This is a genomic window from Cupriavidus basilensis OR16, assembly GCF_000243095.1.
Taxonomy (GTDB): domain Bacteria; phylum Pseudomonadota; class Gammaproteobacteria; order Burkholderiales; family Burkholderiaceae; genus Cupriavidus; species Cupriavidus basilensis_D.
Window position 1 is genome coordinate 113,731 of the sequence record NZ_AHJE01000003.1, and the last position, 57,671, is coordinate 171,401.

Here is a 57,671-nt window from a genome sequence, read left to right on the forward strand (position 1 = left end):
GAAATGCAGCCTCCTCGCGATCGCGAGGCTGTACGAACTGATCGATGAAGGACATCGACAACCCAAACGCGTTCTGGAAGAAGAGCGGGCGCTCGACCCTATCGCTGACATTCTTGGAGCCCGGCGCCTTGTAGAGGAACGGCTGCGTCCCGAGACGGTGACTGACAAAGCGGTCACGGTCTTCCCAATCGTCCAGATGCAAGAATCGGGACTCCCCGCCCATTGCATTCTGTTCTGCAAACTTCATCATCAACAGCCAGTCCGTCGCCTCGGTAACGAAGGTGCCATCGGTGTGCATCGTGAAGAGCCGGTAGGCTTGGCGCAAATAGGAGTCGCTATCGTCCGTGTGCTTGACCACGAAGCGAGCATAGTAAGTGCCCGACATCGCATCGTGGTTGCCGGGGCCCAGGAGGTGCCCGATGGCAGTGCCGAAGCGAACGAAATCGTCGGCGTCCGTGGTCAGTCCCTGGAGGCCTACCGTGAAGCCACCATGCCGCCGATCCTTCACGATGCCGTTGATGGCTGTAGCGAAGTCCTCGCCGACATGCTTCGCCAGTACGTCCGCGAGCCCGTAGCGCATGAAGGGAACGTATTCGAGGTTTTGAACATCGACCTTGCGCGCGTCATGCAGGAAGCCAAGAATGGCATCGCGCTCGACGGTCACATGCAGGATGCGATGGTGATCTGGGTGGGCAGACACTTGGAAGCGGGATTCGTCACTGCTGGCAAGTACTGACGCAGGAAGCGGGGCATTCATTGGTAGCTCTCCGGGAAGTTGTATGGTGCTATTTCATCTGGATTCTTTGATATGATCCAGATAGAAAGCAGTAATCTTTGTTCCGCAATTGAGATTAAAACGATGATTGATGTTCGCCAGTTGCAGTGCTTCCTCGCCGTGGCGGAAGAACTTCACTTTGCGAACTTGAACAAGATTTGGGCGTCACGCTCTTGAACCGCAACAAAAGGAAGCCGGTGTCACTTACCGACGCGGGGCACCTGTTCCATGCCGAAGCTGCTGCTGCGTTGCGGCACATTGAACGGGCCGACCAGGTGGGACGCTTGGCTGCCCGAGGGCTGGCTGGCGTCATCCGTGTTGGCTATGTGGCATCTGGCGCAAGCAGCGGCCTTTTATCCATGATGCTGAGCGAGTTTCGGAAATCGCACGAGATGGTCCGGATCGAAGTCGTGCCAATGGAGACGCCAAGGCAGCTCGAAGCGCTTAGCGATGGCCAGATTGATGTGGGCATTGTCAGGCCCAGGCGACTCTATCCGGCTGGCGTTATCACGAAAGTCGTACAGACCGAACGTCTGCTGGCTGCAATGACAGCAAGCCATCCGCTTGCAAGGCGAGGGACAGTCTCAGCGTGCGCGCTAGCGGATCAATCGTTCATCGTCCCGCAGTTTACGGACGAGGAAGGCTTCGGGGACGCGCTAGCCGCCCTGGGAACGGCCGGAGGGTTCACGCCTCATCTGGAATATCGCGTCCAGGATTTCATCTCCGCAATCTGCCTCGCGTCCGCGGGATATGGCGTGGCCATCGTGCCTGAGTCGATGCAGAATTTCTCCCAGCCAGGCATCTTCTACACACAGATCGCCGACTTCAAGTTCTCAGTGCACCTGGCGCTGGCGCATAGGCGCCGGGAAATATCCCCGGCGGTACGAGCCTTTGTGCAACTCGGAACTGAAGCTCTCAATGGCCGTGGGTCGTAGACTCGGCAGCGTGCTCAGCCGCGTCGCGCTTCCGCAACGTAACACCATCTGCCGATGAGGAACACGGTGAAGGGCAGAATTGCCGCGAACGGCAGCCAGCGCAAGGCAACTTGAAGACCAACCGCGTCCGCTACCATACCGGTGATAAAGGGCCCTGCTGCGAGGCCCAATATATTGTTAAACAGCGTCAGAGTGGCAAATGCCGAGCCGTGAATGGCTGGCGGCGTGGCCCCGGCAATGATCGCGCTACATGTGCCGAACGAGCTGGCAAGGAAGAACACCCCGGGCGCAAGGAGCGCGAGTTGCAGATTGCCCTGTGGCAAACGGAACGCGATCGCCAGCAGCGTGCCTAGCACGAGGCAATAGCCAATGGCCATGTTCCACCGCTTGAGCGACGAATCCCCGCTGATCCGATCGGTCATCACACCGCAGATGAGTTGGCCCAGGCCGCTGACAAGGACAAGGCCGGCCGCCAGAGTGGCGGCTTCGCTGACAGGCATGCCCCAGTAGCGATTCAGGTAGCTGGGCAGCCACACGAACAGCGTGCCTTGGACGAAGATCTGCAGGGCGCAGCCGAGGTAGGCACAAAAGACGGAGCGGGACGGAAACAGGCCAGAGAAAAACGCGCGCGGTGTCAGTTTCACATGCCCGTGCACCGCGACTCCGTTTGCATTGTCCGCCTGCGCGCTTGCGAGTTTTTTCTCGGTGACCACGAAGTAATAAATGGTCACCAGCACAAAGCCGAAGATCGCCATCAGACCCATCGACCATCGCCAGCCAAAGTGCGTCGCGATGATGCCGGAAAGCGAAACACCGAGCACGGACCCAAACGCTGCGGCAGACGTAAAGCCGCCGGCAATGGTAGACCGCATATGCCTGGGGAAGATGCTCATGAGCATGGCGAATCCGACACTTCCGTAGGCAGCCTCGCCGACACCAACGAACAAGCGCGCGACTAGCATCTCGTGATAGGTGCTGGCGATGGCGCAACCGAGCGTGGCAACACTCCACACCGCCACCATCAGTGCAATGCTTTTGACGCGCCCCCAGCGGTCCGCGATGATGGAGAACGGGAGGGTCAGCACGCCGACCGTCAACGGCACCACGCTGCTAATCGAACCGAGCTGGGTATCGGTAATCTGCCACTGCAATTTCAAGAGTGGAAACAAGGCGTTGATCGCCTGCCGCGACATGTAGTCAGACAGTAGCAGGCAAAACATCAATGCAAAGACCACCCACGCGTAGGGTCGGGCACCAGTGGTAGCCGCAGCCGGCCCAGCCGGCATCGCGTTACTCGTAGACACGTTCAATTTTTGTCTCCTCATGACTTCTTGCGTCGGATCATCTAGCCTGGCGCTACTTCCCGCTTTACCTTGCACGCCTTGAACTTGGCTATTTATGACAGTCAACCTGCTGACGCAGGGGAGCCGTGGTCGGGGCCGGCTGCACGCTCTGGATATCTGAGCAGGGTTTTCCCTTTGCTTGCGCGAGTTGGTAATAACTTGTCGTGAACGGTCAAGCCGGTTGGTCCGGTGCGATCCGAGAATAGACGAACAAGCCCTTCTAAACACGCAAAGCATCGCAATCAAAATCAAAAAGGATAGACATGAAGAAGCAGACCAATCACTTGGGGTGGCGCGGTTGCGCCTTGGTAATCGGTGTTGGTGTCGCCGGGGGCGTGTCCGTGGCCCAGGCCCAGGAGGCTTGGCCCAGCAGGCCTATCCGTCTGGTGGTGGCGGGGCCCGCCGGCGGCAGTGCCGACGCGTTGGCCCGGCTGCTGGCGCAAGGCCTGCAGCAAAAATTGAGCAAGCCCGTCATCGTGGAGAACAAGGCCGGTGCCGCCGGTGCGCTGGCGATCAGCGATTTGCAGTCCAACGGCAAGGATGGCTATACCTTCCTGGTTATCCAGGGCGGTGTCGTGAGCGAAGCGCCGTTGGCCTACAAGGTCCATTACAAGCCTTTTGCTGACCTGAAGCCCCTGGCCCAGATCAGTCGCACGGGGCTGGTGCTGGTTGCCAACAAGGATGTTCCCATCTCCAACCTGAAGCAGTTGGTGGACTATGGCAAGTCGCAAAAGGACGGCCTCGTTTTTGCTTCCTATGCCACGGGATTGAAGGGGCACACCTCGGGCATACTGCTCGGGCAGCTCACGCATGTGCCAATGCGGCATGTGGGCTACAAGGGCTCTCCCCCGGCGTTGAACGACCTGATGGGTGGTCATGTGCCCCTGATGTTCGATGGGGTGACTACCTCTTTGCCGCTGATCAAAGCGGGAAAGATCAAGGCGATTGCCTTGAACTATCCGACCCGGATTGCTGAATTGCCGGATGTGCCGACTTTCAAGGAGCTCGGCTACCCGCAACTGGCGCAAGCAGGGTGGTTCGCGGTGTGGTCCCGCCCGGATGTCGCTCCGGCAGTCCAGGAGAAAATCCGCGAGCTGACACTGGCGTATTTCAAGCAACCCGCAGTGCAGAGCCACGTCAAGGACATGGGAATGGAGCAGGGGGGCGCCGCCACGTCGGAAGAGTTGATGGCGGACCTGAAGCAGGCATACCAGCAACAGTCCGCGCTGCTGAAGTCCATTAACTACCAGCCAGATTAATAAGAGATTATTCTGCGCAAACTCGCCATTGCAGTCCGAATGGGTTTTGCGCAGTCTTTGGCCAGAGTGTGCGGCATCGTCGATCCGGCGATGTCCCATTGCCGGGGGAGGGGCTGGGGGAAGGGGCGTGGTTGGTCGTCCTTGGCGGGCGCCGCCGTGGGTTCGGTCACGACAGTTCGCGAATGAACGCTTTGGCTTGCGGCCACTCGCCATAGCCTGAAGCGGGATTCAGATGCCCGACCTCGCCGAGTTCGACGAAGCGGCTGCCCCACGCCTGCGCCAGGCCACGGGCGCGATCGAGACGCGTCAGAGGATCGTTGCTGCTTGCCGCAACGATGCTCGGAAACGGCAAAGTGCCGCGAGGGATCGGCAGCCAGCCATGGTCGCCCAGCGTGGCGAGCGTCGGATAGCCGGCCGGCATGGGTGTCTCGAGGTCGGCGGGCGCTGCAAGGAGTGCACCAAGGATCTCGTGCGTGGCGCCTCGGGCCGCCCAATGGGCGACCATCATCGCGCCTGCGCTGTGTGCCACGATGATCACCGGCCCCTCGATGGTGGCCAAAGCGCGATCGATGGCGTCGACGCGGGCAGCGCAACTCAGCTTGTCTTGCTCAAGCGGAGCGACGCTGACGACGCGAGGCAGCGTCGCCGCCAGCAGGGTTTGCCAGTGTTCCGGCACATGGTCACGCAGGCCAGGGACGATGAGAACGGTCGGTGCCGTAGAGGTCATGTCGATCTTTCAGTAAGGCGCGTCACCGATGATGGCGGTACGCTCCATCTTCCGGTGGCACGGTGGATAATCCATCACTGCGTAGTGCTGGGTTGAACGGTTGTCCCAGAACGCAACGCTGTTCTTCTTCCAGCGAAAACGCACTTGGTATTCGGGGATGTTGGCCTGGCTGACCAGGTAGCTAAGCAGATTGCCGGCACCCGGCGCCTTGTCCAGCCCGAAGCGCACATTGGCCGGCACATTGAAATTTGTGAAGTGCGTGGTAAAGCTCCCATTGACGAACAGCACTTTCTCTCCGGTTTCGGGATGGATGCGTACAACCGGGTGCTCGGCGTCAGGGTACTGAGCCTTCAGTGCAAGACGCTTTTCAATCGGCATCGCGGCACCGAAGCTCGCCTCGATGCTGTGGCGCGCGCGCAATGTGGCGATCTTCGTCTTGATCTCCTCGGGCAGCTGGTTGTAAGCCTCGACCATGTTGACCCACATCGTGTCGCCACCCACAGGCGGGCATTCGATGCAGCGCAGCACGCAGCCCATCGGAGGCTTTTCGCGCCAAGTGGCATCGGTATGCCAGGAATTCTCGTTGCGCTCGGGGGGGCTGTCCGGGGTCTTGTAGATCTGGACCAGTCCTGGGTAATCGGGATGGCTGCCTACCACCGGGTGGTCCTCCAGCTCACCGAAGCGGCGCGCAAAGGCCACGTGCTGCGCGCGCGTGATGTCCTGGTCGCGGAAGAAAATCACGCGATGCTTTAGCAGCAGCGCCCGAATCTCCGCCATCTGTTGGTCGTCCTCGGCAGCCGCGCCAAGGTTGACGTTGCTGAGTTCCGCACCGATCGTGCAAGTGACCGGCTCGACCCGGATCGAGCTGCCCAGCGAGGTTGCGCGGACCACTGCGGGTGCCGCCTTGAGGTGTTGAATCATGAACGTGTCTCCGATTGTCGGTTAGGCCGATCGATCCTTGCGAGTTTGGCTGTCGCGGGTATCTCCCGCTTGACAGTACATGACAGGGATTTATCATTCCATGTCAATGTCCCACTCAATTCTCTAATGTCGTCACTTGTCCGCGCTGCGGCCCTCACCAACTACAGCGAGGTCGCTCGAGCCTCCGGACTGGATCCGGTGCGGATGCTTTTTGACGCGGGGTTGAGTCCGAGCGTACTGAGCGAACCGGACATCATGATTCCGGTCGAGCGTGTCGGAAGGCTGCTTCAGGCGTCCGCAACCATGTCAGGCAACGAGAGTTTCGGACTGTGTATGGCCGAGTCGCGCCTCTTGTCCAATCTTGGGCCGGTAGGATTGCTGATACGCGACCAGGCGACGCTGCGCGACTCGCTTCGCATGCTGATGCGCTATCAAGCGTCGCTCAACAGTGCGTTGTCGCTGGCGGTCGAGGAGTGCGATGGGCTGGTCATTATTCGCGAAGTGGTAATGGCTGGCAACGCACATCAACCCACGCGTCAAAGGGTTGAACTGGCACTAGGGGTCATGGTGCGCTTGATACGTCAACTCCACAAGCCCGACTGGGAGCCGCGGCGCGTATGCTTTGAGCACCCGGCGCCGCGCGACCTTACTACACACCGGCGGTTTTTTGGCGCTTGCGTCGAATTCGACTACGACTTCAACTGCATTATCTGCACGAAGGCAGATCTCGATGCACGCAACCCGTCCGCGGATCCGGCCATGGGGCGCTACGCGCAGCAGTTGATAGACGCGTCCGCCATGTCGCAGCAGGCGACAATGCCTGAGGATGTGCGGCGTATGATCCTGCTGCTGCTGCCCAGCGGGCGCTGCAGCATCGAACAGGTGGCGGAGCATCTGGGCGTGGTGTGCCGCACGGTCCAGCGCCGGCTGGCGGATCAGGGGCAGAGCTTCTCGTCGATCGTTAACGACATCCGTATGGAACTCGCCATACGCCATGTCACCGAGAGCGATCGTCCGTTGACGGAGGTGGCGACCCTGCTCGGTTTTTCCGCGCCGAGCGGATTCTCGCGCTGGTATCACGTGCAATTTGGCTGCAGCCCCAAGGAGAGCAGGGCAGCACGCGGCACATTGCGCCGACAGACGGCACCGACCTGAGCATAACCCTGGCACAGCGTAAGCCGCGTCAGGCCGCATCATGGACGGACGCTCTCTTTGCCGGATTCCGCATGTCTATTGTCGACAAAAATAAAATGCCGTATCATGGAACCGGCGCGCCTTTCCCGGAGTGCCATCGGAAAGCGCCGCGCATGCTGCAACGGAAACTATCGTCGTGACCACCTGCGCGCAGCCTTGGGCGAGGAGGGGTATCACAATGAAAGACGATCAACCAGCAGGCAATGGTCAGTACCTCCATCGGATGGGCAGGGCGATCTGCATGGGATTCTGCTGGCTAGCCGAGCGGCTGTCCTATGCCACGGCAGCGATGCTGTTGACCGACCTGATTGCGTGGGAAAATGACGGGTACGTCGTGCGCAAATACCTGAACATCGATGCGCTTCCCGGTACCGACGAGTAGGCGCGGTATCAGAACACGCGAGCGACGGCCGGCGTCAAGCGCCTCCTTGCCGTGAGCGCGGTGGTTCAGCCCGCGGATTGAATCCAACGATAACAATCCGGCTCTGCTTTCCCTGTCTCTGCCCCGGCGTGCGCACCACGGTTTCAGCGGTGGCCCGATGTCCCGGGGGCCTGTAGGAAGCCTGTAGGGGGCCTGCAAGGACGTCATCCTGCGCAGGCCCTTGTCTTTTGGGGAACGCGCGGCTGCCTGGGCCAATGGTCCCGTTGGCTCTGGCGGTATCCGCAATCTGCCCGATCCGCCACGTAAGGTAAGATCCTGGACGCTGCAGGCGGTGCGGTGCCGACCAAGGCCAGCACCCGAGCCGTTCCCCAATAATCGGAAGGATTTACCACTCATGGGCAGACTCAAGACTACCAACACGCCGGAATTGCAGTCGCTGCTTGCCCCGCAATCACCGCAGAATCCGGTCACGCTGGCGGTCGAGCAGGCGCTTATGCATGGACGCGACTGGTCGGCATCAGTGGCTGACCAGATTGCGGTGCGACTGGCGGGCCTGATTACGATCGACGTGATCCACGCCGGCCAACGCTTGCTGGAGAAAGACATCAGCGAGGTCCTGGCGGTCAGCCGCGCTCCTGTGCGCGAGGCCTTGCGCATTCTGGAGCGGGAGCGTCTGATTGAGTTCCGCCCCCGGCGCGGCGCCATCGTCACCGAGCCCAATGCCCAGGACCTGCGGGATATCTACGTCGTGCGGGACGCACTGTTCGAGATCCTGCTCAGGCAGTTGATGGAAGAGCGCGCGGACGCGCTGGAAGCGTTGTTCGAGCAATTCATTCCGCAGTTCAGCAAGGCCGCCGAGGAATCGGTGGACGCCTATATCAGCGTGACCTTCCTGGCAAACATGGCCATGGCAGATCTGTCCAGCAACCGGCTGGTAGGGGAGGTGCTGAACTCTATCTCGCTGCGGGTCCTGCGCTATGTGCGGCTGGGGCTCGCATCCCACCCCGGCTCGCTGGAGAATTCCTTCAAGACCTGGCGTGCCCTGCAGCGCGCCATAGCCAAGCGGGACATCGAAGCGGTCTTGCAGACCGCGCACAAGCGCATCGGAAATTCCCGGGAAGCCGCAGTCCGTGCCCTGTCATCCGGCGTCCAGAAAGGCAAGGGCGGCGCTGCCGGCCGCAGCGCAGTGCCGGCCTAGGCCTTCTAAGCTCGCGCGGGCAAGACTGCCCGCCATGGCTCTCCCGTCATCCTCGCTATCCGCAGGTAGCCAGCGAAGACCGCGATATCTGCTCGCAAGTATGGCTTGCGCGAGGCAGCGGCTGTCCCGCCGGGAGACATCGGCGCGGGTTAGCCGTGTCTCAAGAGCGGCTCCGTGCCGACAAGGGGCTTTGCCCCGGATCGAATTCCCCAGCACGGCACCGGCTCCTCGGCACCGGCAAGACCGGCGGCTCAATCACCTGCTGCGCACGCGGAGCAGAGCGAGCCAAAGCACCTGCCGATGCGCGCCACCTCAGAATCTTCCAGGAACTTAAGCATAGCAGTGACCGCGGGCCCACCCAGCGGCGCACGAAGGCCAACTGCGCGCGCCGGACTGTGCTTGAAATCCCGTCGCTGTCATCGCACGCTCGCGATGTTCAACGCTTTTCAGTTTTTATTATTCATGTCGACAAAAACTATTTGTGGCTGATATCATGAGCCGCACCCGAGGCTGGAATAGGGCGTTGACCGGCAAGGGATGCTACTGAAGCGCACCGGCTGTGATCGAACGTTTCGTGATGCCGATCGACCAAGTCGATCGGCACGGAGATCTCTCGCGGCGATGGTTGGCTACCCGGGCGCCGGTAGCGTGATCGGCATCAATTCGGTCGCGAGGGCGTCTGCAGATGGCTATGCGGGGCTCTACACGATCGCTTCGTTCGCTGTGATTGCGCCAGGGGTGTAAAAAAAACCTAAAGGAGAAGAGACAATGGGATCATTCAGCAAGCGGAGCAAGTTTAATTGCGCACTCATCGCTGCAGGCGTAATCTGCGCCGGCGGCGCACACGCACAAAGCAGCGTGACGCTATATGGCGTGGTGGATATGAACGTCGAGTTTGCTAACCATGTCGGGACCGTGCCAAGCGCAGCCAACAAGTTCAATGCGGGCCCGTCCAACAATGCCTACCGCATGAACTCCGGCGGCCTGTCTGGGTCGCGTTGGGGCTTGCGCGGCGTGGAAGATCTCGGCAACGGGCTGAAATCCATTTTTGTTTTGGAAAGCGGCTTTAACCTGGATACCGGCACGTCGCAGCAGGGCGGCCGCCTGTTCGGTCGCCAAGCCTATGTGGGCATGCAAAGCTCGCAGCTTGGCCAACTGACTTTTGGCCGTCAGTACACTTCGATGTTCGAAGGCCTCGCAAACTTCGTACCCGCAGCCTTTGCCACCCAGTATGAACCGATCGTGATGCTGACCGGCGCGAACTTCCGCGAGGACAACACCATCAAGTACACCGGTCGTTTCGGCCCGGTCACCGCACTGGCACACTGGTCCTTCGGTACCGGCCTGGCATTGCCGACGACGGTGGCCAATGGTCCGCTTCTAGGTGGTAACGGTGAAGTCCCGGGCCAGTTCCGTCGCGATACCGCCTATGGTGCGGCCTTGACCTATATTGCCGGCCCCTTCGGCGTGGCTGTGGCTTACGACCAGTTCAACCCCACCATTTCGAACCCCTCGAACGCTGCTGTCCTCGGCAGCGGCAGCTTCAAGAAGGCAACGATTGCGGGGAGCTATGCTTTCGGCCCGGCAAAGATCATGGGCGGCTACCGCTGGGGCCAGAACAAGGACCAGAATGGCAGCCTGCTTGAACGCGACGACCTCTACTGGGTCGGCGCCAACTACCAGGTAACGCCGGCGCTTGGCTTGACGCTTGAATACAACTATGACCACGTCAAGCGCTTTTTCGCGAACGCGTCGACCCCGAACCCGTGGCAAGTTGCTTTCATCGCCGACTACGCCCTCTCCAAGCGGACGGATGTCTACCTGACAACGGCATATGCAAAGAACGCGGGCCTGGGACTGGATTCCGCGATGATCGGCTACGCGAACAGCCTTTCCCTTGGCAACAGCTACACGCTTGCCAGTGGCCAAAGCAATATGCTCGGCGTGGCCGCAGGTATTCGGCACAAGTTCTAAGAGCGTGTCTGAACCTTTGCTGTAGTAGTGGGGTGGGCGGCATCGGCGGCCTGCTGCCCAAGCCCACCTGGCGCACAGCGATCAGGCCATTTCGTCATGTGCGGATTAAGGCCGCTCGATTTCGAAAGCGCTTGGTGCGAATTACGGTTTAGCCCCAGTTGCCAGGCGGAGTGCAAAACGGCCGCAGGAAGAAGAGCAGCCCTCACGCCGCCACTACCGGCGTTCGCTTCCATAGGATGCAGTGCGCAGCGCTAGCCGGAACGCGTGCGGCGTCTGCCCACGCCAGCGCCGGAACGCATTGATAAAGCTGGTCGCCTCGGCGTAACCCAGGCGCGCGGCAATCTGATCGATGGACTGATGCGGGCCGCTAAGGAACGCCTCAGCCAGCGTCTGCCGCACTTCATCGCGGAGTTCCGCATACGTCGTGCCTTCATCCTGCAACCGTCGCCGCAGGGTTCGAGCGGTCATGAACAGGCTGCCGGCCGCTGCCGTCATGTCCGGCATTTCGGCGCAGCGGGCCGCCAGCAGGTCGCGCACCCGGGCGGCCAGCCCGATGCGGGCGCGCCGGGCATCCAGCAACTTGCGGCATTGATCGCGCGCGGCGGACTGCGCCAGCGCATTGGCCTGGGGCAGGCGCTCGGCCAGCAGCTTGCTGTCCAGCAGGATGGCGTTGTGCGGCATGCCAAACGCGGGTTCAACCCCGAAGACGCGCCGATAGGGCTCGGTACTGTCCGGCCTGGCCAAGCGCAGGTGCACGGCCTCCTGGATCGGTGCCGCGACGAACAGATCTCGTACCACGGTAAGGAAGGCGGTCATGTCGCGTTCGACGTTGAACTGGCGCAACCCCTCCGGGATGTCTTCATCATCCAAGACAAGCCGCGTTTGCTGCCCTGATTCTTCGACTCGGAACGTGGTAAAGGCGAAGGTCAGGTCGAAATATTGGAGCGCCACGTCGAGCGCGGCGCGCAGCGTCTGGTTGCTGAAAATCGCCAGACCGAGCACGCCAAAGGCGGTGAAGTGATAGCACTGGCCAACCTCGATGCCAAGCGCGGGTGGATCACCCAGCCGGTCCAGCATGTTGCGGATCAAGCGGAGTTCCTGCTCGCCGCGCACCAGCAGGTCGGGGTCCATCAACTGGGCTTCGGTAATACCGGTGCCGGCCAGGACAGCGGGCAGGGTCAGGCCGTGGGCGACCGAAAAGTCAGCCATCAGGCACATGCTGGTGACGTTACGCTCAACACTCCATCTCGGCATGGTGGGGGATCTGCTTTCCATCTGGTGTCCCCATTTTTTGTCCGCCTTTGTCATTACCGGGCTGCTTGCCCGCGCTTACCCTTCGCCTACTGAAAACAAAATCGATACGGGCAGGAGCCACTATGGCCACGTCACAGAAGCAAGGCCTTGATTCGGCCAAGAGCGAGACGGCAAGCGCAACCACGACCATGATCGCCATCATCGGCTCCGGCTTTGGCGGCCTGGGCATGGCGATCCAGCTCAAGCTGGCAGGCTTCGACGCGTTCACGATCCTCGAGAAGGCGGACGGCGTCGGCGGTACCTGGCGCGACAATCACTATCCTGGCGCGGCTTGCGACGTGCAGTCGCATCTTTACTCCTATTCCTTCGCGCCGAAGGCTGACTGGTCGCGCAAGTTTGGTCGCCAGCCCGAGATCCTGTCCTACATGCAGGGCTGCGTGAAACAATATGGCCTGGCGCCGCACTTGCAGTTCGGCACGGAAGTCACCTCGGCCTCCTTCGATAAAGATGCTGGCCACTGGGTCATCACGTCCAGCGACGGCGCCGTGCTCCATGCGCGCGTGCTCGTGACCGCCTGCGGCCAACTCAACCGGCCGGCCGTGCCCGCAGTGCCGGGCATCGACGCATTCCAGGGCAAGGTGTTTCACTCGGCGCGCTGGGACCACGGCTATGACCTGGCAGGCAAATCCGTCGCGGTGATCGGCACCGGCGCCAGCGCGATCCAGTTCGTGCCGCAGATCGTTCCCAAGGTGAAGGCGCTGAAACTGTTCCAGCGTTCCGCCGCGTGGGTCGTGCCGAAGCCGGACCGGCCGTTCACCGCGCTGGAGCAATGGCTGTTCAGGCACGTGCCGGTGGCCGACCGTCTGTACCGCGCAATGATCTACTGGAAGAACGAGAGCCGCGCGCTGGGCTTCACGCGCTTTGGCTGGCTGCTGGAATTGGTGGCGCTGCAAGCGCGCCGGGCGGCGAAGCGCCACGTCAGGAATCCTGAGAAACGGCGCAAGCTCATTCCCGAATACAAGATCGGCTGCAAGCGCGTGCTGATTTCCAACGATTGGTACCAGGCCGTGGACCAGGATCACGTGGACCTGGTCACACAGGGCATCGACCGCGTGGAGGCTGGCGCGATACTTACCCGCGACGGGCAGCGCCACCCGGTGGACGCGATCATCTACGGCACCGGCTTCCAGGCCACCGACTTTCTGGCGCCGATGCGCGTGACCGGGCTTGATGGCATCGACCTCAACCAGGCTTGGCGCGACGGGGCGGAGGCCTACAAGGGCATCAGCGTTTCCGGTTTCCCGAACCTGTTCATGCTCTACGGCCCCAACACCAACCTGGCGCACAGCTCGATCGTCTTCATGCTGGAGTCGCAGGTGCGCTATGTCATGCAGTGCATAGGCAGCCTGCAGGCGCCCGGCCTGCACTTCATGAACGTCAAGGCCACGCGCCAGAAGACATTCTCCGACAGGGTGCAAAGCCGACAGGGTGCAAAGACAGCTCAAGAACAGCGTCTGGGAAGCCGGTTGCACCTCCTGGTACAAGACCAGCACAGGCAAGAACACCATCAACTGGCCAGGCTTCACGTTCACCTATCGCAGGATGGCCAGCAAGCTGGACCTGAAGGATTACGAGCTGCACCCCGCGCCCGGTCGTCCGGCAGCCTGAGCGCGGGGCCAATCATGATGAAGACCTTGCTTTCCTGGATTGTGCGCGGGTGCGTCAAGCCAGTGCTCTCGCCCGGCTTCTCGGCGCAAGCCCAGCGGCGCTGGGGCACTTTTGTCGGCCTGTTCCTGCTCGGCGCGCGGGGCACCACGCCGGATCCGGCGCGAGATCGCGGGCGTGCCGGCCGCGCTGGTTTTCCCGGAACGCAGCGGCCGGCGCGCACCGTGCTGTACCTGCACGGTGGCGGCTATGTGATGGGCGGGGAGGGCAGCCACGGCAAGCTCGCCGCGCACCTCGCCAAAGCTGCGGTGGCGCAGGTATGGTTGCCGGCCTACCGCTTGGCGCCGGAACACGCGGCGCCAGCCGCGCTCCACGATGCGCTGGCCGCCTACGCGGCCCTGCTGGAGCAGGGCCACGATCCGTCGCAGATCTCGCTGGCCGGGGATTCCGCGGGTGGCGGTTTGGCACTGGCCACCGCCGTGGCCATCCGCGACAGCGGCCTGCCGCTGCCGGCCTCGCTGGTGTTGCTGTCGCCCTGGGTGGACCTGAGCCTGGCTGGCACCAGCCTGCAGACCCATAGCCTGCGGGATTGCCTGGTGCACCCGCAATGGCTGCAAGCCTGCGCCACGGCGTATTGCGGCACCAGGCTCGCGGCCGATCCGGGTTGCTCGCCCTTGTTCGCCGACCTGCACGGCCTGCCGCCAATGCTGATCCAGGTGGGTTCGGAAGAAGTCCTCTTGTCGGATGCCGAGCGCCTGGCCGGGGCCGCCACGGCCGCCGGCGTAGCTGTGCAGTTCCAGCAGTTCGATGGCCTCTGGCATGTCTTCCAACTGCACGCTGGTGTGCTGCGGGAGTCCGATACCGCCGTGGCGCAGATTGGTCATTTCATCGGGCAGACCACCGGGAACAGGGCTGCAGTGGCGCAGCAGGGGACCAGGCACGAGCAACGCCGACAACACGCATGATGTGGACTACTAGCTGATCGCCGCGTCAGGCTTCGGGGGTAGCGTGGCTGCACATCGCCCGAGCGAGAAGGACTATCGCGTGCAGGTCGTCGAGTTGGGGACCGTTGCATGGCAAGCATCAGCACCTCCCTGCACAGATGGCGATCGATTTACTGTCGATTGCTGCGCTTGCCAGGAGTATGAGGCGCCACCGCGGCATGGATCAATTGCCTGGCACGGTTGAGAGGGGGCGAGGGAAGCCAATGGCCACGCCTTCCAGGAGCTGGGCGGGTAGATTTACATCTGGACTGTCAGCGTACCTACGGGATACGCAGCCGTTCCGGATGTGTGTAGACGACCAGGCGCCAGCATGACCGCATGGGAGATGCCGTTGTACTCGAGCGCGACCGGCAATTCCTCGGCCAAACGGTCTTCCTCGGCCGTCACAGTGCCGTGACGCCAGCGTCTGACTGCGAATGAGCGCTGCGTCGGCACATCTTCAATGCCTGCGCCGCTGTCTTCCCCTGGCACGTCGCGCCTCATCGGTACTCCGCTGGTGGCCTCAATGCGATTTCATCCCGGCCGCGGCCATGGACAGCCTGATCAACACCACGACTAGTCGCCATGGTAGCGACGCCCTCAGCCCCGAATGCGACTATCCATAACAGCTGGGTCCAGCGTTTTCGTCGCCTGGAGAGTCCATCGAGCATCATGTTCCTCGCAAGTGCGGATCTCGTCTAGTGCTGATAGCCTTCGCCGATCTTGACCTCGAGCTTGACCTTGACCTTGAACAGCAGCGAGCACGTTGAACCATTTTTGTACGCAGATAAGGTTTCGCTATGCGGGTGTACGCCAAACAAGAGTAGGCGTCACGAATTACATGTCTTGGATGACGGATATTGAAAACAGAAAACGTGCGTGAGGTTTCAGTCATGTGTTTGACGCCGGCACTATTTGTAACTGGCACTTGCCGAGCAGGAAGCCGAGGCTATTGTTAGGAAAGCTCGCCTAGCGGCGACGCTGAGGCAACAACTACCCTGGGCAGTCTGAGGCGAAACCGCTTCATGGAGCGATCATGGCTACGCGACGGGAAGTGCCCGGCATCAGGCCGTACGACGGACCGGCTGGCGGCTGGGGGGCGCTTCGTGCGACGACCCAGGCGATCCGCCTGCAAATGGAAACGGTCAAGGCGCCACTCACACTGATGCGGACCAACCAGCCCGACGGGTTCGATTGCCCCGGTTGCGCGTGGCCCGACAAGGAGCACAAGTCGACGTTCCAGTTCTGCGAGAACGGTGCCAAGGCCGTGACGTGGGAGGCCACGACGAAACGGGTGCGGCCGGAATTTTTCGCGAGCAACACGGTGTCGTCGCTGCTGCAGCGATCCGATTTCGAGCTGGAGGATCTGGGCCGCCTGACCCATCCGCTTGCGTATGATCGGGCCACCGACACATTCCGTGCGGTCGAATGGGCCGAAGCGTTTGCCCGGATCGGCGAAATCCTGCAGGTATTGTCGCCCGGCCAGGTAGAGTTCTACACGTCCGGCAGGGCCTCGAACGAGGCTGCCTACCTGTTCCAGCTGTTCGCACGAGAGTATGGGACGAACAATTTCCCGGATTGTTCTAACATGTGCCACGAAGCAACCAGCGTTGGCTTGCCACAGTCGATCGGTATCGGCAAGGGCACCGTGTCATTGGAAGATTTTGACAGCTGTGAGCTGATTATCTCCATCGGCCACAATCCCGGGACCAATCACCCTCGAATGATGGGAACGCTCCATGAAGCGGCCCGGCGGAATGTCCCGATAGTGGTATTCAATCCACTCAAGGAGCGTGCGCTCGAGCGGTTTGCGGATCCCCAGAACTGGTTGGAGATGGCAACGTACGGATCGACCAGGATTGCGTCAACCTATTATCAGGTAGACGCTGGCGGCGACGCCGCCGCGCTCAAGGGCATCATGAAGGCGCTCCTGGATATGGACGCTCAAAATGGGGATGTCCTGGATCGCGATTTTATCGCGGTGCATACGGAAGGATTCGACGCATTTGCCGCCGACCTGGCGGCGACCTCGTGGGAGGATATCGAGAAGGCGAGCGGACTGACCCGCGCGGATCTCGAGCAAGTCGCAGACCTTTATGCAAAGTCGAATGCCACGATCGTCACCTATGGCATGGGTGTGACACAGCATTGCAAGGGCACAGCCAATGTCCGCCTGATTGCTGATCTGCTGTTCCTGCGTGGAAATTTTGGCAAGCCCGGTGCGGGCATTTGCCCATTGCGCGGCCATTCCAACGTGCAGGGCAATCGCACCGTCGGCATTACCGAGAAGCCGTCGGCCGATTTCCTCCAGCGCATCGAAAACACCATTGGCTTCAAGCCGCCCGCCGGGCACGGACACGATGCCGTGAAGGCGATGCAGGCGATGATTGATGGCTCGTCCAAGGCATTGATCTGCCTGGGCGGTAACTTCGCAGTCGCGCTGCCCGATTCCGGGCAATCCTTCCCCGCGATGGCGAAGCTCGATCTGAGCGTGCACATCGGCACCAAGCTGAATCGCTCGCACCTGCTGGTGGCCAAGGAGACGTACGTGCTGCCGTGCCTGGGCCGCACGGAGCTTGACGTGCAGGCCGGCGGGCCACAATCGGTGACGGTCGAGGACTCGATGTCCATGGTCCATGCATCGGCCGGCAAGCTCACGCCGGCCTCTGAATTCTTGCGTTCCGAGCCGTCGATCGTCGCGGGAATGGCTACCGCGACCTTGCCTAACAGCAAGGTGCCATGGTCGGACCTGGTTGCCGAGTATGACAAGATCCGCGACCTGATTGAAAAGACGGTGCCGGGATTCGAGGATTTCAATGCGCGCATCCGCGTCCCTGGCGGATTCCGCCTGCCACTTCCACCGACCGAACGCAAGTGGACTACGCCATCGGGCAAGGCGGTTTTCTCCGTATATGGCGGCGTGAAGGAAGACGCCGACGTCCTGGGCGGCGACAATGTTTTGCGTCTCATGACGATCCGCAGTCACGATCAGTACAACACCACCATCTATGCACTGGATGACCGCTATCGAGGCGTATTCGGTCGACGCGATGTGCTATTCATGCACGAAGCCGACATGGCGGCGCGAGGCTTGGAACATGGGGACCTGGTGGATATCGAGACCATCGTGACTGGCAGACAGCTAAGTCTTAAAAGGATCACTGCCATCGCCTATGCAAACATTGCACGGGGTTCTGTGGCGGCGTATTACCCCGAAGCGAACGTGCTAGTGCCCCTGGACTACATTGACAAGGAAAGCGGTACGCCTTCGTACAAGTCTATTCCTGTCCGTGTGGTGCATTCGGAAGTGACATAGCCCTAGGGGCCGGCATGACTTGGCTTGGGGGCAACCGCCTCGAATGATATCGATCCAGCGAGCGCTCGGGCGGGCAAGGCAGGGGTAATACCGGAACCACCAGGTCACGTTCGCCGACGACGCCTTCGTGGCCGCCGCGGAGATGTCGGACCGCTACATCACGTCGCGCTTCCTGCCGGACAAGGCCATCGACCTGATCGACCAGGCTGCGGCCCGTGTGCGCATCAGCTCGACCTCGCGTCCTGCGGACATCCAGGAACTGGAGGCCGAAATCGCCCAGCTCAAGCGCGAGCAGGACTATGCCTCGTCGCGCAAGCGCTTTGACGAGGCCAAGGCCTTCGAGGACCGCATCAAGGGCAAGCAGAAGCGGCTAGACGAGCTGACCGAGGCCTGGCAGCGCAAGACAGGGTCGGAAACGCTGGAAGTGACGGTCGCGGCCATCGCCGAAGTGCTGTCGCGCCCGACCGGCATCCCGGTGACCGACCTCACCCAGGAAGAACGCCAGAAGCTGCTGAAGATGGAGGAGCGGCTGCGCGAGCGTGTGGTGGGGCAGGAGGATGCGGTAGTCGCGGTCAGCGACGCGGTGCGCCTGTCGCGAGCGGGGCTGGGGCAGGCCAACCGCCCGATCGCGACCTTCCTTTTCCTCGGGCCGACCGGCGTAGGCAAGACCGAGCTGGCCAAGGCGCTGGCGGAAACCGTCGTCGGCGACGAGCAGGCCATCATCCGCATCGACATGTCCGAGTACATGGAGCGCCATGCGGTGGCACGGCTGATTGGCGCGCCACCGGGCTATGTTGGCTACGACGAGGGCGGGCAGCTGACCGAGCGCGTGCGGCGCAAGCCCTACAGCGTAATCCTGCTGGATGAGATCGAGAAGGCCCACCCCGACGTGAACAACGTGCTGCTGCAGGTGTTCGACGACGGCCGGCTGACCGACGGCAAGGGCCGCGTGGTGGATTTCAGCAATAGTGTCATCATCGCCACCAGCAACCTGGGCGCGCCCATCATCATGGAGAACCTGGAGAAGCCCGGGCGTCGCGGATGACCGAGAAGGACTTGCGGGAGGCGCTGATGAAGGTGCTGAAGGGGCACTTCCGACCCGAGTTCCTCAACCGTATCGACGACATCATCGTGTTCCATGCGCTTTCGCGCGAGAATATCCGCGCTATCGTGCAGATCCAGTTGGACCGAGTGGTACGCACTGCCGCCGCGCAGGACATCACTGTGAAGCTCGACGATGCGCTGGTCGAGCACTTGGTGGAGGTGGGCTACCAGCCGGAGTTCGGCGCGCGCGAGCTGCGGCGCCAGATTCGTCAGGCCGTCGAGACCAGGCTGGCCAAGGAGATACTGGGCGACAAGCTGAAATCCGGCGACAGCGTCGAGCTGGGCTATGACAAAGAGAACGGCGATGTAGTCATCACGAAGGCAGAGGCGCCGCGCAAAGCCAAGGCGGGCAAGGTGGTTGCCAAAGGCCCTGCGTCCACAGCAGCAACCAGCACGGTCCCCGCCGGAGATGCCAGCTAATGACCATCTGGTAAATCGTATTATCGCCTTCGCCTATTCGCTAAAGCATGAGCTGCGCAACACGGATCCGACGCAGGATCTCGTGCGCCTTCTCGGGGAGGACGGTATGCGGAGGCTGCGTGCCAAGTGCTACGGGCCCACGGCAATTCTTGACGAGATACGCTATCACCTCGCACAGTTGCAGATGTGCGAGCTGGTCTCGGAAACCAAGCTCTGGATGCTCGATGTACAGATTAATGAGCTGGGGAAAACCGTTGGTGGCTGTGAGCGCATCGCATCCACACCGATTCCGTTTGCGTATGGGGTCTTGCTTCACCGTACCGTATACGCGTACTGCGTGATGCTCCCCTTCGGTCTTGTCGATTCGACGGAGCTGTTTACCCCGATCATCTGCGTCTTCGTCGCCCACACCTTGATCGCGCTGGAAGCGATTGCCGACGAGATTTCCGAGCCTTTCAGTATGGCCCGAGCGCTCGCTGCTCGAGCTTTGCAATCGCGAGCTGCCGGAGCCAAAGCTACCGGACCATCGGTATCAGTTGACGTAGTGCCAATGCCTACGCCCGCGAGCCGCAATTCTTCTAGCGCATCGCTGAGCACGTCGGGATAGTCGTTGATGTCGTCGGGCAATGCGAATGTCTGGTTCGACGAGCCCTCGCGAATCCCGACGATCCCCGCGGCCGCATAGCCGTCGAAGATGGCACGATCCTCGGCAAACGCGAGCTGACTGGCCGCTTCCTTGGCAGGCTGCCAGTCAGAGTCGCGAGCACCGAATTCGACGCTGTCGATTGCATCGCGCTTGAGTTCGAAAGGCACAGTCAACTGCACCAGCGCCCTGACGTCGCGCAGTTTGGCGAAGACGCCCTGCTGCTGCGCGGTGATGTCGCTCAGGTGTCCGGTGCCCACGCCGGCGAGTTCGGGGCCTCCCGGGCCGATGACGTCCACCACGCGCTGGCCGGCGACCGAGCGCTTGAAGGTGCGCGCTACTTCCTCTTCCATTTGTAGCCAGGCGGCGCTGGAAACCGGCGCGAGTTCACGATGCAGGCTATTCATGCTGGCGGACAACCGCAGCGGGGGCGCTGCGGTCCGCGAGTGCTTCGAGCAGGTCGGCCGACGGGACAAAGAAGAGGCTGCCAGTGACTGCCCGGCTGAAGTCGAGCAGCCGGTCGTAGTTACCGGGTGGCCGTCCGACGAACATGTTCTCGAGCATCTGTTCGATCGGTGCGGGCGAACGGGCGTAACCGATAAAGTAGGTGCCGAACTCGCCCGCGCCGGGACGGCCAAACGGCATGTTGTCGCGCAGGATTTTCACTTCTTGCCCGTTCTCGTCGAGCGTAGTCAGGGAACTGTGCGACGACGACGGTTTGACATCGGCGTCTAGTTCAATGTCGGACAGCTTCTTGCGCCCGATGATGAGTTCCTGCTTTTCGACGGGAAGCGCGTTCCATCCGGCCATGTCGTGCAGGTACTTTTGCACGATGACGTAACTGCTGCCGGCGAACTCTGCATCTTCGTCACCGATCGCCGTGAAGTCGACTGCTTCGCGTCCGGTCGGATTCTCTGTGCCATCGACAAAGCCAATCATCGCGCGCATGTCGAAGTTTTGAAATCCATGCACCTCGTCGACAACCCGGATCGCGTCGCCGAGCTTGCCAAGTAGTTGGGTGGCAAGCTCGAAGCAGAGGTCCATCGAGTCGGCACGGATATGCAAGAGGAGGTCACCTGGCGTTGCGACGGCGACGCGCTCGCCGGAGCCGTACTCCCGGAACGGATGGAGTGCCGCGGGACGTGGCCCGCCGAACAGCCGGTCCCATGCACTGGAACCGAAGCCGCAGACGCAGGACAGCTTGCCAGACGGCACGCGATGACCAACCGCACGGACTACCGGGGCCACGTCGGCACACCATGCTCGGACGATGTCGGCGTGGCCGTCGCCATTGGCGAGTGTCGCCACGATGAATATCGCGCTGCGTGTGACGGGGCTGGAAAAAGCTTGGGGTTCGGGGCGATATTCAGGCATTGGATCTTGTATGTCGTATATATCGATACGGTATGCGGGCAAAGGAAGGTATTCCTCGCATGAGAGTACACGAGTTGCGCGCAATCGAGCAGGTGAAGTTGCGCGCCGGCATTGCGGCGTGCGCAGAGTGTGTCGGCGAGAGAAGAGCAATGCGCAAGCAATGCGGCTTCCCCGAGTTGTTTAAGAACCGTACATCTAGGGAGAGGAGGGCGCTGCCCACGTCGTTGCCAACCGGCCGAATTGTGCCAAAAGCAACACATTTTGAGGCATACCCGAAGCCTGTCGCTTTTCAAGCCAACAGATGAACGACGGACGCCCTTGTGGCCAAGGTCAAGTGTTTCGCTTTGCCTTGCCTTTTGCAATCGATTGCATTAAATTGAAGGTGGGCAGCGGTAGCACAGTGTCCCCATCACGGGAACTTCTTGGTATCGCTGGAGATCCCGTTCCGCGTAAAAATGCAATCGATTGTAAGGAGTGCGCCACATGGCTGAAACTACGCAAGACAGATCGAACCTGAATCGTCCTTACTGGGGGGCCATTCTTGGCGGCAACGTCGTCGAGGCTGGCGCTGACCAGGAGTTCTTCATCGTCGAGGAAGCGGCGACTGCAAAGTCACTGGGCCGCGTGGTGTCGGCGGACGAAGCGCTCGTAGGTCGCGTGGTCGCGGATTCGCGACAAGCGTACGAAGATGACTGGCGCCAGCGTTCGCCGCGAGAGCGCGCGCAGTTGTTGCATCAGGTTGCAGCGAAAATCCGCGAGCACGCTGACGAGCTTGCCGAACTCGAGGCACGCGAAGTTGGGAAGCCAAAGCGCGATGCACTTCGCTTTGATGTGTCCTATTGCCATGCCTGTTTCGACTATTTCGCAGGCCTGGCCGATACGCTCCATGGCGAAATCCTTGACCAGGGCGCGATCGAAGCGCGCGTACTATTTGAACCGTATGGCGTGGTCGCAGCCATCCTTCCGTTCAATTGGCCACCGATTCACTTTGCGAAGAAGTCTGCACCGGCACTGGCTGCGGGAAACACTGTCGTCGTGAAGCCGGGTGAACAGGCGCCACTCACCGTGATGCGACTGGTCGAGCTGGCCAATCAAGTGCTGCCCCCGGGCGTGCTGAACGTCGTTCCAGGCATCAAGGCCGGGCCCGCTCTGGCGTCACATCCGAAAGTGGAGCGCATCAGCTTTACAGGTGCAACCGCAACGGGCCGCCGCGTGCTGCAGAGCGCGGCGGAGAACATCACTTACGCGACTATGGAGCTTGGTGGCAAGAATGCGCTCCTCATTCTGGAGGATGCGGACATGGAGGTGGCCCTGAATGTCGCGCTCGAGGGCATGTTCTACAACCAGGGCGAAGCGTGCACGTCGACGGCACGCATTCTCGTCCACGAATCCCGATATGCGGAGTTCGAGACCAGGTTTGCCCGTGCCACCGAGAAACTCGTTGTCGGTAACGGACTGGATCCGAGCACAGACATCGGTCCAATGGTCGACGGTAAGCAGCGCGATCGTGTGATGGGGTATATCGATATTGCCCTGCGCGAAGGCGCAAGGCTCGTCACGCAAGGTACGTTGCCGACAGATTCACAGTACGAGCACGGCTACTGGGTTCCGCCCACCGTGCTTGGCGATATCGTGCCGACGATGACAGTCGCCCAGGAAGAGATCTTTGGGCCTGTTGCATGCCTGATGCGCTTCAAGACAGAGGATGAAGCCATCGACATTGCAAATGGCACGGCCTATGGGCTGACTGCCGCGATTGTTACGACAGACGAGGATCGTGCATGGAAGCTCGCGCGTCGACTCGAAGCCGGCATGATCTTCGTGAACAACTACATGCGCAGGGCTTTCCTTGGATCGCCATTTGGCGGCGTGAAGGGAAGCGGGTATGGTCGTGAAAACGCTACCGAAACGCTCAAGGAGTTCGTGCGCCTGCAGGCTGATGACTGATGATTGCGATGCCGGGGTCGTTCCTGGAGACAAACGCGACACCGGTGTCCGGACCAATACACCACGGAATACACCAATGAAGAAGAGTCTTATTCAGAATGGGTACGTCGTCACTGTTAACGGAAGGCGCGAAGTCTTCGAGCGTGGCGCGGTCGCGATCGAAGGCAAGCGCATAACTGGCGTCTACGCAAAAGAACATACGCCGACCGGCGAGTTTGACGAGATCATCGATGCCAGCGGCTGCCTGGTCATTCCCGGCCTCATCAATCTGCATCAGCATCCGTGGTATTCGATGTTTAAAGGAATCGCGGATGGACTACTGCTCGAGGACTGGATCAGCGACCTGGTCTTTCCGCTCGTCCGACATCTGTCGGAGGACGCGATGCGGCTCAGTGGCTACCAATGCGCCATCGAGATGCTTGCCACTGGCACTACGACTTCATTCAACCACTCCGTATCGGTAAGCAACGACGCGATCGTGAAAGCGAGCGTCGAATCCCAGGCCGAAGTCGGTATCCGTCAGTTCTTTGGCAAGGAACTGCGATGCCGCAACAGCCGGTTCCTCGACCATCCGCTTTCGTTGGATGAGTCATTGGCTGCTGCTGAAGAAGATATCCGTCGCTGGGATGGCAAACAGGATGGCCTGATCCGCATGGGCATGGTCATCGAGGCCAATGCCCATTGGACTTCATCTGGCATGAGCACGGAGGACCTTATCATTCGGGGCACGGAACTGGCGCGCAAACTGAATGTTCGCATCAGCAGCCACATCGCGGCAGGTACGTTTTCGACGGAAAAGGGGTTCCTGAAGCATCTGCGTGAAACCGGTCGTACGGACGTGCGCTACCTCATGCAACTTGGTGTCCTGGACGAGCAATGGATGTTGATCCATGGCATCCACTGCACTGAGCTGGATCTCGAACACATGGCGCATGTTGGGGCCGGCCTCGTGTACACGCCCACCAGCGAAGCCATGCGCGGTGGCGGCATTGCGCCCGCGGCAAATGCGCTGCGGGCGGGGGTGGCGACGGCTCTTGGCACCGATGGTGCCATGGTCGATTACACGAACGACATGCTTGAGCAGGTTAAGGCATGCGTGCTTTTTCAACACCAGCGTCATCTGAACCCGACACGCATGCCGTTCGAGCACGCATTGGAAATGGCAACCATCAACGGCGCACGTATCCTCGGCGTCGCCGACGAACTGGGCTCACTCGAGGCGGGAAAGCTGGCGGATATCGCGGTCTTCGACATGCGCGGTCCTCACGTCGGCTCACTTCAACGCCCCCTATCCGCGTTTCTCGGAGCCGGTAAAGGAACGGATGCCAAGTATGTCGTGGTCAATGGCGATATCGTCTATCGCGAAGGGGAGTTCACGAAGTTCAGCGAGCGCAAGGAAGTGCTGCGCAATGTTGAACGGCTCGCAGCGGAGATCATCACGAAGGCCGGGCTCGCATCCAGGCTGGATGTGACCTGGTTGGAGAAGAGTCCTCCTCTTTCTTTTCCGCGTGCATCGGCCTGACCGGACGCCGCAATTTCAACGATTTCAGTGTCATGGCATACGCGAAATACATCCTCGCCTTCGCTTTCCTCTCGGCAGCGGTCGTCAACCTGGCAGGTCCAAAGGCCATCCGCGCGGAGTTCGCAAAATGGGGCTACCCGGATTGGATCAGAGTGGCAGTTTCGGCCGGCGAACTCGGTGGAGCGATTCTTATTTGCTTCAACGGAGCAGAGAGGATAGGGGCATCGATTCTGCTGGTCGTCACGCTGGGAATTTTGATGTCGTTCACCAGATCGAAGGAGTGGATGCGGATGCAGTATCCATTCGTGTTGTTCCTTCTTCTGGCGGCCGTTCTCCGGCAACCCCACGCTTGATGGCTTCGAGCGTCAAGGTGATGGCGAGCTCGCCGTGAAGATGTCGTCCGCGGTAAACCCTCGTTATCTTATGCAATCGATTGCATGAAAAATTTCATCATCCGCTTCTTGATGAAGATGTTCTTGCTAGAAACCTCCGTTGCGACAGGAATTTGTGATGCTCTTCCGCCCCATTAACGTCAGAACTTTGATCAACGAACGACCGATGTCGCGGTTCCAGATCCGGACACTGGTTCTGTGTTTTCTCGTCCTGGTGACAGACGGATATGACACGGTCGTTCTCGGATTTATCGGCCCCTCGCTAAAGTCCCACTTTGGAGCAAGTCCGGCGCAACTCGCCCCTGTGTTTGGCGCCGGATTCTTTGGTTTGGCGGTGGGGTCATTTTTGTTCGGGCCTTTGGCCGACCGCTTAAGAAAGACGGTGCTGATGACGACTGTCGTCATGTTTGGGCTTCTGAGCTTGGTATCGGCGTGGGCGCCTTCGCTTGAAATGCTGATTTTCCTTCGGTTCCTCACCGGATTGGGACTCGGCGGTGCGATGCCCAACGCCTACACACTGGCCGTGGAGTATTGCCCCGATCGTTTGCGATCTACGCTCGTAGCGCCGCTAGGCTGCGGAATCTCGGCGGGTGGCGTGCTAGGCGGCTTGATTGCGCCGCATATGATCAGCGCCTTTGGCTGGCAGTCCATGCTGGTACTCGGCGGCGCATTGCCGATGCTCGTTGCCCTCGTCCTTTGGCGGGGGTTACCCGAGTCGGTGCGTTACCTGGTTGCGAAAGGCCGCCAGGACGAGGCTCATGCGATTGTCAAACATATCGACCCGGCCGTTCCGAGGGAAAGGGCACTCGTTCTTGACGAGGATGCCGCCAAGGGATTTCCGGTTTCCCAACTGCTACACCCGAACCTTCGGGGCGGAACGCTGCTCCTGTGGGTCACGGCATTCATGGCATTGCTCGTTGTCTACTTTCTGGGTAACTGGTTGACCATGCTCGTTCAGGAGGCCGGTGTGCCGTTCAGCCAGGCGTCGCGGATGACCGCGCTCTACCTGACAGGTAATGCGCTCGGCGCGGTCCTGTTGGGCTTCCTGATGGACCGGATGAATCCGCAGTATGTCGTGGCATGCGCGTTCCTGTGCGCCGCCATTAGCCTTGCTTCGCTTGGCCATCTGGCAGACGTGCCGGCACTTGCCGTAGTCGCGCTGCTGATCACGGGCGTTGGCACCGGTGGTGCCATGACCGGCACCAGTATCCTGTCGGCAGGCTTTTATCCCACCGTTTCGCGCGCCACCGGCGTGGCGTGGACCCTGGGCATGGGGCGCGTGGGCTCAATTGTGGGTTCGATGGTGGGCGGCGCAATGCTGGCGGCCCACTGGGCGCCAACCGTGATGTTTCTGGTCGTCGCGGTGCCAATTGCGGTCGCGTCAATCAGCGTGTATAGCCTGGCGATCTTTCGCCGTCGCCATGCGGAACGGCCAATGCCGCCATCGGCGCGAGAAGGCGCTTCAGGTCGCGAGTCGGCATCCGAGGCATGAATCCCTGTTTCGTTCGCGGCGCGGCGGGCCGGGGCGTCGATGGCTGGGTTCGGCGCCGAGCTTTGCACTGGTGCTGAACATTGGCGCCATCGGTGGTGGCTGGCTCGCGGACTGTCTGCATATCAAGCCAGTGCTGGTCGTGATGTTTCTCGTCGCCGCGGTGTCCATCGGACTGCTCGGCACCGGCAAACCGACCTGGGCCTCCTTCAGCCGTGCAGCATCTCGCAGCGCGCGGCCAGACAGTCGCGGAATGCCTCGGCGCTGGGAGACAGCGAACGGCCTGCCCGGACGATCAGCTCGATCTGGCGATGCACCACGGGCTTGTACAAGGGGCGGAAGAGCACGCGGCTGGATCCCAGCAGCATGCCGACGTAGGCTGGCACTACGGCGATGCCCAGGCCCGCCTGGGCCAGGCCCACGGCGGTGCCGAGATACTCGACTTCGAAGCGTGGATTGACCTGCACGCCGGCCTGGTGCAGGTACTGGTCGATCAGCGTACGGATGCCGGTCGAGTGTGACATGGCGATGAGCGGCTGGCCCTGGAGGTCCGACCACGTGAGGTCGCGCCGGCGCGTGGCTAGCGGCCAGGTGCTGGGCACCATCACGCCGAGCGGGTGGCGCAGCAGGGGGATGCGATCGAACTGCGGATCGGCTTGCGGAAAGACGCCGAAGCCAAAATCCACATCACCGCTGAGTACCCGGTGCCCGATCTGCTCGGCCGGCAGGTCCGCAACACGCACCGTGACAGCAGGGTAAGTCTCGAGGAACTCCGCGATGCTGTCTGGCAGCAGTGTCGATGCCAGCAGGGGGGTGGTGGCAACTGTAATGCGTCCGCGCCGCTTGTGCACCAGCTCACGTGTGTCCGCCACCGACTGCTCGACGTCGGCAACGATGCGGGTCGCACTGATCAAGAACTCATTGCCGGCGTCGGTCAATGCAAACCGTCGCGTGGAGCGGTCAATCAATTGCAGTCCGAGTTGCGATTCCAGCTCACGTATTTGCAGGCTCGTGGCCGACTGCGTCAGATGGAGCTTGGGCGCCGCGGCGGTGAAGCCACCGCTGCGCGCCACCTCCACAAAGGCCCGCATTTGTCGCAGTGTGACGTTCATTTGCTGGTCTCATCAATCATAACCATAGATAAGGAATGGAGCATATCCAAACCGCGCTCGTCTGTGTTCGCAAGTTGTGCGATTGATACGAGTATTTTTTATGAATACATAAAATTTAATCGCTTGTTGAATGATTATGGATGGGCTGTAATGGCGCCATGACTAAAGGGGCGGCGTACGCAGCGCACGCCGCAAACCACGCCTGATGGAGACCATGAACATGCAACGCAATCCACGTTGCCGGCTAGCCGGCATCGTCATCGCCGCCGCGGTATGCCTTGCGGCAGGTGGCATCAGTATCACAGCGCATGCCCAGAGCAGCGCCCAGTCGAATCAGGCCGCGCAGGTCGACGAGCTACTCAGCAAGCAAGCCATCACCGAACTGATCTACAAGTATCCGCGCGCGCTCGACCGGCTCGACCGGGAGATGCTGTTGTCCCTCGCTCATCCCGAAGCGCGCATGCAGTTCGGCAAGCAGGTCTTCCCTTCGTGGTCGGCCTACGTTAACTGGTTGATCAAGGCGCACACCGACATGGCTGGCAACAATCATCGGATCACCAACATCCTCATCGAGGTGCATGGTGACAAGGCCGTCAGCGAATCGACCGGGACGGCCACGCTGCTGGTGAAACAGCAGGGCCGCGAGGACCAGTTTGAAGAACGCTGGATGCACTCGCGCTACCTCGACGCCTGGTCGCGGCGCAATGGCAAGTGGGCGCTCGATAGCCGCCAGACGGTATCGGACTACCGGCGCATCAGCTACGTGCCGGCGGAAGAGGTCCGGAAACACTATGAAGTCGCGCCGCGCACCGGCAAGGCCGATCCCTCTTACGCGCTGTTCGGCGACAAGTAGGGCTGCGCAAACTCAGGGACTGAAACCGTGACCTTGCATACTTCTTGTCATCACGACGCTTGCCATGGCCGGCGCCACTTTATCGGCTCGCTCGGTGCGCTGGCAGCTTCCGCGCTGCTGCCCGGCGCGGCAGGTGCCGCGCAGGCTGCGGTTGGCCCAGGCAGTGGCCGCATCGATTTCCACCATCACTACTTTTCGCCGGCCTGGGTCAGGCTCGTGGAATCCAAGCATCGCATCAAGCCGGTGCTGGGCTTCGACCAGTTCAAAATCTGGACGATTGCCCAGGATCTGGAAGCCATGGACCGGGGCAATGTCGAAAAGGCCTTTCTGTCCGTGACGCAACCCGGCGTCTGGTTCGGCGACGCGGCGGAAACCCGTACCGCCGCGCGAGAGCTGAACGAGTTCGCCGCTAGGATGAAGTCGGATCACCGAGGCCGCTACGGCCAGTTCGCCGTGCTGCCGCTGCCGGACGTCGATGCCACGCTGAGGGAGATCGAGTATGCCTTCGATACCCTGGGGGCGGACGGCGTGGGCCTGCTCTCGAGCTATGACGACAAATGGCTCGGCGACAAATCCTTCGCGCCAGTCTGGGCCGAGCTGAACCGCCGCAAGGCGGTGGTCTATATCCACGCCACCGCGCCGGGCTGTTGCTCGTGGGACTTCCAGCCGGGCATTCTGCCGACCTTCATCGAGCTGGGTTCGGACCTGGCGCGCGCCATGGTCAGCATGGTCCAGGGCGGGACGGCGAAGGCGACGCCTGCTATCAGGTACATCTGGTCTCACGGCGGCGGCAGCATATGGGCCCAACGTTTCCTGGTCGGCGAAAGCACTGCTTCGCTGGCCCGTGAGGCACCTGCGGACTCGCGGCTGTACCAGTTCCGCCGCTTCTTCTATGACACGGCCGCCGCGGCGGATGCGATCCATATGGGCATTCTCAAGCTGGTGGTGCCACCGACCCAGATCGTGTTTGGCTCGGACTTTCCGTGGGTGGAGCCCGTGAAGATTGCCGCCGGCCTGGAGTCATCGGGGCTTACGCCGCAGGACCTGCAGGCGGTCTATCGCGATAACGCCTAACGCCTTCACGGTGATGCCGGGACTGCGGGAACAGCTCGCCGCGGCGGCGGGCGGCAGATAACTTGACCAGTCGGAGAATGATCAATGAGTTCGAAGTACCTCAAGCGGCTGGCAGCGGCACTGTGCGTACTGCCAGTCTTCGCAGGCGCACAGTCCTTCCCGACGCAGAATATCCGGATCGTGGTGCCGTTCGCACCGGGTGGCGGCATCGACGCCATGGCGCGCGTGCTGGCGGAGCGGCTGCAGCAGAAGTGGGGCAAGCCCGTGATCGTGGAGAACAAGCCGGGCGCCTCCACGATCATCGGCACGGTGGCAGTCACCAAGGCACAGGCAGACGGGCATACCTTGCTGCTGACCAGCGAAGCGACTGTCACCAGCAATCCCTTTCTGTTCGACAAGCTTCCCTACGACCCGACGCGTGAGCTGGTACCAATTTCGGAACTGGTGAGCCTGCCACAGATGGTCGTCGCCAATCCGTCGGTATCGTCGTCGAGCCTGAAAGAGCTGGTGACACTGGCGCGTGCCAGACCGGACAGTCTCAGCTATGCCACCTATGGCTCCGGCAGCCTGCCACATCTGCTGTTCGAAGGAATCAATGCCCGCTACGGCGTTAGGATGACGCAGATTCCATACAAAGGCATCACCCCTGCCGTGACCGCCGTGTTGAGCGGCGAAGTCCAGCTAACCCTGGCGGGCGTGCCCTCGGCACTAGGCCACATTCGCGCGGGCAAGCTCAAGGCTCTGGCCATTGCACGTCGCGAGCGCCTGCCAGAACTGCCGCAGGTGCCGACGCTGGCCGAAGCTGGCTTTGGCGACATCGACCCGCATGAGTCGTGGTTCGGACTGTTCGTGACCGGTGGAACGCCCGCGCCGATCGTACAGAAGATCGCCAGGGATGTTGCCGCCGTAGCGGCCGATCCGGACTTCCGGGAGCGCTATGTCACAGCGCGTGGGTTCGACGCGGTGTTCTCCACGCCCGATGCGTTTTCCCGGTTCATCCAGGCCGATCGCAGCCAGAAGCAAAGGCTGATCCGACTCACCGGAGCGAAGGCTGAATAGCATCCATCCACATCAGCGCAGCGTGTCGGAGGCATCGATGTTGCAGAACAAGAACAGCGGCAAGGCAGGGAAGGAACGGGCACTGCCCGATGGTACGGAGTTCGTGATTCGCGACGGCCATGTGCTCACCATGGATCCATCGCTCGGCGACTTGCCGAATGCCGACGTGCATGTCGTCGACGGGGAGATTGTCGCTGTGGGTGCGGGCCTGCACAGAAGGGGCATGGCCGAAATCGACGCGCGCGGCATGATCGTCATGCCTGGCCTCGTCGACACGCACTGGCATCTCTGGAACAGCGCATTGCGCGCGCTCGTGCGTGGCGACGATCCGGAGCGTGGATACTTTCCCGTGACACTGAAGGTGGGACCACTCTTCTCTGCGGAGGATTCGTACCGGTCGGTCCGGCTTGGGTTGACCGAGGGGATTGCATCGGGCATCACCACGGTGAACAACTGGTCGCACAACACCCGCAGTCCGGAACATGCGGACGCGGAATTGCTGGCCATGCACGAAATGGGCATCCGGGGCCGGTTCTCCTACGGTTGGGGGCAGGAACTCCCGCTCGACCAGATGATGGACCTCGGCGACCTGGCGCGCGTGCAGCAGCACGGCATGCCGGACTCCACCCTGCTGACGCTGGGCGCGGCAGTGCGCACGCCGGTCGCCAACCCGCGAGGCGCCGTGCCAATCGCGCTGGTCAAGGCCGAGATGAGCGCCATCCGGGCGATGGGACTGCCCATCACCATGCACGCGCGTCCTGGCGTGGTGTCGGTACTCGCCGAGCATGACCTGCTGGGACCGGATCTGCAACTTGTTCATCCACAGGGAATCTCGCCCGAAGAAGGCAGGCTGCTCGCCGCCGCCGGTACGACATTCTCGTGCTCGCCTGTGATCGAGATGCACTATGCCCAGGCGACCCGTGGCGAGATCCAGTTCCAGGAACTGGTCGATTACCGTGTACAGCAAAGCCTCTCCGTGGACAGCTCGGCGGCGTCGGCCAACGCCGACTACTTCAGTTGCATTCGCGCATTGCTGTGGTCGCACAAGCAGCGCTTCGGTATCAGCGTTCCGTTGACGCCGCGCCGGCTGCTCGAACTGGCCACCATCGACGGTGCACGCGACCTCGGTCTCGACGACCGGATTGGTTCGATCACTGCGGGCAAGCGCGCCGACATCATCATGGTGCGCACCGCCGATGCCAACATGGCACCCGTCATCGACCCGATGTACGCGATCGTGTACTCGGCGCAGCCGTCCAACATCGATACGGTGATGGTCGATGGCAAGGTACTGCTGTGTCATGGCTGTCACTGCCGGCGCGCCTGGGCCCAGGCATGCGGACTGACCTGATTCAAGACCGGCGAGGCTATGGCGCCGCGCCAATAACGGAGGAAATAATCGATGAGAAAGAGTCTGACGACGCTTGTCGCAGCGCTGCTTGTTGCCAGCACTCTGACGGGTACCGCGCGGGCGGCGGAATACATGGAGCAAGGCGAGCGCACCAAAGGGCGCACCTATTCGCCCGCGGTGGTGACCGAAGGAGGACGCATCGTCTGGCTGGCGGGGGAGACCACGACCACGGACCTCACTGGCAAGGATATCAAAGGCGATTTCGAAGCCCAGACGCGTACCGTGTTCGCGCTGATCGATCAGACGCTCAAGCGTGCCGGCGGCAGCCTCAAGGACATCGTGAGCATGACAGCCTATTTGACGGACGCACGCAATGGCGCCACCTTCTCCAAGGTACGCAGCGAGATGTTCCCGGACAGGAACTTCCCGGCCAGTGCACAGATCACGGTATCGAACCTGGCAGTGCCGGGGATGCAGATCGAAATTCAGGCGATTGCAGTGATCGGCGACAAGTGCTCCAGGCAGACCCCTTGTCTGCCCCGCTGACTGGCTGTCAGCACTCTCCACCGCCCCGGTTTGGTAGCACCAGGCACTAAACCGCGGGAGGCCACCTATCCGTGCCCCGGGGTTATGGGCAGGTGGCCCGCGGCCTTGGCTTCGGATGCATGGATTCGCTCCATGTATCCGCTGCACGTATCCGCCCACATGGCGCGTTACGCCGCGTCCGCCTGATGCATTCCCTCTCCTGGATTCGAAAACGGATATGGCTACGGCCGTAGCCGCTGAACTGCATCCGTGTGCCGTTTCGCCGCATTGGCGCACCTGAAAACCCATGACAACTTGGTGCTAGTTTTTCTTCTGAATTCATTAAATTTGATCGCTTGCTCAATGATGGCGGTTGGGCTGAAATTCCCGGCACCGGAGCCGTTAGCGAAGCTCGCGGTGTTGCACAGAAAACCACAGAAACTGCATGAAGGAGATTGGAACATGATGGGACGGGAAGAATGGGGAGCGTTGAAGTTGGTGAGGCTGGTCGCTGCGGCGGTTGCGTTGCTGCCAGTCCTGGCTACGGCACAGTCGGTGACGCTGTATGGCGTCATCGATACCGGCATGGAGTATGTCAATAACGTTGGTTCCGCGAAGAACGGTGTCGCCCGCCTGATGGGCAATACCGGCACGGTTCCCTCACGCTGGGGCCTGCGTGGGACGGAAGACCTTGGTGGCGGGCTGAAGAGCATCTTTGTACTGGAGTCCGGCTTCTTTCCGGATTCCGGAAGCTCCAGCATGGGCGGGCGACTGTTCGGGCGGCAGGCGTTCGTGGGCCTGAACGGCGCGTGGGGCCAGGTGGCATTTGGCCGCCAGGTGACGATGCTCTACTGGTCCTATCTGGATTCCGACATTCTCGGCGCGAACATATTTGGCTCGTCGAGCTTGGACAGCTACATGACGTTCGGCCGCGCGGACAATGCGGTGTCGTACAAGGGGACGTTTAATGGCCTGACGGTCGGCGCGACCTATAGCTTCGGCCGCGATACCGTGAACGCGGGGCCGAGCCCCGCCGGTACGAATTGTGCGGGGGAAAATCCGGCCGACTCGCGTACGTGCCGCGAGTGGTCGGCGCTGCTCCAGTATCAGACGGCCTGGTGGGGCGTTGCCGCTGCGTACGACGAGAACCGCGGCGGTCCGGGGGCCTTTGGCGGTTTGGTCAGAAGTAACATGACCGACAAGCGTGCGACAGCCACCGCCTATGCAATCTTCGACAAGGCCAAGGTCGGCGCCGGCGTCATCTGGCGCAATAACGACGGCAGCAGCACCCCTCGCAGCGATCTCTGGTACGTGGGCGCTGCCTACGACATCACACCCGCATTCACGCTTGCGGGTCAGGCCTACCTACTGCGTTTCCACGACACCAGCAACAAGGCGTGGCTATTCGCGCTGCGCGCCAGCTATGCCTTCACGAAGCGCACGCTTGTCTACGCGACGACGGGCTACATCAATAACCGCGGTCAGTCGGCGATAGCGGTCGATGGCGCGACGCCGCCGCCGCCCGGCGTATCGCAGCTCGGCGGCATGCTCGGCATCAAGCATGTTTTCTGAGACATAGCAAACCGGCGACGTGGAGGGGGAGTCAGCGCGACAAGACAGCCTCGCCTCGCCCTCCGGACCGTACATGGTCCCGAGGGCCAGACAGCGCCATCTCCATTGACATGTGAGGTATCAGATGAAATTGAGTCCCTCTTCCCGCCGGCGTACCGCTCCTGGCATCCAGGGCATTGCCGCTGCCATGGCGATCTGCGCCCTGGCAACCGCCCCGAGTGCTCCGACTGTTGCTCTCAGACGATAGGGTAGATCCCGATCATGCAATCGATTGCAAAGGCCATGCAATCGTTTGTAGAATGAAATCTCCCATGACAAGGAAGGAGAGCCATGCAGCCGGTGGAGCGGCATGGCAGAGGAGAAATCAAATGAAAACTTGCAAGTGGGTAGCCGCCGCGCTGGCGACGGTCCCGGCCATTGCCGCTGCACAGTCGGTCACGCTGTACGGCCTGATCGACGCGGGTGTGGAGTATGTCAATCATGTCGGCGCGGCCGGCCACGGCGTCGCGCGCATGCCGAATCTGACTGGCACCGTACCTTCGCGCTGGGGCCTGCGCGGCGTGGAGGATCTCGGCGGCGGACTCAAGAGTGTATTCGTGCTCGAATCCGGTTTCGCACCGGACTCAGGTACTTCGGGGCAAGGTGGCCGATTGTTCGGACGCCAGGCATTCGTAGGGCTTAGCGATGAGCGTTGGGGGCAACTGACCTTTGGGCGGCAATTTACGATGCAGTTCTGGTCGACCCTAGACTCCGATATCCTGACGTCAAACATCTATGGCGGAAACGCCCTGGATAGCTTTCGGGCCAATCCCCGAGCCGACAACGCTATCGGGTACAAGGGAAAGTTCGGCGGGGTGACGATCGGCGGCACCTATAGCCTGGGTCGTGACACAGTCAATGCGCCCGCCGGGGCCAATTGCGCTGGTGAGAATCCGGCCGACAAGTCCGCGTGCCGTGATTGGTCGGCGATGCTGGCGTATGACGCGAACACTTGGGGCGTTTCCACGGCATATGAATCGATGCGTGGCGGCGCGGGCGCCACTGGCGGCTTGACCAGCAGCAGCCGGAAGGACGATCGCTGGATCTTTGGTGTTTATATGGCGATGTCCAATATGAAAATCGGTGTTGGGGGTACGCTTCGCAATAATGAAGGCAGCGCCACGCCGCATAGCCAGCTCTACTACGGTGGGCTTTCCTACGACATCACGCCTGCATTCAACCTGGCCGGCGAGGTGTATTTCCTGCGCTACAACAACAGTCCGAACAAGGCCTGGCTTGAGGCGATTCGCGGAACCTACTCGTTCTCCAAACGCACTGCGGTGTATCTGACCGCCGGCTTTATCGACAATCGAGGCAATCTCGCGTTGTCGGTCAGCAGTGGTGATACAAGCAGTGCTGCGCCGAAGCCGGGAGGCAACCAGCTTGGCGCGATGATGGGCATAAAACACGCATTCTGACGCGCAGGTTTCCCCGCTTCCAAGACACTGTCGGAGCGGGGAGACCTGGATGCAACAAGGATTGGCCGTGTTCGCGTCAATCAGCTTGCTTGCGCGCCGTTAGAACGTCATGACGGCAAACTGATTATCCAAGTACCGCCTGGCGAGTTCGACATAGCGTACGGCGGTTGCATTCAGGCCCTGCCTTTCCTCGTCTGTAAGTGGTCGGAGGAGACGAGCAGGATTTCCCGCCCACAACTCTCCAGAACCGACCACCTTGCGCGGAGACAGTACCGCGCCCGCGGCAAGCATGCCTCCTGACTGGACGATGGCACCATCCAGGACGCGCGCGCCGAAGCCGACGAAGGCGTTGTCTTCAAGCGTACAAGCATGCAGGATCGCCCCGTGGCCGACAGTGACGTCATCGCCAACAATGCATGGCAGTCCGTTGGTGGTGCCATGGATGATCGTGCCGTCCTGAATATTGGTCCGATGGCCAATGGAGATGCGCTGCACATCCCCACGCAGGACGCAGTTGAACCAGATGGACGACTGAGTCCCGATGGTCACGTCCCCGATGATTTGCGTCCCCTGGGCAATAAAGGCGCTTAGATCGATGACAGGCAGGAGAGGCGAGGGGGGCTGTAGGGTATTCAACTTGTCGGCTCCGAGCGTTAGCGCGCTTGCGCGCAGATGCCCGCAGAAAAAGAGCGGGCGTTGAAAGTCCGCTGATGAGCAGGGCATCAATCCCCGGATTGAGTCTGTGCCCTGCTGCGTGCGGTTGCCTATTTGATCGGCGGTACTGGGCGTGTCGGAGTGCCTTGCGCGAGCAGGAATTCGCAATGCAGGGTGTAGTACGGCGCCTGCTGTCCGGGGCGAGGGCCGGACCTTGCCTCATGCCGGTCGAACTTGCCGATTAGGTCTCGCGTGACACCGAATGTGACATCCGAGTCCAGGTACTCGGCATCATCGGCAAAGATCTGCGAGATCAGCGTGTCGTGACCTTCCGCGAAAACGACGAAATGCAGGTGTGCCGGGCGATATGGGTGGCGACGCTGGATACGCAGGAGGTCTCCGACGGGGCCATGCGTGGGTACCGGGTAACCGGCTGGCCTCAGGCTTCGGAAGTGGAAGTCGCCGTTCGCATCCGTAAAGAAATGGCCCCTCAGGTTCATCTCCGGTTGGTCCGGATCCTGATTCTCATAGAGGCCGATAGGCGAGGCCTGCCACACGTCCACCCTCGCGCCCTGGATCGGCTCACGGCGTATATTGAGAACTCGTCCGCTGACAAAGATCGGTGTTGCCGTCGTATCTTCCTGGACGATCGATGCGCCGAGTTCATAGTGCGGTGAGCCGTCACGGAAGAAGGGGCCAAGCAACGCTCCGCCAGTGCGATCTTCGCGCATGGAGTTGTTCAGCACCTTGACCAGCGTGGAGTAGCCAAGCACATCCGCCAGGAGCACGACCTCGTTATGGGAGTCGGTGCACGTCAGACCCACCCTTCGCAGGAAATCCAGCCCCTGTTCATATTCATCGTCGCTCAGCTTTACCTGATTCAGGAATGCATGGCCATGCTCGACCAGTGCATTCAGGATCTCCTTGAGACGCGGATTTTCGGTCCTGCTCATTGCGGCAAGCACGACGTCCGTTACCGACGCGGCATCGCTGACAATGCTGCCTTGCTGCACAGATTTCGTCATTACGTTTCTCCTTGCAATCGTTTGCATGCTAGCTTCAAAAGAGGCGATTGTCAAAGTCAATGTTGAAGGCTGGGATGCGTGCATATCGAATGCCGCGGCGCCCATAATCCTCAAGCGCAAAACGGTAATCCGCAGCAGCGCGCCTTGACTCCGATGGAGTCGTGGAACTATTATGCAATCGATTGCGTCAATTTTTGAGGAGTTCACATGAACAGGATAACCGTCCTCGGTTTCGAAGGCGCCTTCAACCTTCCGATCTGGGTAGGGCACCGGCAACGGCACTTCGAGAAGCACGGGTTGGAAGTCAGCCTGGAGTACGTCAAGGGATCGGTCGACATGGTCAACCGCCTGACATCGGGCACGGCACAAATCGCCTTGACGAGCGTGGACAACGTTCTGGCGTATCGGAGCGGACAGGGCGAAACGGCAAACGGCAGCGCGCCAGACCTCGTGGCATTCATGGGAGGCGATCATGGATTTCTGTCGTTGATGTCGCGGCCAGAGATCACCGCGGTTTCGCAACTGCGAGGCAAGACGCTTTCGGTAGACGCGCTGACTACCGGCTTTGCGTTTCTGCTGCGGGAAATCCTTGCCGCGAACCGCATTGCGTTGACCGATGTGGCATTCGATGCAGCGGGCGGCACAGGCAACCGGTATCGTGCGCTGGTCGCCGGCAAGCACGACGGGACATTGGTGCGCACCCCCTTCGAGCGGCTGGCGGAAGGCCAAGGATGCAATGTCCTCGTGAGCGGCAAGTCGCTATTCGCGGACTACCTGGGAACGGTGGGTGCGGTCCTGCAGTCTTGGGCATGCCGAAATCGGGCGCAACTGGTGGGATTCTTACTGGCGTATCGGGAGGCGTTGAATTGGATCTTCGACGCGAGTAACGGCAATGCGATCGTCGAAATCCTGCGGACAGAGTTCGCCCAGCTCACGCGCGACGACGCGCGCGCCGTGCTCGATGACCTGGTGGACCCGGCACATGGACTGATCCGAGATATGGAAATTCCGGACGCAGGTCTGGCTCTGGTCTCGCGTATTCGCGACAGCCACGCATTGGTGCCGACTAATGGGCCATTTGTTGATTGTGTGGACCGGCAATACCTTCGACTGGCACAGCAAGCAGCCGGCTGGTCACGCTAGCCGGCGGGGTACCGCCAAAGCAATACGGGCGAAGATGCATTGGCATCCTCGCCCGGTGACGTGGCGACCGCGCTATGCGCGGATTTACTCAGCCGTTCAGTCGACGACGGCAATGGCCTGTACTTCAACCAGCATTTCCGGTTTGGCCAGGCCAGTGACGGTGATCAGCGCACTAGCAGGAAAATTGTCGCCGAACACGTCTTTGCGGATCTTGGTGAACTGATCGCCATAGCGCCCGTCGGTGATCGATACAGTCATCGTGACAATGTCCGCGAGCGTTCCCCCCGCCTCTTCGAGGGTTTTGGAGATCCGACGAATGACCTCACGCGCTTGTCCGTCGAAGTTTCCGGCAAGGGAATTACCCTGTCCGTCCTCGACCACGGTTTGGCCTGCCAACCATACGATGGTGCCGCCTCGCGTGATGACTGCGGGTGAGTACGCTCGCTGTTGCGCGGCATCGCGCTTGATATAGCGCCGGACATGCTTCTGTTGCTGCTCATTTGCCATGTGAAACCTCGCTTTTGCTGAGTGGGTGTAAATCGAATATCAGTAAGTGTCATGCACAATCGATTGCGGGTCGATGTAAGCAGATCAAGTTGCCAAAGCTCAAGTTCGGACTGACTGAATGGTTTTGCCGTGCCGGGGAGAGGCGAGGTGGGTTGGTTGTGCCGTCGAGCCACGAACGACCAACTTCGGCACCAGTTTCGCCGTCACCGCTTTGCCATGCGGCGATTCGATTTGCCGGAGCAGCAGGGCTGTTGCCTGTTCGCCCATGTCACGCATGGCCATTCGGATCGTGGTAAGCGGCGGGACGAGTGCGTCGACGAAAGGCATGTCATTGTGTCCGGCCACAGAGACATCTTCCGGGCAGCGTATGCCAGTGGCACGCAAGTAGTCATAGCAGCCCATCGCAACTAGATCGTTGCCGGCCGCGATGGCGGTAAGCCCCGGGAGGGCTTCGAACAACCGGGCACAGGCTTCGTGGCCGGCCTGGCGGGAATAGCTGGCTGCCTCGACGACGCGCCAGGCGTCTCGCCGCAGCCGATGGCGCCGCACAGCGTGCTCGAAGCCCTCGCGCCGCAAATGCCCGGTGGACAAGACTTCCGGGCCAGCGATATGGCCAATGCGTCGATGGCCGAGCGCCACCAGGTGGTCCACTGTCATGCGCATGGCGAGTAAGTTGTCGTTGACCACGCAGGATGCACGGCCGGTGTCTTCCCCCCGGTTGACTAGGACCACCGGGACATGCTGGGCGAGGCAGTAATCGAGTAGCGGGTCGTCTCGCTCGGCAGTCGCCAGGAGCAAACCTTCCACCTGGCGCGCGACAATCTGGTCTATCACGAAGCGCTGGCGGCTCTTGTCGGTACCCGCATTGATGACGATCGGGACATAGCCGTGTTGAGCCAGCATCGCCTCGATTCCGGCCAGGATGGGCGGAAACACTGGGTTTGCTAGGTCGGGCAGTACAACGCCGACCAGGCCAGAGCGCTGCGTACGCAAGCCCGCGGCAATGCGGTTGGGGCGGAAACCCCATGCGTGCGCCACCTCCAGGACGCGTGCCACGACGTCCCGCGCCACAAGGTGCCGCGTGGCCGGATTCATCACGCGGGAAACGGTGGAATAGTGGACGTCGATCTCGACGGCGAGGTCTTTAAGCGTGACACGCTTGCGCTCGGACATGGAGAAGCTTGCCGTGGCGTGGTGTTTAGCTTACTGCCCGCTTGTCGCGGCAGACTGCCGCACCACAGGCGCCAGCTTGCTGATACCACGAATCGAACGCGTAGCCGGGCAAGCCGTCCGCGCGGCCCGCGGCAAAAGTACGCAAGGGCGGGTATTTCGGATCATTGGTGTCCTCCTCACTGCGGATACTTCAGAAGTCAAGTTGCGAATCAGCCTGCGGATCTCTGCCCGCGATTTCAGTGGCATTGCCAGGGCCACGCAAGATGCGTGCGCAGCCCGGCTCGAAGCTCAAAGCTTCTGGTACGGCATAGCCAGTAACAGCAGGGCCGGTCTGTTATGCGGATTCGACACCTGGCGCGCCTCGTTGGGTGCCAGCCGAACGGAGTCGAACTGGTCAAGCTGCACGGATTCTTCCGGTGTGTGGATGCAGACCCGGCCTTCGAGCACCACGTAATGTTTTTCCACCGGCGAAGCATCCATGGACGTCTGTCCACCTGGCAGCAGGACGGAGACGCCCAGCCACAGTGCCTCGGACAGCCCTGCCTCGTGCCCCTGCAGACGCAGGCAATGCATGCCATGGTGATTTGGCGGAAAGTACACCGGTGCTTCGTTAAAACGTGTGGTGTTCATGGCTTGAGCACCACACGCTCGGTCGCGCCCTGCAGCACCGCCCGATAGGCCTGGTCGGCCCGCTCGAGGCTGTAGGTGTAGGCCGGCAGTACGGAGAAGGGCTGAAGCTTGCCCTGGGCGAACATCGGAGCCAATGCATCGAGAATGCGCGCGCAGGCGGCACTGTCAAGCGCCAGTGTATCGACGCCGACGTAAGTGTGCTGGCCACGGTAGAACGCGAAAATGTCGAAGGGCATCGCCTTCTCGATGGTCGAGATGAAGATTTGCTTGGCACCAATGGCCATGGCCTGATTGGCCTGCTCGAAATACGGGCTACCTACGGTGTTGTAGACGATGTCGGCACCGTGGCCAGCCGTTTCGTCGCGTACCACGGCGGCAATGGCTTCGCTGCTGGCGTCAATCATGCGCACGGGGCCATTGGCGTGGCCCCGGTAGGCCTCGGCCGTGCGTTCAACGGCGAGAGCGCGGGCGCCTAGGGCAGTGGCAATCTGAATCGTGGCCTGGCCGACTTTGCCGTTGCCGCCGCAGACCAGCACGACGTCGCCGGCCGAAGGCATGCCAGCGCGACGCAGGCCCTCATAAGCGGTGATGAAAGGTACGCCAACGGCGCCTGCTTCCAGCAGCGACAGGGCCGCGGGCTTGGCCCGCACTGATTGTGCTTCGATGGTTAGATATCGGCCGTGAGTGCCGTCGCGGCGAATACCTAGTTCGCCGCCGCTACCCCAGACCTCCAGGCCGACCATGTCGCTCGGGCCGTCCACGACGATCCCGGCATAGTCACGGCCCGGCGTGCGCGGCCACACCGCATGCGGCATCAGACCCAGGGTTGCCTTGACGTCGCTCGGATTCACGCCGGCGCTCACCACTTCGATCACGCACTGGCCGGTGCCGGCAGTGGGGCGGGCCACGCCTGCCAGTTGCAGGCGAAGGGAGTCGATGTCCGAGGCTTTCTCGGTGATGCGGATAGTGTTCACGTTGTCTCTCATTGTCTGATTGGGTTGCGATGCGTTGAGTGGATCGGTTCAGGCTTCGCGCAGGCCGAGCGCGCGTCGCGCTTCGGCGGCAGAGGCGATTTCTCCGCCAAGCGAGCGCACGATATCGACGGCTTTGGTGACCAGCGCTGCGTTATTCGGCGCAAGCACGCCTTTGTCGAGATAGATATTGTCTTCAAGTCCCACCCGGACATGGCCGCCGGCCAGCCATGCCTGAGCCACGACGGGAAATTCCGCGCGGCCGATGCCGAAGGCCGACCAGTGGGCGCCGGCAGGCAGCATATTGCGCGCGTAGAAGATGGTTTCCGGCGTGGGCGCGAAGCCGTACTTGACGCCGAGGACGAAGGTCCAAAGGCCGGGGCCGTCCAGTACGCCCTCGCGGATGAAGTCGAGTGCCATGTTGAGGTCTCCGGAATCGAAGATCTCAAGCTCGGGCATGACGCCGGCAGCACGAATCACTGCGGCCATCTTGCGAACATTGCCCGGCGTATTCATCACCACGTCGGCGCCCGAGTTCATGGTGTTCAGGTCGAGGGAACACACGTCCGGACGTAGTGCCGAGATGTGTTCGACGCGCTTCAGCGGATGCAGCAGGGTCGTTCCCGATGCCGCAACACGGGGTTCATCCTCGCGCGGCACGAAGCGGCCGCCCGGGCCCGTCGTCAGGTTAATGATGAGCGTGCGGTTGCGCTGGCGGATGCGGTCGATGACGTCAGCGTAATAGTCAAGCGACATCGAGGGGCGACCGGTCTCGGGGTCGCGTACGTGGATATGTGCGGCAGCAGCGCCGGCTTCGGCCGCTTCCAGCGCGGCGTTGGCGATCTGCTCCGGGGTGACTGGCAGCGCGGGATGCTGCCCGGGGGTGACGATATTGCCGGTGACGGCGCAGGTAATGATGGTCTTGCGTGCGTGCATGGTCGGTGAGGGGAAGTATTACGATTCAGCCTTCGCGGTGCGCTCATTGAAGTCGCTGCTACGCCCGGGGACGAAGCCGGTATCCACGACGCCCGGGGAGACGTTGAGGACACGGATCTGGGGCGCCAGCGCCCGCCCGAGCGAGACCGCCATGACATCCAGCCCGGCCTTGGCCGCGCAGTACGCCACGTTGCTGCCCTGGCCGGTGCGCCCGGCAATGGAGCCGACATTCACCACGAGCCCGTCGCCGTGTGCGCGCAGATGTGGCGCGAAGGCGCGGATGGCGGCAAACTGGCCGCGCCAGTTGACGGCGAACAAGTCGTCAATCAACTCGTCGCTTAGCGCTTCGAGGTCCGCGTGCGGAATGGAACGCGTAAAGCCGGCCGCGTTCACAAGGATGTCCACGCGACCGTAGTGGTGTTGGACGTCATCAGCAAGCACGCGCAGCGACGCGCTGTCGCCGATCTCGGCAACCGCCGCGAGATGATTGCCGGCCGGCAGTGCGGCGGCCGAATGCGATGCCGTGTCGGCATCGCGGCCAGTCAGCACTACGCTCGCACCAAGGCTGGCAAGTGCTTTGCCGGCAGCAAGGCCAATCCCGCCTGTGCCGCCAAGGATGACGGCGACCTTGCCAGATAAGGAGTGCATTGTCATAGGAAGCGTGGAGTAAGGTTAGCTGCTCAATCTAATGCAATCGATTGCAGCAATCGATTGCATTATGAACGGCGCAGTGAGACAGTCAAGAGATTTTTTGACTTCAGGGCGCTTCCAGATGGATTGGCTTCGGCGAAATGCAGAAGCGACGCCGGCGAGCGCGTGCATTTCCCGGCGCGGGGGAGCGATGCGCCGTTCTGTCAGCCGGACGTTGGGGAGCGTTGAAGCGGGCTGGCGGCAGCGTTTTGTCGCGATTCGCCTGACCAGCTGGATTCAGGGATGGCGCCTGGTCAGGCTTGCCGGGGGAGGGGCAATCTCGGGTCAGCGCTTGCGAGGCGGCGCGGTCGAGCCTCTGACGATGAGTTTCGGGGGCAGCACCACGTTACGTACCGGTTGGTCCCGAACGTCAATGGCCTGTTGAAGAAGATCGGCCACTTGGCGCCCCATTTCCTGATGGCTGATACGAATGGTCGTCAGAGGGGGGGCGACCATGTCGACCAGCGGCATATCGTTGTGCCCGACCACCGACAAGTCACGTGGACATTGCAACCCGTGTTCGCGCAACGCGTCGTATACGCCGAGCGCAATCAAGTCGTTGGCAGCGACGATCGCTGACACTTCCGCGTTCTGACTCAACAACCGGCTCGCAGCTTCCCTGCCATGTTCCCGCGTATAGGCGGCGGCCACCTCGCAAGGAGCCCCCTTGCTATCGAGGCCATGTGATGCGAGTGCCTGCAAGAAGCCTTTGCGTCTGAGGAAACCGGTTGAATGATCGGGGGGGCCGCCGATATGGCCGATCTTCACATGCCCCAGTTCGATGAGATGGTCAACGGCCAACTGGGCGCCGAGCATCTCGTCCGAAACGACAGCCGACAATCTCGCATTGTCTTCCGTTCGGTTTACCAGCACCGTGGGCACGCCTTTTTCGATACAAAACGATACCAGCGGATCGTGACGTGTCACCGTGGCGAGTATGAGCCCGTCAACGCGCCGCGCGATGAGGCCATGTACAAATTCAAGTTGGGCTTCGCTCTGCGTGCCTATGTAAGCGACGATCGCGAAGTAGCCGTGCGCGGCAAGACGTTCGGTTGCTCCGGCAAGGATTGGGGTGAACACGCTCGTCGCGGCCTGGGGGATCAGGATGCCGATCAGTTTCGAACGTCCGGTTCGCAAACTTGCCGCTACGGGATCCAGTCGGTATCCGAGCTTGCTGGCGGCTTTCATGACTCTTGCCACGGCTTCGGGCAAGACGATCGAACGTGTTGCGGGATTCAGGGCGCGCGAAACCGTTGACACATGGACGCCAGCGAGTTCGGCGACCTGTTTCATGGTGACTGGCCGCAACCCTTATGGCAGCGAGCGGTCCTCTTCAGTTGTATTTTGCAATCGGTTGCATCGGATTGCGTGAAGCTGCGGGTAGTGGCTGGTTCGCAGCGGGATTGCGGGCGCCATTTGCTGGCAACTGGCACGCAAGGCAAAGATCGTCTTCGCAAACGGCTGATCGCCCGAGCGCCGACATCAAGAATCAAGAGTAAACGCTGCCGTACTGCGTCGTAGTTAACTATTGTTCGTTGTTGATGTACGTAGTTTTGGTTTGACGGTTTCCATGCTGCCCGTTGCGGCGATGCGCTAACGCATCCGTCCTGGCGAGGAACCGCAGGTACCATGTCAAACCGGCGCGGATCTCTTCCGCGCGGCAAAACCGGCCGATGCGTCGCTCCGAGGAGCGCAGCGCCTTTTGGCCGGTTTTTTTATGGGCGCAGGTTCCGCCGCTCACCCTTGTGAGATTGGCTCACAAGCCTTGCGAGTCATTTTCCTTTGGCTGGCACACCGGATCGCGCTATCTTGGAGGCCCCCGTGCTTCCTCCTGGTCTGCCCGTGCTCACCGCCTCACCCCGCTTGCTGCTCTGCCTGCTGATCACTTACTTGGTCTGGGGCACGACTTATCTCGCCATCCGTTTCACGCTGGAGAGCTTTGCGCCGTTCCTGATGATGGGCTCGCGCTTTCTTTGCGCGGGCCTGTTGCTGGCACTGTGGCTGCGCTATCGCGGCGCCGCCATGCCGACGTTGCGCCAGTTGCGCAATTGCGGGGTGCTGGCTGGTTTCCTGCTGGTCGGCGGGATGGGGCTGACAGCGGTGGCGGAGCAGACCATCTCGTCCGGGGCGACCACCGTGATGATCGGCGCGATGCCGATTTTTGGCTTGTTTTTGGCTTGTTCTGGGGAATTTGCTTTGGCGCGCGGCCGCGCTGGTACGAGGTGCTGGCCATTGCGCTGGGCAGCGCCGGCATCCTGGTGCTGACCGGCGGCGCGGAGTTTCGCGCGAGTGCCACGGGCGTCATGGCTTTGCTGGTGGCCATCGGCAGCTGGTCATTCGGCTCGCAGCTGGCCCGGCGCCTGGATTTGCCGCAGGGCGCGGTGGCGTTTGCCGCCGAGATGCTGCTCGGCGGGGCGATCTTGCTGGTCTTGTCCTTTGCGTTTGGCGAGCCCTGGCCGCGCACGGTCAGCAGCCAGGCGTGGTGGGCATGGGTCTACCTGGTGGTGGCTGGGTCGCTGGTGGCGTTTTCCGCCTATATGTACCTGGTGGCAAACGTTTCGCCGACGGTTTCCTCAAGCTATGTCTATGTGAACCCGCCGGTGGCGCTGGCGGTGGGCGCGTGGCTGGGCAGCGAGCAGATCGCGCCGCAGACGTTGGGTGCGGTGGCGTTGATCCTGGGGGCGCTGGCGGTGCTAAGCCTGGGTACGTGGCGCGGGGCGCGGGCGGTTACGGCGGCCTGAAGCTCAGGACTCGGACTGTTCCTCGATCCACATCGATAGCCGCGCCTTGTATGCCTGCTGGATGTGCCGGCGCGTGATCTGCTCGGCTAGCGCGGCGTCGCGTTGCTCCAGGGCTTCCACCAGTGCGATGTGCTCTTCGTAGGAGACCCGGGCGCGCCCCGGCAGCGCCAGCGTGGTGCGGCCCAGCAGCGCCATGGACTCGTGCAGCGAGCGCAAGGTCTTGAGCAGGTAGCGGTTGTGCGCGCAGCGGTGCAGCGTTTCGTGGAAGAGCCGGTTGTTGGCGGCGAGCTTGTCGGGCTGTTCGGCGATGGCGAGGTCGCGCTGGACGATGTCGCGCAGCAGCGAGATTTCCACATCGGTGGCGTGACGCGCGGCGAGCGCGGCGGCGGTGCCTTCCAGCACTTCGCGCATGACATAGAGTTCGCTCACCATGCTGGCGTCGAGCTGGGTCACCATCATGCCCCGGTTGGGCTCGTTGACAACCAGACCTTCGGATTCCAGCCGCGATAGCGCCTCGCGCACCGGCGTGCGCGACAGCCCCAGCGAGGCGGCTAGTTCTACTTCGCGCAGGCGGGTGCCGGAGGGGAGTTGCCCTGCCTGGATCGCGTTGCGCAAGTGCTGGTAGGCACGCTCGGCACGGGGCAGAGCGTCGGGGCCGGTGCCGGCCGCGCCGGCTGGATCTGCGGAAATCATTGGGCGGGTGGGATCCCGTTGTAGTTGTTCGTTGTTGCGCGTTGTAGTGCGTTGAGCTGCGTCGCCATGATACCCGCTCCGGGCCCGGCTACATCACGCCGGCGCTATGTCGGTCACCGGCCGGCAGGTTGCCATCCATGTGATGCTTGCGGCCAGCCGGGGCCCTCGTTCTAAGCGGCCGAACCGGTCGGTGAGTTGAACGGGTGGTACTGGTAGAGCCACGTTTCCGATAGCGGCTTGCCATCGAGGCGCAGGAACAGCCGCAGGTCGACCGGATCCTTGCCGTCCACCGTGAGGTCGAACTGCGCGCGCCAGTGCCCGGCCACGCCATTGGGCACGGGTTCGGTAAACACATAGGAGAAGGTCCCGCGCGAGCTGGTCAGCACGGCTTCCGGCCTGGTGCCGGCTGGCAGCTTCTCCAATGGACCGCCCTTGAATTCCACCATGAACTTGCGCACGCCTTGCGGCCGCGGCTGTCCGGGTTGCCCGCCGTTGCCCAGCCGGGTGGCGATGCAGCGCGCCAGCGGGGTCGGATAAGGCTCGTCGGCCAGCCAGTGCAGCCGGTAGCGCAGGCGGAAATCGCTGCCGGCCTTGGCAGGTGCCTTGGGCACCCACATGGCAACGATGTTGTCGTGGATCTCGTCATCGGTGGGAATCTCGATGAGCTGCACCGCACCTGCGCCCCAGCCGTCGCGCGGTTCCACCCACAGGCTGGGCCGCCGTTCATAGTGCACGCCGTCCTGGTAGTGATCGAAGTTGCGGTCGCGCTGCAGCAGGCCGAAGCCGCGCGGGCTGTCATCGCCAAAGCTGGATGCCGTGGTGCGCGGCGGGTTGTTGAGCGGGCGCCAGATATGCTCGCCGGCCCCGTTCCAGATCGCCAGGCCGTCGGAATCGTGCACCTCGGGGCGCCAGTCCACGGCGTAGCCCTTGCTGGCTTCCGCGAACCAGCACATCGATGTGAGCGGCGTGAGCCCCAGGCGTGCCACATCCTTGCGCAGGAACAGGGCGCAGTCGATATCCATCAGCACGCCTTTGCCACGCTGCATGACAAAGCGGTACGCGCCGGCCACGCTAGGGCCGTCGAGCAGGGCGTAGACCGTAACGGCGTCGGCATTGCTGCTGCTGTTGCCGGTGGGTGTCTCGAAGTAGAAATGCGTGAAGTTCGGAAACTCCTCCGGGCGGCCCGCCTCGGCTACGTCGATGGCAATGCCGCGCGCGGACAAACCGTACTGGTAAAGCTCGCCGATGGCGCGGAAATATGAGGCGCCCAGGAACGCCGCCCAATCGTTCTTCTTCCATTCCTGTCGGCCGGCATCTCGAAGTACGCGCCGTCGTACACGATCTCGCGTGCCGCCGGGGCGCCTTTGGCGCTGTCGATGACATGCATGCGCACCGGCTGGCGGAAGAAGTTGCCCAGGTGGAAGAAGGTCACAGGAAACTGCCCAGGCCCGTCGACGAATAGTGCCTCATCGGCCTTGAAGCTGATCTTGCCGTGGGCTTCGTAGTCGATCTTGGCCAGGACCTCGGCGGGCGCCGTGGCGGGAGGCGCATAGGGTCTGCCCGCCAGGGTGCGGGCGCGTTCGATCAGGGCGTCGAAGCTGAAGGGACGGGCGTCGCCCAGCTTGATTTTGCCGGCTGCCAGCACGGTGGGGGTGATGCCTAGGGCCGCCAGGGCGGCGGAGGCGGTGGTGCAAACGAGCAGGGTGCGGCGATTCATCATCAAGGGGAGGGGCGCCTTGGCGCGATGGCGCTCAGTGGGCAGATCTTAAAAAGACGCGGCCGGGCACGGAAAGTTCGTAGAAGGATAAGCGGTGGTGCCGAAACAGGGCTTCTGCGGCCTCGGGGCACTGGATAGGGCATGCCGTCAGTGTAGGCGGGCTGCAGATTGAGGTTGTGTCCGGCTTTTGTGGGATATAGTATGTGATATATCAATGGGTACCCATAAAACCATCGGGAGACGACATCATGAAACTATGTATCTATGGCGCCGGCGCCATTGGCGGCTATCTCGGCGTCCAGCTGGCACTGGCGGGCGCCGAGGTCAGCCTGATCGCGCGCGGTCCCCACCTCGCCGCCATGCGCGCCAACGGCCTGCGGCTGCTGAGCGAGGGCGAGGAGAGGGTGGCCAAGGTCAATTGCACGGACGACCCGGCCACTGGGGCCGCAGGACTACGTCTTTATCACCCTGAAAGCGCATTCCGTGCCGGGCGTGGTGGACCTGATGCAGCCCTTGCTTGGGCAGAAGACGGCGGTGGTGACGGGTGTCAACGGCATTCCTTACTGGTACTTCCACCAGCACGGCGGCTCGCTCGCGGGCACCACGCTGGAGAGCGTCGACCCGGGCGGGCGCCAGTGGCGTGGCCTGGGGGCCCGAGCGGGCGATCGGCTGCGTGCTCTATCCCGCCGCGGAGATCGTCGAGCCCGGCGTGATCCGCCACGTTTATGGCAAGAAATTCCCGCTGGGCGAGCCCGACGGAAGCAAGTCGGCGCGCGTGAGTCACCTGAGCGAAATGATGGTGGCCGGCGGCCTCGAGGCACCCATCCGGGACAATATCCGCGACGAGATCTGGCTCAAGCTGTGGGGCAACCTGTGCTTCAACCCGATCAGCGCACTCACGCACGCCACGCTGGATGTCATCACCGCCGACCCGGCCACGCGCGGGCTGTCGCGCGCGATGATGCTGGAGGCGCAGGCAATTGCGGAGCGTTTTGGCGTGCGCTTCCGCGTGGATGTGGAGCGCCGCATCGACGGCGCCGGCGCGGTTGGCGCGCACAAGACTTCCATGCTGCAAGACCTCGAGGCTGGGCGGGCCATGGAGATCGACCCTTTGCTAACGGTCGTGCAGGAAATGGGGCGCCTGGTGGAGCAGCCCACGCCGATGGTGGATGCGGTGCTGGGCCTGATCAAGCAGCGTGAACGGATGGCGCAGGCGGCTTGAGTGCGAATGCCGGGCCGCCCAGGACGAAATGGGTGCGCCGGTCCGTTACGGCGGTGCACCATGTGATATACCATATACGCAGAACCGCTACACTTGGCAGCCGATTTATATCAATTGTGCATTTTCCTATGCATTCAGCTCATGCAACGGCTGCTTTTGGTAAGCTAAGCGGGAAGCCGCAGGCGACTGTTCCGTCCGCCGCGGCGCTGGTTTCAACAAGAGCCCATTCATGTCTGCGCAAACCCAATCCGCGGTCCAGCCTGCTGGACTGACCCTGTCCCTCCAACCCATCAACGCGGGCGCCAGCCTGCGCGACCAAGCCTACGCCATGCTGCGCCAGGCCATTGCCGACGCCGACATCTATCAGTCGACGGAAGAAATCCGGCTGGACGAGCGGGTCCTGAGCGAGGCGCTGGGCGTGAGCCGCACGCCCATCCGCGAGGCCATGACGCTGCTGGAGCAGGAGGGCTTCCTGCGCACGGTACCGCGCCGCGGCATCTATATCATGCGCAAGACCAAGCGCGAGATCGTCGAGATGATCCAGGTGTGGGCCGCGCTGGAGAGCATGGCGGCGCGCCTCGCTACCCTGAACGCCAGCGACCAGGAGATCGCGCAGCTGCGCCATATGTTCGACAGCTTCCGCGATGCCACGCCGGCCGAGCATATCGAGGAATACTCCGACGCGAACATCGCCTTCCACCAGGCGATCGTGCAGTTGTCGAAGTCGCAGGTCATCATGGATTCGATCAAGAACATCTTTATCCATGTACGCGCGATCCGGAAGATGACGATCTCGCAGAGCGATCGCGCATCGCGTTCCATTGTCGATCACCTGCGCATCATCGAGGCGCTGGAAAAGCGCGATACCGAACTGGCCGAGAAGCTGGTGCGCCAGCATTCGCTGGATCTGGCTGACTATGTCGAGAAGAACTGCGACTTCCTGGATTGAGGGCTGAGACTTGAGGCGCCTGCCTCTGGCAGTCAGGAACGGCGGACATTGTCCGCCGTTCTCTTTCGCCATCAGGCGCGCCAGCATGTCCCATGCGCCGTCCCGGCGGGGCGGTGGTGCCGGCAATAAAGCCCACCACGGGTTTGACGCGCCCGCTGCCTCGCGCATCCTGCAGGAACCGCGCGGCTTCTTCTTCGGCAGAGCCGCCGATCTCGCCGATCATGATGATGCCTTCGGTGTCGTCGTCGGCCAGGAACATCTCAAGGCAATCGATAAAGTTGGTGCCGTTGACCGGGTCGCCGCCGATGCCGATGCAGGTGCTCTGGCCGAGCCCGGCGGCCGTGGTTTGCGCCACCGCTTCATAAGTCAGCGTGCCGGAACGGGACACCACGCCGATCTTGCCCGGGCGATGGATATGGCCTGGCATGATACCGATCTTGCATTGTCCCGGCGTGATCACGCCCGGGCAATTTGGCCCGACCAGACGGCTGCCCGAACCGGATAGCGCGCGCTTGACCCGCACCATGTCGATCACCGGGATGCCTTCGGTAATGCACACGATCAGGCCGATGCCCGCGTCCACGGCTTCCAGGATGGCGTCGGCCGCGAAGGGCGGGGGCACGTAGATGACCGAGGCGTCGGCGCCCGTGCGCTCCACCGCGGCGGCTACGGTGTCGAACACCGGGAGCCCGAGACGTGTCTCGCCGCCCTTGCCGGGGGTGACGCCGCCGACCATGCGCGTGCCGTAGGCCAGCGCCTGTTCAGAGTGGAAGGTGCCTTGCGCGCCGGTGAAGCCCTGGCAGATCACCTTGGTGTCTTGATGGATCAGTACGGCCATGTCATTTCTCTCCCATATCGCCGTTCTTGCCAGCTTGCACGCGGGCTTGAACGGCCTTGACCACTTTCTGCGCGGCGTCGGCAAGGTGATCGGCCGACAGGATCGGCAATCCGGAGTCGCGCAGGATGGCCTTGCCTAGTGCCACGTTGGTGCCTTCCAGCCGGACCACCAGCGGGACCGTCAGGTCGATCTCGCGCGCGGCGGCCACCACGCCTTCGGCGATCACGTCGCAGCGCATGATGCCGCCAAAGATATTGACCAGGATGCCCTTGACCTTGGGGTCGTCGAGGATCAGGCGGAAGGCCGCCGTCACGCGTTCCTTGGTGGCGCCGCCACCCACGTCAAGGAAGTTAGCCGGCTCCCCGCCGTAGAGCTTGATGATGTCCATGGTGGCCATGGCCAAGCCGGCGCCGTTGACCATGCAGCCGATGCTGCCGTCGAGCTTGACGTAGTTCAGCCCATGGCGGGCCGCCGCGGATTCGGCGGGATCTTCCTCGGCTTCGTCGCGCAAGGCTTCGATGTCCGGATGGCGGTACAGCGCGTTGTCGTCGAAGTTGAACTTGGCGTCGAGCGCGATCACGTCGCCGGCGCGTGTCACCACCAGCGGGTTGATTTCGACCACCGACGCGTCCAGCTCGGTAAAGGCGCGGTAAGCCGAGAGGATAAAGCGCGAAGCCGCGCCGACCTGCTTGCCGCTCAGGCCCAGCCCGAAGGCGAGGCGGCGCGCGTGGAAGGGCTGGATGCCGCTGGCCGGGTCGATCGCGACCTTCAGGATCTTCTCCGGCGTGCGGGCCGCGACTTCCTCGATTTCCATGCCGCCTTCGGTGGAGGCCATCAGCGTGATGCGGGAGGTGGCGCGGTCGATCAGCATGCCCAGGTAAAGCTCGCGGGCAATTTCGCAGCCTTCCTCGACATATAGGCGGCGCACTTCGCGGCCGGCTTCCCCGGTCTGTTTGGTGACTAGCACTTTGCCGAGCATCTGTTCGGCCTGCGTACGCACGGCATCGACTGACTTGGCCACGCGTACGCCCCCCTTGCCGTCCGGTTCGCCGGCAAAGCGGCCAGCGCCGCGGCCGCCGGCATGGATCTGGGACTTCACCACCCAGATCGATCCGCCGATCTTGCGTGCCGCGCTGGCGGCTTCCTCCGGGGTAAAACGCGACGGCCCCGCGCGGTACGGCCACGTCGAAGCGCCTGAGCAGTTCCTTGGCCTGATATTCGTGAATGTTCACAAGTCTCCTCGCTCTCGGTGATGCGCGTGCCGGCGAGCCGCGAAACCGGATGGTCCGGCAGAACGCGCTGTGAAATATGGTATGTAATATATCAAAGATAAACAAGCGATTTTTCCCCAAGGAGGAGGACAAGGGCGCAGCGCCGGTCAGCCGTGCGCAAACGGAATGAATCGGCGCGCATTCAGCAATTGCGCTTATTTATCCTCCATTTATCGGTGATTTGCTGCATCGCATCGTTGAAACATCATGGCCAGCATCCAAATTTCCTTGAGCTTCGTTGATATATCACATACCGTATGTCATCAAGATCCTTCGAAAAGGATCGATGGCATCGCCGGGCAGGTGACATGCAGGGTAGGCACCGGCCAGGCAGCAAAGCAGCAAAGGGCGAAAGGGTGTCGTGACGACGGGCCAGGTCCGCGTCACAGCCTGTCGCAACCCAGTCAACGAGGAGACCAAGACATGTCTGCAGTCGCACCCACGCGGCCTGAATCCACCACGGCCGAAGACACCCTGAAGCAGAAGACCCGCGATGCCGGCGTGATTTCCGGCGGCCACCTGGTGGCGCGGGCCCTGAAGAACGAAGGCGTCGACACCATCTTCACGCTCTGTGGCGGCCATATCATCGATATTTACGACGGCTGTGTGGACGAGGGCATCCGCATCATCGATGTGCGCCACGAGCAGGTTGCCGCGCATGCGGCGGACGGCTACGCGCGCCAGACCGGCAAGCTGGGCTGCGTGGTGACCACCGCCGGCCCGGGCTGCACCAACGCCGTGACCGGCGTGGCGACGGCCTTCCGCTCGGAAAGCCCGATCATCCATATCGGCGGACAGGGCGCGCTGTCCCAGCACAAGATGGGCTCGCTGCAGGACTTGCCGCACGTCGACATGATGTCGCCCATCACCAAGTTTGCGGCCACCATCCCCAGCACCGAGCGCGTGGCGGACATGATCGCGATGGCGGCGCGCGAGTGCTTCAATGGCGCGCCCGGCCCGTCGTACCTGGAAATCCCGCGCGACGTGCTTGACCGCGAAGTCGACGTGGCGCGCGCGGTGATTCCGCGCCCCGGCCACTATCGCGCTTCCACCAAATCGATTGGCGATCCGAAGGATATCGAGCGTCTGGCCGACATCCTGGTGAATGCTGAGCGCCCCGCGATTCTCTACGGCCAGCAGGTCTGGACCGCGCGCGGGCACGAGGAAGCCGTCGCGCTGCTCAAGGGCCTGGACATCCCCGGCTATTTCAACGGCGCCAGCCGCGGGCTGCTGCCGCCGGGCGATCCGCACCACTTCGACCGAACCCGCACGCAAGCCTTCGCCAATGCCGACGTACTGATCATCGTGGGCACGCCGTTCGACTTCCGCATGGGCTACGGCAAGCGCATCAGCAAGGAGCTGACGCTGGTGCAGATCGACATGGATTACCGCACGGTCGGCAAGAACCGCGAGATCGACCTTGGCCTGGTGGGCGACCCCGGCGCCATCCTCGGTGCCGTGCTGCAGGCCGCCAGCGGCCGCATCAAGCACGACAAGCGCCAGGCGCGGCAGAAGTGGATGGGCCAGTTGACCGAGGCCGAGGCCGTGGCCGCCGAAAAGCTGATGCCGCTGTTGCGCTCGGAGAACACGCCGATCCATCCGTATCGCGTGGCGTATGAACTGAATGAGTTCCTGGCGGACAACACGGTCTACATTGGCGACGGCGGCGACGTAGTGACCATTTCCGCGCAGGCGGTGCGTCCGCGCCGTCCCGGCCAGTGGATGGACCCGGGCGCGCTGGGCTCGCTGGGCGTCGGCACCGGCTTTGCCATCGCCGCCGGCCTGGCCAACCCGAACAAGGAAATCGCCGACGTGATCAAGGTGGAGTTGCCGGGGCGCGGCGACATCACGCGCAGCCAGCTGCGCGATGTGCCCAACGCCGACAGCTTGTATTTCACCATGCTGAACTCCAACAAGCGCAGCCTCACGCTCAACATGAAGACGCCGGAGGGCAAGGCGCTGCTGGAAGACCTGGTGCAGCGCTGCGACGTGCTGGTGGAGAACTTCGGCCCCGGCGTGCTGGACCGCGCCGGTTTCGACTGGGACCGCCTGCAGACGCTGAACCCGCGGTTGATCTATGCGTCGATCAAGGGCTTCGGCCCGGGCCCTTTCGCGGACTGCAAGGCCTATGAGAACGTGGCCCAGTGCATGGGCGGCTCGGCCAGCACCACCGGCACGGCGGATGGCGCGCCCACCGTCACCGGCGCGCAGATCGGCGACTCCGGCACGGGCATCCACTGCGTGGTGGGCATCCTGGCGGCACTGCTGCAACGCGAGCATTCCGGGCGTGGCCAGCGGGTGGAAGTGGCGATGCAGGACGCCGTGCTCAACCTGTGCCGGGTCAAGCTGCGCGACCAGCAGCGCCTGGCCGCCGGGCCGATGCGCGAGTACCCCAACCAGGAGTTCGACGACTTCGTGCCGCGCGCGGGCAATGCATCTGGCGGCGGCCAGCCCGGCGCGGCGCTGCGCTGCGCGCCCGGCGGCGCCAACGATTACGTCTACGTGATCGTGCAGCCGCAAGGCTGGGAGCCGCTGATGCGCTTGTGCGGCAGGGAGGAGCTGATTACCCATCCGCAGTTCGCCTCGCCGGAGGCCCGCCTCAAATGCCTGGAAGAGTGTTTCTCCATCATCGAGAAATGGACGCGCACGCGCACCAAGTTCGAAGTCATGGATGCCCTCAACGAGGTCGATGTGCCGTGCGGGCCGATCCTGTCGATGAAGGACCTGATCGAGGACAAGTCACTGTACGAGCGCGGCTACCTGGTGGAGCTGGATCACCCGGAGCGCGGCCAGTACGTGCAACTCGGCTGCCCGATTACCTTGTCGGCATCGCCGGTGGAGGTCGAGCGCTCGCCGTTGCTGGGCGAGCATACCGGGGAGATCCTCGACTGGCTGGGCCGCACGCCCTCGCAGATCGAAGCCTTGCGCGCCGCCGGGGCAGTCTGATGCCCTGAACGTGCACGAGGCACTTCAAGCACTTCAAGCACTTCCCGCAGTGAGTTTGCAAGCCGCCCGCCCTCGCGCTTTCGCGCGAGGGCGAGGACCGGCTCATCCCTACGCAATCCATGAACAGATGGAGACCTGACATGGCACACAACAAGGACGCGGTGAGGAAGATCCTCGCCGCCGTGAAGGAAGAAGGCCGCAATGCGCTGACTGCGCCCGAAGGCAAGCTGGTGTGCGATGCCTACGGCATCGCGGTGCCGGGCGAGGGCGTGGCCCGGACGCCGACCGGCGCTGTCGAGCTGGCTGACAAGATGGGATATCCGGTAGTGCTCAAGATCGTCTCGCCCGACATCCTGCACAAGACCGAGGCCGGCGGCGTGCTGGTAGGCCTGAACAGCGCTGCGGATGTGGAGCGCGGCTACCTGACCATCGTCGGGAATGCGAAGAAGTACGACCCCAACGCCAATATCGTCGGCGTTCAGGTGCAGCAGATGATCACCGGCGGGCAGGAGGTCATCATTGGTGCCGTCACCGATCCGTCCTTCGGCAAGCTGGTGGCCTTCGGCCTGGGCGGCGTGCTGGTCGAAGTGCTCAAGGACATTACCTTCCGCATGGCCCCGGCCAAGCCAGGACGATGCGCTGTCGATGCTCGACGGCATTGCCGCCGCCGAAGTGCTCAAGGGCGTGCGCGGCGCCGATCCGGCCAATCGCGAGGCGCTGGCCGGCATGATCCAGCGCGTGTCGGAACTGGTGAGCGATTTCCCGGAGATCTCGGAGCTTGACCTTAACCCGGTATTCGCCAGCAAGGACGGCGCCATTGCTGCCGACGTGCGCATCGTGGTGGACTTCGCGCCGCAGCCGGAGCGCTACCGCCCCAGCCAGGAAGACATCGTCAGGCAGATGAACCGCATCATGCGACCCGATTCGGTGGCCGTGATCGGCGCCTCAAACGAGGATGGCAAGATCGGCAACTCGGTGATGAAGAACCTGATCAACGGCGGCTACCAGGGCAAGATCTACCCGATCCATCCCAAGGGCGGCGAGATCATGGGCATGACCGCGTACAGGAGCGTGCTCGACGTACCGGGCGAGGTGGATGTGGCGGTGTTCGCCATTCCCGCCAAGCTGGTGGCCGGGGCGCTGGAAGAGGTGGGCAAGAAGCAGATTCCAGGCGCGGTGCTGATTCCCTCGGGGTTTGCCGAGACCGGCAACGTGCAAGGGCAGGAAGAGATCGTCGCCATCGCACGCAAGCACGATATCCGCTTGATGGGGCCGAATATCTACGGCTTCTATTACACGCCCAAGAACCTGTGCGCGACCTTCTGCACGCCGTACGACGTCAAGGGCAAGGCGGCGCTGTCGTCGCAGTCCGGCGGCATCGGCATGGCCATCATCGGCTTCTCGCGCTCGGCCAGGATGGGCGTGTCGGCCATTGTCGGGCTGGGCAACAAGTCCGACATCGATGAGGACGATCTGCTCACCTTCTTCGAGCAGGACGACAACACCGAGATCATCGCCCAGCACTGCGAGGACCTGAAGGACGGCCGCGCCTTTGCCGAAGCGGCGAAGCGGGTCTCGAAGAAAAAGCCGGTGGTCGTGCTCAAGGCCGGGCGCACCAGCATGGGCGCGCGCGCCGCCAGTTCGCACACGGGCGCGCTGGCCGGCAACGACAAGATCTACGAGGACGTGTTCAAGCAGTGCGGCGTGATCCGCGCCCGCTCGCTGCGCGACCTGCTGGAGTTCGC

At 62.2% G+C, this 57,671-nt stretch carries 41 protein-coding genes and 10 pseudogenes (2 of these 51 only partly in view); 29 read left to right on the plus strand and 22 right to left on the minus strand.

The genetic code is table 11. From position 1 onward, the window contains the following. Nucleotides 1-757 carry the 5' portion of a glutarate dioxygenase GlaH gene (gene glaH, locus OR16_RS01385; protein ID WP_006156182.1) on the minus strand. 173 nt of this gene lie to the left of the window's left edge, so 757 of the gene's 930 nt are visible here — the first part of the coding sequence; its start codon is at nucleotides 755-757; its stop codon lies beyond the left edge, outside the window. 191 nt (nucleotides 758-948) lie between these two features. Here glaH and OR16_RS01390 point away from each other — a divergent pair, with 191 nt between their 5' ends. Beyond that, nucleotides 949-1,710 carry a LysR family substrate-binding domain-containing protein gene (locus OR16_RS01390; protein WP_237716884.1) on the plus strand — a complete coding sequence of 254 codons (762 nt, stop codon included), beginning with the start codon at nucleotides 949-951 and terminating at the stop codon, nucleotides 1,708-1,710. A gap of 14 nt (nucleotides 1,711-1,724) precedes the next feature. Here OR16_RS01390 and OR16_RS01395 read toward each other — a convergent pair whose 3' ends face one another. Then, a complete protein-coding gene (locus OR16_RS01395) occupies nucleotides 1,725-3,020 on the minus strand; it encodes an MFS transporter (protein ID WP_423739622.1) in 1,296 nt (431 codons plus the stop codon). A 296-nt stretch (nucleotides 3,021-3,316) separates the two neighbouring features. On the opposite strand from OR16_RS01395, the gene OR16_RS01400 reads away from it, so the two are divergent. Next, nucleotides 3,317-4,312, plus strand: a complete 996-nt coding sequence (locus OR16_RS01400; protein WP_006156186.1) for a Bug family tripartite tricarboxylate transporter substrate binding protein — start codon at nucleotides 3,317-3,319, stop codon at nucleotides 4,310-4,312. A gap of 166 nt (nucleotides 4,313-4,478) precedes the next feature. On the opposite strand, the gene OR16_RS01405 is transcribed toward OR16_RS01400, so the two are convergent. Further along, entirely contained in the window at nucleotides 4,479-5,039 is a 561-nt protein-coding gene (locus OR16_RS01405) for an RBBP9/YdeN family alpha/beta hydrolase (RefSeq protein WP_006156187.1), read from the minus strand. 9 nt (nucleotides 5,040-5,048) lie between these two features. Further along, the gene (locus OR16_RS01410; RefSeq protein WP_006156188.1) at nucleotides 5,049-5,960 is read right to left on the minus strand and encodes a TauD/TfdA dioxygenase family protein; all 912 of its coding nucleotides are present in this window, start codon (nucleotides 5,958-5,960) and stop codon (nucleotides 5,049-5,051) included. A 126-nt stretch (nucleotides 5,961-6,086) separates the two neighbouring features. Here OR16_RS01410 and OR16_RS01415 point away from each other — a divergent pair, with 126 nt between their 5' ends. The 4 genes from OR16_RS01415 (at nucleotide 6,087) to OR16_RS01425 (ending at nucleotide 10,708) form a co-directional block, all read left to right on the plus strand. Then, nucleotides 6,087-7,115, plus strand: coding sequence for an AraC family transcriptional regulator (locus tag OR16_RS01415; RefSeq protein ID WP_043417959.1), 1,029 nt, complete (start codon nucleotides 6,087-6,089; stop codon nucleotides 7,113-7,115). Between the two features lie 217 nt (nucleotides 7,116-7,332). Next, nucleotides 7,333-7,536, plus strand: a complete 204-nt coding sequence (locus OR16_RS43335; protein ID WP_141639814.1) for a hypothetical protein — start codon at nucleotides 7,333-7,335, stop codon at nucleotides 7,534-7,536. A gap of 394 nt (nucleotides 7,537-7,930) precedes the next feature. Then, nucleotides 7,931-8,734, plus strand: coding sequence for a GntR family transcriptional regulator (locus OR16_RS01420; protein ID WP_006156190.1), 804 nt, complete (start codon nucleotides 7,931-7,933; stop codon nucleotides 8,732-8,734). A gap of 768 nt (nucleotides 8,735-9,502) precedes the next feature. Next, the gene (locus OR16_RS01425) at nucleotides 9,503-10,708 is read left to right on the plus strand and encodes a porin (protein ID WP_006156191.1); all 1,206 of its coding nucleotides are present in this window, start codon (nucleotides 9,503-9,505) and stop codon (nucleotides 10,706-10,708) included. A gap of 213 nt (nucleotides 10,709-10,921) precedes the next feature. Here OR16_RS01425 and OR16_RS01430 read toward each other — a convergent pair whose 3' ends face one another. Continuing rightward, on the minus strand, nucleotides 10,922-11,983 hold the full coding sequence (locus OR16_RS01430; protein WP_158001318.1) for an AraC family transcriptional regulator: 1,062 nt from the start codon (nucleotides 11,981-11,983) through the stop codon (nucleotides 10,922-10,924). A 101-nt stretch (nucleotides 11,984-12,084) separates the two neighbouring features. Here OR16_RS01430 and OR16_RS40360 point away from each other — a divergent pair, with 101 nt between their 5' ends. Continuing rightward, a complete protein-coding gene (locus OR16_RS40360) occupies nucleotides 12,085-14,592 on the plus strand; it encodes an alpha/beta hydrolase fold domain-containing protein (RefSeq protein WP_006156193.1) in 2,508 nt (835 codons plus the stop codon). 276 nt (nucleotides 14,593-14,868) lie between these two features. Here OR16_RS40360 and OR16_RS01445 read toward each other — a convergent pair whose 3' ends face one another. After that, on the minus strand, nucleotides 14,869-15,114 hold the full coding sequence (locus tag OR16_RS01445) for a hypothetical protein (RefSeq protein WP_006156194.1): 246 nt from the start codon (nucleotides 15,112-15,114) through the stop codon (nucleotides 14,869-14,871). Nucleotides 15,115-15,646: 532 nt separating this feature from the next. On the opposite strand from OR16_RS01445, the gene OR16_RS01450 reads away from it, so the two are divergent. From OR16_RS01450 to OR16_RS40685, 3 genes and pseudogenes are all read left to right on the plus strand, one after another. Next, a complete protein-coding gene (locus OR16_RS01450; protein ID WP_006156195.1) occupies nucleotides 15,647-17,926 on the plus strand; it encodes an FdhF/YdeP family oxidoreductase in 2,280 nt (759 codons plus the stop codon). Nucleotides 17,927-18,020: 94 nt separating this feature from the next. Continuing rightward, nucleotides 18,021-19,450, plus strand: a pseudogene (locus OR16_RS01455) (AAA family ATPase); the annotation flags it as partial. Further along, a pseudogene (locus OR16_RS40685) lies at nucleotides 19,440-19,856 on the plus strand (bestrophin family ion channel); the annotation flags it as partial. The pseudogenes OR16_RS01455 and OR16_RS40685, both read left to right, overlap by 11 nt. Here OR16_RS40685 and OR16_RS01460 read toward each other — a convergent pair. Further along, entirely contained in the window at nucleotides 19,763-20,500 is a 738-nt protein-coding gene (locus tag OR16_RS01460) for a family 1 encapsulin nanocompartment shell protein (RefSeq protein ID WP_081488629.1), read from the minus strand. The pseudogene OR16_RS40685 and the gene OR16_RS01460 overlap by 94 nt on opposite strands. Further along, entirely contained in the window at nucleotides 20,493-21,467 is a 975-nt protein-coding gene (locus OR16_RS01465; RefSeq protein ID WP_043417965.1) for a Dyp-type peroxidase, read from the minus strand. The genes OR16_RS01460 and OR16_RS01465 overlap by 8 nt, the downstream gene beginning before the upstream one ends. Before the next feature lie 483 nt (nucleotides 21,468-21,950). On the opposite strand from OR16_RS01465, the gene OR16_RS01470 reads away from it, so the two are divergent. From OR16_RS01470 to OR16_RS45125, 5 genes and pseudogenes are all read left to right on the plus strand, one after another. Then, the gene (locus OR16_RS01470; protein WP_006156199.1) at nucleotides 21,951-23,414 is read left to right on the plus strand and encodes an aldehyde dehydrogenase family protein; all 1,464 of its coding nucleotides are present in this window, start codon (nucleotides 21,951-21,953) and stop codon (nucleotides 23,412-23,414) included. Nucleotides 23,415-23,490: 76 nt separating this feature from the next. Further along, entirely contained in the window at nucleotides 23,491-24,936 is a 1,446-nt protein-coding gene (locus OR16_RS01475; protein ID WP_006156200.1) for an amidohydrolase family protein, read from the plus strand. A gap of 32 nt (nucleotides 24,937-24,968) precedes the next feature. Beyond that, entirely contained in the window at nucleotides 24,969-25,289 is a 321-nt protein-coding gene (locus OR16_RS01480) for a DoxX family protein (RefSeq protein ID WP_006156201.1), read from the plus strand. Between the two features lie 157 nt (nucleotides 25,290-25,446). After that, nucleotides 25,447-26,820 (plus strand): MFS transporter, encoded by a 1,374-nt coding sequence (locus tag OR16_RS01485; protein ID WP_006156202.1) that lies wholly within the window; start codon nucleotides 25,447-25,449, stop codon nucleotides 26,818-26,820. A gap of 43 nt (nucleotides 26,821-26,863) precedes the next feature. Continuing rightward, nucleotides 26,864-27,016: pseudogene (locus tag OR16_RS45125) on the plus strand (MFS transporter); the annotation flags it as partial. 10 nt (nucleotides 27,017-27,026) lie between these two features. Here OR16_RS45125 and OR16_RS01490 read toward each other — a convergent pair. Next, nucleotides 27,027-27,929 (minus strand): LysR family transcriptional regulator, encoded by a 903-nt coding sequence (locus OR16_RS01490; protein ID WP_006156203.1) that lies wholly within the window; start codon nucleotides 27,927-27,929, stop codon nucleotides 27,027-27,029. 220 nt (nucleotides 27,930-28,149) lie between these two features. Here OR16_RS01490 and OR16_RS01495 point away from each other — a divergent pair, with 220 nt between their 5' ends. The 7 genes from OR16_RS01495 to OR16_RS01525 all read left to right on the plus strand — a co-directional run bounded on the left by OR16_RS01495 (nucleotide 28,150) and on the right by OR16_RS01525 (nucleotide 35,820). Further along, nucleotides 28,150-28,782, plus strand: a complete 633-nt coding sequence (locus OR16_RS01495; protein ID WP_237716885.1) for a nuclear transport factor 2 family protein — start codon at nucleotides 28,150-28,152, stop codon at nucleotides 28,780-28,782. A gap of 27 nt (nucleotides 28,783-28,809) precedes the next feature. Beyond that, nucleotides 28,810-29,856 (plus strand): amidohydrolase family protein, encoded by a 1,047-nt coding sequence (locus OR16_RS01500; RefSeq protein ID WP_006156205.1) that lies wholly within the window; start codon nucleotides 28,810-28,812, stop codon nucleotides 29,854-29,856. Between the two features lie 84 nt (nucleotides 29,857-29,940). Further along, nucleotides 29,941-30,915, plus strand: coding sequence for a Bug family tripartite tricarboxylate transporter substrate binding protein (locus OR16_RS01505; protein ID WP_006156206.1), 975 nt, complete (start codon nucleotides 29,941-29,943; stop codon nucleotides 30,913-30,915). Between the two features lie 37 nt (nucleotides 30,916-30,952). Then, nucleotides 30,953-32,266: an amidohydrolase family protein gene (locus tag OR16_RS01510; RefSeq protein WP_006156207.1), complete on the plus strand. Its 1,314-nt coding sequence runs from the start codon at nucleotides 30,953-30,955 to the stop codon at nucleotides 32,264-32,266. A gap of 51 nt (nucleotides 32,267-32,317) precedes the next feature. Continuing rightward, nucleotides 32,318-32,812, plus strand: a complete 495-nt coding sequence (locus OR16_RS01515) for a RidA family protein (RefSeq protein WP_100227810.1) — start codon at nucleotides 32,318-32,320, stop codon at nucleotides 32,810-32,812. 468 nt (nucleotides 32,813-33,280) lie between these two features. Further along, on the plus strand, nucleotides 33,281-34,363 hold the full coding sequence (locus tag OR16_RS01520) for a porin (protein WP_006156209.1): 1,083 nt from the start codon (nucleotides 33,281-33,283) through the stop codon (nucleotides 34,361-34,363). Nucleotides 34,364-34,731: 368 nt separating this feature from the next. Then, a complete protein-coding gene (locus OR16_RS01525; RefSeq protein WP_006156210.1) occupies nucleotides 34,732-35,820 on the plus strand; it encodes a porin in 1,089 nt (362 codons plus the stop codon). A gap of 99 nt (nucleotides 35,821-35,919) precedes the next feature. Here the strand turns inward: OR16_RS01525 and OR16_RS01530 are convergent, their stop codons facing one another. Both OR16_RS01530 and OR16_RS01535 read right to left on the minus strand, forming a co-directional pair. Beyond that, complete coding sequence (locus tag OR16_RS01530; protein WP_006156211.1) at nucleotides 35,920-36,456, minus strand: gamma carbonic anhydrase family protein; 537 nt, start codon at nucleotides 36,454-36,456, stop codon at nucleotides 35,920-35,922. Between the two features lie 128 nt (nucleotides 36,457-36,584). Further along, a complete protein-coding gene (locus OR16_RS01535) occupies nucleotides 36,585-37,499 on the minus strand; it encodes a dioxygenase (RefSeq protein ID WP_006156212.1) in 915 nt (304 codons plus the stop codon). Between the two features lie 207 nt (nucleotides 37,500-37,706). Here OR16_RS01535 and OR16_RS01540 point away from each other — a divergent pair, with 207 nt between their 5' ends. Continuing rightward, nucleotides 37,707-38,642 carry an ABC transporter substrate-binding protein gene (locus OR16_RS01540; protein ID WP_006156213.1) on the plus strand — a complete coding sequence of 312 codons (936 nt, stop codon included), beginning with the start codon at nucleotides 37,707-37,709 and terminating at the stop codon, nucleotides 38,640-38,642. Nucleotides 38,643-38,738: 96 nt separating this feature from the next. On the opposite strand, the gene OR16_RS01545 is transcribed toward OR16_RS01540, so the two are convergent. The 7 genes from OR16_RS01545 to OR16_RS01575 form a co-directional block, all read right to left on the minus strand. Continuing rightward, on the minus strand, nucleotides 38,739-39,149 hold the full coding sequence (locus OR16_RS01545; protein WP_006156214.1) for a RidA family protein: 411 nt from the start codon (nucleotides 39,147-39,149) through the stop codon (nucleotides 38,739-38,741). Between the two features lie 99 nt (nucleotides 39,150-39,248). After that, entirely contained in the window at nucleotides 39,249-40,322 is a 1,074-nt protein-coding gene (locus OR16_RS01550) for a LacI family DNA-binding transcriptional regulator (RefSeq protein ID WP_006156215.1), read from the minus strand. A 288-nt stretch (nucleotides 40,323-40,610) separates the two neighbouring features. After that, complete coding sequence (locus OR16_RS01555) at nucleotides 40,611-40,952, minus strand: cupin domain-containing protein (RefSeq protein WP_006156216.1); 342 nt, start codon at nucleotides 40,950-40,952, stop codon at nucleotides 40,611-40,613. After that, complete coding sequence (locus OR16_RS01560) at nucleotides 40,949-41,926, minus strand: quinone oxidoreductase family protein (protein WP_006156217.1); 978 nt, start codon at nucleotides 41,924-41,926, stop codon at nucleotides 40,949-40,951. The genes OR16_RS01555 and OR16_RS01560 overlap by 4 nt, the downstream gene beginning before the upstream one ends. A 48-nt stretch (nucleotides 41,927-41,974) precedes the next feature. After that, on the minus strand, nucleotides 41,975-42,859 hold the full coding sequence (locus OR16_RS01565) for a 3-keto-5-aminohexanoate cleavage protein (protein WP_006156218.1): 885 nt from the start codon (nucleotides 42,857-42,859) through the stop codon (nucleotides 41,975-41,977). 18 nt (nucleotides 42,860-42,877) lie between these two features. After that, nucleotides 42,878-43,513, minus strand: a complete 636-nt coding sequence (locus OR16_RS01570; protein ID WP_006156219.1) for an SDR family NAD(P)-dependent oxidoreductase — start codon at nucleotides 43,511-43,513, stop codon at nucleotides 42,878-42,880. Between the two features lie 321 nt (nucleotides 43,514-43,834). Continuing rightward, nucleotides 43,835-44,842, minus strand: coding sequence for a LacI family DNA-binding transcriptional regulator (locus OR16_RS01575; RefSeq protein WP_050982851.1), 1,008 nt, complete (start codon nucleotides 44,840-44,842; stop codon nucleotides 43,835-43,837). Between the two features lie 549 nt (nucleotides 44,843-45,391). Here OR16_RS01575 and OR16_RS01580 point away from each other — a divergent pair. Next, a pseudogene (locus tag OR16_RS01580) lies at nucleotides 45,392-46,290 on the plus strand (EamA family transporter). A 3-nt stretch (nucleotides 46,291-46,293) separates the two neighbouring features. On the opposite strand, the gene OR16_RS01585 reads toward OR16_RS01580, so the two are convergent. Both OR16_RS01585 and OR16_RS01590 read right to left on the minus strand, forming a co-directional pair. Next, a complete protein-coding gene (locus OR16_RS01585) occupies nucleotides 46,294-46,983 on the minus strand; it encodes a GntR family transcriptional regulator (protein WP_006156221.1) in 690 nt (229 codons plus the stop codon). A gap of 170 nt (nucleotides 46,984-47,153) precedes the next feature. Then, nucleotides 47,154-48,703, minus strand: a pseudogene (locus OR16_RS01590) (glucan biosynthesis protein). Nucleotides 48,704-48,948: 245 nt separating this feature from the next. Here OR16_RS01590 and OR16_RS01595 point away from each other — a divergent pair. Together OR16_RS01595 and OR16_RS01600 are read left to right on the plus strand one after the other, a co-directional pair. After that, nucleotides 48,949-49,922: pseudogene (locus OR16_RS01595) on the plus strand (2-dehydropantoate 2-reductase). Between the two features lie 229 nt (nucleotides 49,923-50,151). Next, nucleotides 50,152-50,871 carry a GntR family transcriptional regulator gene (locus tag OR16_RS01600; RefSeq protein ID WP_006156225.1) on the plus strand — a complete coding sequence of 240 codons (720 nt, stop codon included), beginning with the start codon at nucleotides 50,152-50,154 and terminating at the stop codon, nucleotides 50,869-50,871. On the opposite strand, the gene sucD is transcribed toward OR16_RS01600, so the two are convergent. Both sucD and sucC read right to left on the minus strand, forming a co-directional pair. Continuing rightward, complete coding sequence (gene sucD, locus OR16_RS01605) at nucleotides 50,762-51,709, minus strand: succinate--CoA ligase subunit alpha (RefSeq protein WP_006156226.1); 948 nt, start codon at nucleotides 51,707-51,709, stop codon at nucleotides 50,762-50,764. The two genes, OR16_RS01600 and sucD, sit on opposite strands and share 110 nt — an antisense overlap. A gap of 1 nt (nucleotide 51,710) precedes the next feature. Continuing rightward, a pseudogene (gene sucC / locus OR16_RS01610) lies at nucleotides 51,711-52,941 on the minus strand (ADP-forming succinate--CoA ligase subunit beta). 462 nt (nucleotides 52,942-53,403) lie between these two features. Between sucC and OR16_RS44375 the strand changes: the two are divergent. From OR16_RS44375 to OR16_RS47160, 3 pseudogenes are all read left to right on the plus strand, one after another. After that, nucleotides 53,404-54,786: pseudogene (locus OR16_RS44375) on the plus strand (thiamine pyrophosphate-binding protein); the annotation flags it as partial. Beyond that, nucleotides 54,787-55,926: pseudogene (gene frc / locus OR16_RS44380) on the plus strand (formyl-CoA transferase); the annotation flags it as partial. A gap of 140 nt (nucleotides 55,927-56,066) precedes the next feature. Beyond that, a pseudogene (locus OR16_RS47160) lies at nucleotides 56,067-57,671 on the plus strand (acetate--CoA ligase family protein) (it continues 526 nt past the right edge of the window).

Coding starts and splice junctions, on each gene's coding strand:
- OR16_RS01535 (WP_006156212.1), bottom strand. CDS start 37,499: ATGACGAAATCTGTGCAGCAAGGCAGCATTGTCAGCGATGCCGCGTCG.
- OR16_RS01460 (WP_081488629.1), bottom strand. CDS start 20,500: ATGAATAGCCTGCATCGTGAACTCGCGCCGGTTTCCAGCGCCGCCTGG.
- OR16_RS01420 (WP_006156190.1), top strand. CDS start 7,931: ATGGGCAGACTCAAGACTACCAACACGCCGGAATTGCAGTCGCTGCTT.
- OR16_RS01550 (WP_006156215.1), bottom strand. CDS start 40,322: ATGTCCGAGCGCAAGCGTGTCACGCTTAAAGACCTCGCCGTCGAGATC.
- OR16_RS01415 (WP_043417959.1), top strand. CDS start 6,087: ATGTCGTCACTTGTCCGCGCTGCGGCCCTCACCAACTACAGCGAGGTC.
- OR16_RS01495 (WP_237716885.1), top strand. CDS start 28,150: ATGCAACGCAATCCACGTTGCCGGCTAGCCGGCATCGTCATCGCCGCC.
- OR16_RS01600 (WP_006156225.1), top strand. CDS start 50,152: ATGTCTGCGCAAACCCAATCCGCGGTCCAGCCTGCTGGACTGACCCTG.
- OR16_RS01405 (WP_006156187.1), bottom strand. CDS start 5,039: ATGACCTCTACGGCACCGACCGTTCTCATCGTCCCTGGCCTGCGTGAC.
- OR16_RS01585 (WP_006156221.1), bottom strand. CDS start 46,983: ATGATTTCCGCAGATCCAGCCGGCGCGGCCGGCACCGGCCCCGACGCT.
- OR16_RS01470 (WP_006156199.1), top strand. CDS start 21,951: ATGGCTGAAACTACGCAAGACAGATCGAACCTGAATCGTCCTTACTGG.
- OR16_RS40360 (WP_006156193.1), top strand. CDS start 12,085: ATGGCCACGTCACAGAAGCAAGGCCTTGATTCGGCCAAGAGCGAGACG.
- OR16_RS01465 (WP_043417965.1), bottom strand. CDS start 21,467: ATGCCTGAATATCGCCCCGAACCCCAAGCTTTTTCCAGCCCCGTCACA.
- OR16_RS01555 (WP_006156216.1), bottom strand. CDS start 40,952: ATGAACACCACACGTTTTAACGAAGCACCGGTGTACTTTCCGCCAAAT.
- OR16_RS01400 (WP_006156186.1), top strand. CDS start 3,317: ATGAAGAAGCAGACCAATCACTTGGGGTGGCGCGGTTGCGCCTTGGTA.
- OR16_RS01565 (WP_006156218.1), bottom strand. CDS start 42,859: ATGCACGCACGCAAGACCATCATTACCTGCGCCGTCACCGGCAATATC.
- OR16_RS01525 (WP_006156210.1), top strand. CDS start 34,732: ATGAAAACTTGCAAGTGGGTAGCCGCCGCGCTGGCGACGGTCCCGGCC.
- OR16_RS01445 (WP_006156194.1), bottom strand. CDS start 15,114: ATGAGGCGCGACGTGCCAGGGGAAGACAGCGGCGCAGGCATTGAAGAT.
- OR16_RS01540 (WP_006156213.1), top strand. CDS start 37,707: ATGAACAGGATAACCGTCCTCGGTTTCGAAGGCGCCTTCAACCTTCCG.
- OR16_RS01410 (WP_006156188.1), bottom strand. CDS start 5,960: ATGATTCAACACCTCAAGGCGGCACCCGCAGTGGTCCGCGCAACCTCG.
- OR16_RS01485 (WP_006156202.1), top strand. CDS start 25,447: ATGCTCTTCCGCCCCATTAACGTCAGAACTTTGATCAACGAACGACCG.
- OR16_RS01545 (WP_006156214.1), bottom strand. CDS start 39,149: ATGGCAAATGAGCAGCAACAGAAGCATGTCCGGCGCTATATCAAGCGC.
- OR16_RS01480 (WP_006156201.1), top strand. CDS start 24,969: ATGGCATACGCGAAATACATCCTCGCCTTCGCTTTCCTCTCGGCAGCG.
- OR16_RS01490 (WP_006156203.1), bottom strand. CDS start 27,929: ATGAACGTCACACTGCGACAAATGCGGGCCTTTGTGGAGGTGGCGCGC.
- OR16_RS01505 (WP_006156206.1), top strand. CDS start 29,941: ATGAGTTCGAAGTACCTCAAGCGGCTGGCAGCGGCACTGTGCGTACTG.
- OR16_RS01425 (WP_006156191.1), top strand. CDS start 9,503: ATGGGATCATTCAGCAAGCGGAGCAAGTTTAATTGCGCACTCATCGCT.
- OR16_RS43335 (WP_141639814.1), top strand. CDS start 7,333: ATGAAAGACGATCAACCAGCAGGCAATGGTCAGTACCTCCATCGGATG.
- OR16_RS01515 (WP_100227810.1), top strand. CDS start 32,318: ATGAGAAAGAGTCTGACGACGCTTGTCGCAGCGCTGCTTGTTGCCAGC.
- OR16_RS01575 (WP_050982851.1), bottom strand. CDS start 44,842: ATGAAACAGGTCGCCGAACTCGCTGGCGTCCATGTGTCAACGGTTTCG.
- OR16_RS01430 (WP_158001318.1), bottom strand. CDS start 11,983: ATGGAAAGCAGATCCCCCACCATGCCGAGATGGAGTGTTGAGCGTAAC.
- OR16_RS01570 (WP_006156219.1), bottom strand. CDS start 43,513: ATGACAATGCACTCCTTATCTGGCAAGGTCGCCGTCATCCTTGGCGGC.
- sucD (WP_006156226.1), bottom strand. CDS start 51,709: ATGGCCGTACTGATCCATCAAGACACCAAGGTGATCTGCCAGGGCTTC.
- OR16_RS01450 (WP_006156195.1), top strand. CDS start 15,647: ATGGCTACGCGACGGGAAGTGCCCGGCATCAGGCCGTACGACGGACCG.
- OR16_RS01510 (WP_006156207.1), top strand. CDS start 30,953: ATGTTGCAGAACAAGAACAGCGGCAAGGCAGGGAAGGAACGGGCACTG.
- OR16_RS01475 (WP_006156200.1), top strand. CDS start 23,491: ATGAAGAAGAGTCTTATTCAGAATGGGTACGTCGTCACTGTTAACGGA.